The organism is Paenibacillus sp. FSL L8-0436, assembly GCF_038593025.1.
Taxonomy (GTDB): domain Bacteria; phylum Bacillota; class Bacilli; order Paenibacillales; family Paenibacillaceae; genus Paenibacillus_AQ.
Window position 1 is genome coordinate 631,556 of sequence record NZ_CP151955.1, and the last position, 57,671, is coordinate 689,226.

At 52.5% G+C, this 57,671-nt stretch carries 45 protein-coding genes and 2 pseudogenes (2 of these 47 running past the window's edge); 34 read left to right on the forward strand and 13 right to left on the reverse strand.

Going from position 1 to position 57,671, the window contains the following annotated elements; all coding sequences use genetic code 11:
- From NSS79_RS03020 to galU, 3 genes are all read left to right on the forward strand, one after another.
- A protein-coding gene (locus NSS79_RS03020; protein WP_342438232.1) for a glycosyltransferase family 39 protein crosses the window boundary here: on the forward strand, positions 1 to 1,628 show its 3' portion. It extends 532 nt beyond the left edge of the window; 1,628 of the gene's 2,160 nt are visible here — the last part of the coding sequence; its start codon lies off the left edge, out of view; its stop codon occupies positions 1,626 to 1,628.
- Between the two features lie 82 nt (positions 1,629 to 1,710).
- Positions 1,711 to 2,694 (forward strand): glycosyltransferase family 2 protein, encoded by a 984-nt coding sequence (locus tag NSS79_RS03025; RefSeq protein ID WP_038585510.1) that lies wholly within the window; start codon positions 1,711 to 1,713, stop codon positions 2,692 to 2,694.
- Between the two features lie 18 nt (positions 2,695 to 2,712).
- Positions 2,713 to 3,648, forward strand: a complete 936-nt coding sequence (gene galU, locus NSS79_RS03030) for a UTP--glucose-1-phosphate uridylyltransferase GalU (protein WP_342438233.1) — start codon at positions 2,713 to 2,715, stop codon at positions 3,646 to 3,648.
- A 556-nt stretch (positions 3,649 to 4,204) separates the two neighbouring features.
- On the opposite strand, the gene NSS79_RS03035 is transcribed toward galU, so the two are convergent.
- From NSS79_RS03035 to NSS79_RS03045, 3 genes are all read right to left on the reverse strand, one after another.
- Positions 4,205 to 4,771 (reverse strand): FAD-dependent oxidoreductase, encoded by a 567-nt coding sequence (locus tag NSS79_RS03035; protein WP_342438234.1) that lies wholly within the window; start codon positions 4,769 to 4,771, stop codon positions 4,205 to 4,207.
- A 142-nt stretch (positions 4,772 to 4,913) separates the two neighbouring features.
- Positions 4,914 to 6,548, reverse strand: coding sequence for a HAMP domain-containing sensor histidine kinase (locus tag NSS79_RS03040; RefSeq protein WP_342438235.1), 1,635 nt, complete (start codon positions 6,546 to 6,548; stop codon positions 4,914 to 4,916).
- Positions 6,545 to 7,231, reverse strand: a complete 687-nt coding sequence (locus tag NSS79_RS03045) for a response regulator transcription factor (RefSeq protein WP_076112818.1) — start codon at positions 7,229 to 7,231, stop codon at positions 6,545 to 6,547. The genes NSS79_RS03040 and NSS79_RS03045 overlap by 4 nt, the downstream gene beginning before the upstream one ends.
- A 480-nt stretch (positions 7,232 to 7,711) precedes the next feature.
- On the opposite strand from NSS79_RS03045, the gene NSS79_RS03050 reads away from it, so the two are divergent.
- From NSS79_RS03050 to NSS79_RS03060, 3 genes are all read left to right on the forward strand, one after another.
- A complete protein-coding gene (locus NSS79_RS03050; protein WP_038585522.1) occupies positions 7,712 to 8,875 on the forward strand; it encodes a glucose-1-phosphate adenylyltransferase in 1,164 nt (387 codons plus the stop codon).
- Between the two features lie 23 nt (positions 8,876 to 8,898).
- Positions 8,899 to 10,002 (forward strand): glucose-1-phosphate adenylyltransferase subunit GlgD, encoded by a 1,104-nt coding sequence (gene glgD / locus NSS79_RS03055; protein ID WP_342438236.1) that lies wholly within the window; start codon positions 8,899 to 8,901, stop codon positions 10,000 to 10,002.
- Positions 10,003 to 10,103: 101 nt separating this feature from the next.
- Positions 10,104 to 12,536 carry a glycogen/starch/alpha-glucan phosphorylase gene (locus NSS79_RS03060; RefSeq protein ID WP_342438237.1) on the forward strand — a complete coding sequence of 811 codons (2,433 nt, stop codon included), beginning with the start codon at positions 10,104 to 10,106 and terminating at the stop codon, positions 12,534 to 12,536.
- A 102-nt stretch (positions 12,537 to 12,638) separates the two neighbouring features.
- Here NSS79_RS03060 and NSS79_RS03065 read toward each other — a convergent pair whose 3' ends face one another.
- Complete coding sequence (locus NSS79_RS03065; protein ID WP_076112815.1) at positions 12,639 to 13,118, reverse strand: GAF domain-containing protein; 480 nt, start codon at positions 13,116 to 13,118, stop codon at positions 12,639 to 12,641.
- A 237-nt stretch (positions 13,119 to 13,355) separates the two neighbouring features.
- Here NSS79_RS03065 and NSS79_RS03070 point away from each other — a divergent pair, with 237 nt between their 5' ends.
- The 3 genes from NSS79_RS03070 to NSS79_RS03080 all read left to right on the forward strand — a co-directional run bounded on the left by NSS79_RS03070 (position 13,356) and on the right by NSS79_RS03080 (position 15,991).
- A complete protein-coding gene (locus tag NSS79_RS03070; protein ID WP_038585534.1) occupies positions 13,356 to 13,655 on the forward strand; it encodes a hypothetical protein in 300 nt (99 codons plus the stop codon).
- Between the two features lie 274 nt (positions 13,656 to 13,929).
- Positions 13,930 to 14,457: a GNAT family protein gene (locus NSS79_RS03075; RefSeq protein ID WP_342438238.1), complete on the forward strand. Its 528-nt coding sequence runs from the start codon at positions 13,930 to 13,932 to the stop codon at positions 14,455 to 14,457.
- 25 nt (positions 14,458 to 14,482) lie between these two features.
- Positions 14,483 to 15,991: an MDR family MFS transporter gene (locus NSS79_RS03080; protein WP_342438239.1), complete on the forward strand. Its 1,509-nt coding sequence runs from the start codon at positions 14,483 to 14,485 to the stop codon at positions 15,989 to 15,991.
- Between the two features lie 146 nt (positions 15,992 to 16,137).
- On the opposite strand, the gene NSS79_RS03085 is transcribed toward NSS79_RS03080, so the two are convergent.
- Positions 16,138 to 16,605: a MarR family transcriptional regulator gene (locus NSS79_RS03085; protein WP_038585538.1), complete on the reverse strand. Its 468-nt coding sequence runs from the start codon at positions 16,603 to 16,605 to the stop codon at positions 16,138 to 16,140.
- A gap of 533 nt (positions 16,606 to 17,138) precedes the next feature.
- On the opposite strand from NSS79_RS03085, the gene NSS79_RS03090 reads away from it, so the two are divergent.
- On the forward strand, positions 17,139 to 17,906 hold the full coding sequence (locus tag NSS79_RS03090) for an ABC transporter ATP-binding protein (RefSeq protein ID WP_342438240.1): 768 nt from the start codon (positions 17,139 to 17,141) through the stop codon (positions 17,904 to 17,906).
- Complete coding sequence (locus tag NSS79_RS03095) at positions 17,885 to 19,195, forward strand: ABC transporter permease (protein ID WP_342438241.1); 1,311 nt, start codon at positions 17,885 to 17,887, stop codon at positions 19,193 to 19,195. Before NSS79_RS03090 ends, NSS79_RS03095 begins: the two co-directional genes overlap by 22 nt.
- Positions 19,196 to 19,323: 128 nt before the next feature.
- Here NSS79_RS03095 and NSS79_RS03100 read toward each other — a convergent pair whose 3' ends face one another.
- Complete coding sequence (locus NSS79_RS03100; RefSeq protein WP_342438242.1) at positions 19,324 to 20,586, reverse strand: NAD(P)/FAD-dependent oxidoreductase; 1,263 nt, start codon at positions 20,584 to 20,586, stop codon at positions 19,324 to 19,326.
- A gap of 398 nt (positions 20,587 to 20,984) precedes the next feature.
- On the opposite strand from NSS79_RS03100, the gene NSS79_RS03105 reads away from it, so the two are divergent.
- The 3 genes from NSS79_RS03105 to nadE all read left to right on the forward strand — a co-directional run bounded on the left by NSS79_RS03105 (position 20,985) and on the right by nadE (position 24,002).
- Positions 20,985 to 22,493 (forward strand): ATP-binding protein, encoded by a 1,509-nt coding sequence (locus tag NSS79_RS03105; RefSeq protein ID WP_342438243.1) that lies wholly within the window; start codon positions 20,985 to 20,987, stop codon positions 22,491 to 22,493.
- Positions 22,494 to 22,652: 159 nt separating this feature from the next.
- A complete protein-coding gene (locus NSS79_RS03110) occupies positions 22,653 to 23,087 on the forward strand; it encodes a BrxA/BrxB family bacilliredoxin (protein WP_038585544.1) in 435 nt (144 codons plus the stop codon).
- Positions 23,088 to 23,192: 105 nt separating this feature from the next.
- Positions 23,193 to 24,002 carry an ammonia-dependent NAD(+) synthetase gene (nadE, locus tag NSS79_RS03115; protein ID WP_342438244.1) on the forward strand — a complete coding sequence of 270 codons (810 nt, stop codon included), beginning with the start codon at positions 23,193 to 23,195 and terminating at the stop codon, positions 24,000 to 24,002.
- A 115-nt stretch (positions 24,003 to 24,117) separates the two neighbouring features.
- On the opposite strand, the gene NSS79_RS03120 is transcribed toward nadE, so the two are convergent.
- On the reverse strand, positions 24,118 to 24,936 hold the full coding sequence (locus NSS79_RS03120; RefSeq protein ID WP_342438245.1) for an alpha/beta fold hydrolase: 819 nt from the start codon (positions 24,934 to 24,936) through the stop codon (positions 24,118 to 24,120).
- Positions 24,937 to 25,204: 268 nt separating this feature from the next.
- On the opposite strand from NSS79_RS03120, the gene acpS reads away from it, so the two are divergent.
- Together acpS and mutY are read left to right on the forward strand one after the other, a co-directional pair.
- Complete coding sequence (gene acpS / locus NSS79_RS03125; RefSeq protein ID WP_076112806.1) at positions 25,205 to 25,597, forward strand: holo-ACP synthase; 393 nt, start codon at positions 25,205 to 25,207, stop codon at positions 25,595 to 25,597.
- A 107-nt stretch (positions 25,598 to 25,704) separates the two neighbouring features.
- Positions 25,705 to 26,772: pseudogene (gene mutY, locus NSS79_RS03130) on the forward strand (A/G-specific adenine glycosylase); the annotation flags it as partial.
- 1,391 nt (positions 26,773 to 28,163) lie between these two features.
- On the opposite strand, the gene NSS79_RS03135 reads toward mutY, so the two are convergent.
- Positions 28,164 to 28,772, reverse strand: a complete 609-nt coding sequence (locus NSS79_RS03135) for a superoxide dismutase (protein WP_340895018.1) — start codon at positions 28,770 to 28,772, stop codon at positions 28,164 to 28,166.
- 595 nt (positions 28,773 to 29,367) lie between these two features.
- Between NSS79_RS03135 and NSS79_RS03140 the strand changes: the two genes are divergently transcribed.
- The 5 genes and pseudogenes from NSS79_RS03140 to folE all read left to right on the forward strand — a co-directional run bounded on the left by NSS79_RS03140 (position 29,368) and on the right by folE (position 33,371).
- A complete protein-coding gene (locus NSS79_RS03140; RefSeq protein ID WP_038585559.1) occupies positions 29,368 to 29,787 on the forward strand; it encodes a GNAT family N-acetyltransferase in 420 nt (139 codons plus the stop codon).
- Positions 29,788 to 29,968: 181 nt separating this feature from the next.
- On the forward strand, positions 29,969 to 30,586 hold the full coding sequence (gene lepB / locus NSS79_RS03145; protein WP_342438246.1) for a signal peptidase I: 618 nt from the start codon (positions 29,969 to 29,971) through the stop codon (positions 30,584 to 30,586).
- A gap of 18 nt (positions 30,587 to 30,604) precedes the next feature.
- Positions 30,605 to 32,372: pseudogene (queG, locus tag NSS79_RS03150) on the forward strand (tRNA epoxyqueuosine(34) reductase QueG).
- Between the two features lie 103 nt (positions 32,373 to 32,475).
- Complete coding sequence (locus tag NSS79_RS03155; protein WP_038585565.1) at positions 32,476 to 32,727, forward strand: YneF family protein; 252 nt, start codon at positions 32,476 to 32,478, stop codon at positions 32,725 to 32,727.
- A 50-nt stretch (positions 32,728 to 32,777) separates the two neighbouring features.
- Positions 32,778 to 33,371 carry a GTP cyclohydrolase I FolE gene (gene folE / locus NSS79_RS03160; RefSeq protein WP_038585568.1) on the forward strand — a complete coding sequence of 198 codons (594 nt, stop codon included), beginning with the start codon at positions 32,778 to 32,780 and terminating at the stop codon, positions 33,369 to 33,371.
- A gap of 90 nt (positions 33,372 to 33,461) precedes the next feature.
- On the opposite strand, the gene NSS79_RS03165 is transcribed toward folE, so the two are convergent.
- Both NSS79_RS03165 and NSS79_RS03170 read right to left on the reverse strand, forming a co-directional pair.
- Positions 33,462 to 34,637 carry a Fe-Mn family superoxide dismutase gene (locus NSS79_RS03165; RefSeq protein WP_342438247.1) on the reverse strand — a complete coding sequence of 392 codons (1,176 nt, stop codon included), beginning with the start codon at positions 34,635 to 34,637 and terminating at the stop codon, positions 33,462 to 33,464.
- A 258-nt stretch (positions 34,638 to 34,895) separates the two neighbouring features.
- Positions 34,896 to 35,936 carry an alpha/beta fold hydrolase gene (locus NSS79_RS03170; RefSeq protein ID WP_340895012.1) on the reverse strand — a complete coding sequence of 347 codons (1,041 nt, stop codon included), beginning with the start codon at positions 35,934 to 35,936 and terminating at the stop codon, positions 34,896 to 34,898.
- Between the two features lie 288 nt (positions 35,937 to 36,224).
- On the opposite strand from NSS79_RS03170, the gene NSS79_RS03175 reads away from it, so the two are divergent.
- On the forward strand, positions 36,225 to 36,971 hold the full coding sequence (locus tag NSS79_RS03175) for an IclR family transcriptional regulator (RefSeq protein ID WP_340895011.1): 747 nt from the start codon (positions 36,225 to 36,227) through the stop codon (positions 36,969 to 36,971).
- A gap of 164 nt (positions 36,972 to 37,135) precedes the next feature.
- Entirely contained in the window at positions 37,136 to 39,367 is a 2,232-nt protein-coding gene (locus NSS79_RS03180; protein WP_342438248.1) for a helix-turn-helix transcriptional regulator, read from the forward strand.
- A gap of 174 nt (positions 39,368 to 39,541) precedes the next feature.
- Here the strand turns inward: NSS79_RS03180 and acnA are convergent, their stop codons facing one another.
- Positions 39,542 to 42,283 (reverse strand): aconitate hydratase AcnA, encoded by a 2,742-nt coding sequence (gene acnA / locus NSS79_RS03185; protein WP_342438249.1) that lies wholly within the window; start codon positions 42,281 to 42,283, stop codon positions 39,542 to 39,544.
- Positions 42,284 to 42,549: 266 nt separating this feature from the next.
- Here acnA and NSS79_RS03190 point away from each other — a divergent pair, with 266 nt between their 5' ends.
- The 9 genes from NSS79_RS03190 to NSS79_RS03230 all read left to right on the forward strand — a co-directional run bounded on the left by NSS79_RS03190 (position 42,550) and on the right by NSS79_RS03230 (position 50,297).
- Positions 42,550 to 43,578 (forward strand): amidase domain-containing protein, encoded by a 1,029-nt coding sequence (locus tag NSS79_RS03190; protein WP_342438250.1) that lies wholly within the window; start codon positions 42,550 to 42,552, stop codon positions 43,576 to 43,578.
- Positions 43,579 to 43,597: 19 nt separating this feature from the next.
- On the forward strand, positions 43,598 to 44,689 hold the full coding sequence (locus NSS79_RS03195) for a D-alanine--D-alanine ligase (RefSeq protein ID WP_342438251.1): 1,092 nt from the start codon (positions 43,598 to 43,600) through the stop codon (positions 44,687 to 44,689).
- A 49-nt stretch (positions 44,690 to 44,738) separates the two neighbouring features.
- A complete protein-coding gene (locus tag NSS79_RS03200) occupies positions 44,739 to 45,056 on the forward strand; it encodes a hypothetical protein (protein ID WP_038585586.1) in 318 nt (105 codons plus the stop codon).
- Positions 45,053 to 46,060 (forward strand): UV DNA damage repair endonuclease UvsE, encoded by a 1,008-nt coding sequence (gene uvsE / locus NSS79_RS03205; RefSeq protein WP_342438252.1) that lies wholly within the window; start codon positions 45,053 to 45,055, stop codon positions 46,058 to 46,060. Before NSS79_RS03200 ends, uvsE begins: the two co-directional genes overlap by 4 nt.
- A gap of 162 nt (positions 46,061 to 46,222) precedes the next feature.
- Entirely contained in the window at positions 46,223 to 47,101 is an 879-nt protein-coding gene (locus NSS79_RS03210) for an inositol monophosphatase family protein (RefSeq protein WP_342438253.1), read from the forward strand.
- Positions 47,102 to 47,123: 22 nt separating this feature from the next.
- Positions 47,124 to 47,414, forward strand: a complete 291-nt coding sequence (locus NSS79_RS03215; RefSeq protein ID WP_052091784.1) for a hypothetical protein — start codon at positions 47,124 to 47,126, stop codon at positions 47,412 to 47,414.
- Between the two features lie 106 nt (positions 47,415 to 47,520).
- Positions 47,521 to 48,807: a stalk domain-containing protein gene (locus tag NSS79_RS03220; protein WP_340895001.1), complete on the forward strand. Its 1,287-nt coding sequence runs from the start codon at positions 47,521 to 47,523 to the stop codon at positions 48,805 to 48,807.
- A gap of 151 nt (positions 48,808 to 48,958) precedes the next feature.
- Positions 48,959 to 49,522: a peptide deformylase gene (gene def, locus NSS79_RS03225; protein ID WP_340899630.1), complete on the forward strand. Its 564-nt coding sequence runs from the start codon at positions 48,959 to 48,961 to the stop codon at positions 49,520 to 49,522.
- A 154-nt stretch (positions 49,523 to 49,676) separates the two neighbouring features.
- Positions 49,677 to 50,297 (forward strand): hypothetical protein, encoded by a 621-nt coding sequence (locus tag NSS79_RS03230; RefSeq protein WP_340895000.1) that lies wholly within the window; start codon positions 49,677 to 49,679, stop codon positions 50,295 to 50,297.
- Between the two features lie 140 nt (positions 50,298 to 50,437).
- Here NSS79_RS03230 and NSS79_RS03235 read toward each other — a convergent pair whose 3' ends face one another.
- Both NSS79_RS03235 and NSS79_RS03240 read right to left on the reverse strand, forming a co-directional pair.
- Positions 50,438 to 51,754, reverse strand: a complete 1,317-nt coding sequence (locus tag NSS79_RS03235) for a glutamate-1-semialdehyde 2,1-aminomutase (protein WP_340894999.1) — start codon at positions 51,752 to 51,754, stop codon at positions 50,438 to 50,440.
- A 197-nt stretch (positions 51,755 to 51,951) separates the two neighbouring features.
- On the reverse strand, positions 51,952 to 53,004 hold the full coding sequence (locus tag NSS79_RS03240) for an LCP family protein (RefSeq protein WP_342438254.1): 1,053 nt from the start codon (positions 53,002 to 53,004) through the stop codon (positions 51,952 to 51,954).
- A 102-nt stretch (positions 53,005 to 53,106) separates the two neighbouring features.
- Here NSS79_RS03240 and bcp point away from each other — a divergent pair, with 102 nt between their 5' ends.
- Both bcp and NSS79_RS03250 read left to right on the forward strand, forming a co-directional pair.
- Positions 53,107 to 53,571, forward strand: coding sequence for a thioredoxin-dependent thiol peroxidase (gene bcp / locus NSS79_RS03245; RefSeq protein ID WP_340894997.1), 465 nt, complete (start codon positions 53,107 to 53,109; stop codon positions 53,569 to 53,571).
- Between the two features lie 119 nt (positions 53,572 to 53,690).
- Positions 53,691 to 57,671: the 5' portion of an acyl-CoA dehydratase activase-related protein gene (locus NSS79_RS03250; RefSeq protein ID WP_342438255.1), read on the forward strand. The gene runs 309 nt beyond the window's last position; only the first 3,981 of its 4,290 coding nucleotides appear in the window; the start codon lies at positions 53,691 to 53,693; its stop codon lies beyond the right edge, outside the window.

Below are 57,671 nucleotides of genomic sequence, written 5' to 3' on the forward strand. Positions count from 1 at the left end.
ATGAGAAGATGCTGCAGGCATATATGGTTTTACCGGCATTTTATCTCTTTTATATTCTGGCCGGCAAAGTGAACTGGAAGAAAAAAACCGGGGTGTTGGCAGCCTGCACCGCAGTACTGCTGGCGGTTTCGCTCTCCTGGGCCGTCATTGTCGATTCCATTCCAGCGAGTAAACGTCCCTATATGGGCAGCAGCGGCACCAACTCGGTATTAAATCTGGCCTTTGGATATAACGGGGTATCCCGTTTAACCGGTGACCGCAGTACTGGCGGCGGTGGCAGCGGTGGAATGCCAGCCAATGGCGGCGGAATGTTCGGCAGTGGCGGTGAGATGCCGGCGATGAACGGTGGGATGCCGGCGTTAAATGGCGAGATGCCGGCGATGAATGGAGCTGATGGCGAACGAAGTGACGGCCGGGGGACACCTCCGGGCCAAACTGACGGCTCTGCCAACGGAGGTCAATCCTCCGGGGATGGCGGAATGCCGGGGCAGGCACCGGGAAGTCGAACGGATGATGGAGGACGGCAGTTCGGCGGCGACAGGAGCCAAGGCAATCGCGGCGGCATGAACGGCGGGGGTGGCGGAATGTTCAATACGGGGACAGCCGGTCCCCTGCGGCTGTTCCAATCCGCTCTGTCCGGTCAATCCAGCTGGCTGCTGCCATTCGTATTGTTCGGGTGCATCGGTATCTTTGCCAGCCTGCGCAGAACAAACTTTACGCAGAAGCATAAGGAAGCACTGTTCTGGCTGGCTTGGCTGGTGCCGGTCATGGGATTCTTCAGCATCGCCGGATTCTTCCATCAATATTACCTGATTATGATGGCACCGCCGATTGCAGTGCTGGCTGGAGCAGGCTGGTCCCGGCTCTGGAGCTATTACAAGGAACGTTCAACCTGGCTTTCCTGGCTGCTGCCGCCGGCAGTTCTCACAACAGCGGTTTTTGAATGGTACATTATTCATCCTTATGACGATACCATCGGCAAGGGTTGGGCGATAGGGGTTCTGGCAGCAGGAATGATTGCCGCCCTTCTGCTCTTAATTCTTCGAATAGTTAAAGATAACAAAAAGCCATTTGCACAAGCTGCAGCCATCGCCGGACTGCTTGTACTGTTGATCGGACCGCTCTACTGGGCATTTACACCGATCACCTATGGCTTGAACAGCATGACCCCTGCAGCAGGACCAGACAGCAGCGACAGCCGTGGAGGCGGGGGCATGGGCCCAGGTGGAGTTGGAGCTGGAGGCGGCAGAAACAGTACCTCTGGTGTGAACGAGACTCTGCTGGCCTACCTGAAGGAGCATAATACCGGTGAGAAGTATCTGTTCGCCGCTATGGATTACGGAACGGCAGGCCCTTACATTATCGATGAAGGTGAATCGGTTGTGATCCTGAACGGGTTCAACAGTTCGGATGTGCCTTATACGACCGACACCCTGAAGGCGCTGGTAGAGAGCGGCAAAGTGAAATACTTCCTCGTTACCAGCGGCGGTATGGGCGGCGGACGCGGCGGCAATTCCGAAATCACGAGCTGGATTACCGAGAACGGTAAAGAGGTGCCGTCAGCTGATTGGCAAGGTACAGTGACAGGCAGCAATGGCGGAACCTTGTACGAGATTACCCTGGATTAATTCTGTTTGCCGGATATACGTGAAGCGCGCCGCATTACTTGTCCGGCGCGCTTCATCACTACAATTTGAGGAGGAGCTGCTCATGGGCTACAACGTGCGCTATTCCATAATTATACCGATGTTTAATGAAGAGGCAGTGATTCAGGAGACATACCGCCGGATCAAAAAAGTGATGGGAACGACAGGTGAGCCGTATGAACTGCTCTTCGTCAATGACGGCAGTACTGACAACTGTGCGCAAATGATTGAAGAATACAGCTACTGGGATGAAAGTGTGAAGCTGATCGACCTTTCGCGGAATTTCGGGCATCAGATCGCGATAACCGCGGGTATGGATTATGCACTGGGGGATGCGGTGGTCATTATCGACGCCGATTTGCAGGACCCGCCGGAGCTGATTCTGGACATGATTACAGAGTGGAAGCAAGGTTATGAGGTTGTATACGCCAAGCGGATCAAACGCCGCGGCGAGTCCTTGTTCAAAAAGTGGACGGCAAGCGCCTTTTACAGAGTGCTGCGCTACTCTACGGACATCTCGATCCCGGTGGATACCGGAGATTTCCGGCTCATTGACCGCAAGGTCTGCGATGAGCTGAAACGTCTGCCGGAGAAAAACCGTTTTGTACGCGGCCTCGTCAGCTGGGTAGGCTTTCGCCAGAAGGCGATCGAATATGAACGCGATGAACGGCTCGCGGGAGAAACCAAATATCCCCTCAAGCGGATGCTCAAGCTGTCTCTGGACGGCATCACATCCTTTTCCTACAAACCGCTGAAGCTGGCGGGCTACTTGGGAGCGTTGCTGTCCGCATCCGGGTTTCTCTACCTTATGTATGTGCTGTACCTGGTGCTCTTTACGGACGAGGCTGTTAAGGGCTGGGCGTCGATGATCGGCATTACCTTGACCTTCAACGGATTCGTGCTTATTATGCTGGGCATTCTCGGTGAATATGTCGGCCGGATTTATGATGAGTCCAAGGGCCGTCCACTCTATATCGTCCAGGAATTCTATGGCGGCAAAAAGCAGCAGGATGTGCGGGAGCGCAGAATGGCTCCGCTTAACAAATAACGAAGGGAGCGATCCAACGTGAAAATCAGAAAAGCTGTGATTCCCGCCGCCGGTCTGGGCACGCGCTTCCTGCCGGCTACCAAGGCCCAGCCGAAGGAAATGCTGCCCATTGTGGATAAGCCGGCGATTCAATACATCGTAGAGGAAGCGGTCCGCTCCGGTATTGAGAGTATTATTATCGTAACCGGCCGCAACAAAAAATCGATTGAGGATCATTTTGACAAATCGGTGGAGCTGGAGCAGACCTTGCTGGAGAAAGGAAAACTGGACCTGCTCCGCGAGGTGCAGGGAATCAGCGAGCTGGCAGGCATTCATTACATCCGGCAAAAAGAACCGCTGGGGCTGGGTCATGCCATTCATTGTGCAGAGCAATTTATCGGAGATGAGCCGTTCGCGGTGCTGCTCGGTGATGACATTATGGTGTCCGAGCCTCCGGCACTCTCGCAGATGATGAGGCTGCATGAGCAGGCGGAGAAGACGATTGTCGGTGTTCAAAGGGTGCCAAGGCAGGAAGTCAGTAAATACGGGATCATTGCTTCAGGAGGTTCCATAGACGGTGTACATGCCGTAAGCGGACTGGTGGAGAAGCCTGTGCCGCAGGCCGCGCCTTCGGAATATGCGATTATGGGCCGGTATATTTTGCAGCCTTCGATCTTTTCGGTGCTGGCTAGACTGGAGCGCGGAGCTGGCGGTGAATATCAACTGACGGATGCTTTGCATGAAGTGTGCCGGAATGAAGGGCTGCTGGCCCTGGATCTGCAGGGCAAACGTTATGATATTGGCGACAAGTTCGGGTACATTCAGGCCACGCTGGAAATAGGGCTGCAGCGGGAAGCGTTGCGGCCGCAGCTCCTGCCGTATTTACGCAAGCTGCTCGGAAGCCTGGAGGGCAGAGAGGAAGCTCAGGCTGTATTGGGGAGTACGGCAGCAGGCAGAAGCAGCCGCATCCTTTGATGCTGAAGCCGGGGCAAACATCAGGCAGACCCAGTGTAAACTTAATAGGCTGTTCCGGATAATGATTGGCGTACAGCCATCATAATTTGGAGCAGCTTTTTTGTGCAGATCTCCCAATCGAAACTGTATATATTACAATTTTAGAATTGTCACGTGTGCCCTTTTCTGCTAAAGAAAAGTGGATCGTTGCCCCCGCTATCACGTCGCAGTATAGAGAACGGGTAGGTGATCCGCATGAAGATTATTATTTGAACGCTTGAGTGAACGTAGTTGTATTTACTACAGCTATTTGGTGCGTTAAGGGCCGATTTTAGAGTATAAGTGTATTGGGTACAATTAAAAATTGTGAACCGTGGCGGTTCAGTGGAATTTCGTGAAAATAAATGTACAGAGTGCAACTACCTCTTCGTAGGCCGCTAAACGTGGGGGAATAGCTGTACAAACTGCAATTATCGGATGAAAAAGGCCAACCGCAATCGCGGCTGGCCTCAATCCAGCTAAGAGAGGGACTCTTGAAGCGAAGTATCCGCCCGCTGTCCCTCGCGTATGAATATAATTATGCCTTCAGCAGATCGTGATCGACATATCTTGCACCGTTCAATTCACTGATGACATTAATGGCGACCTTCGCGCCGTCACCTGCGGTAATAATAGCATGCACGCTTATTCCGGCAACGGCTCCGGCGGCCCAGATGCCTTCGATATTTGTTTTGCCTTCGGCGTTGACGGCTACCACGGTCTTGATTCTTGGCTCCGTGCCATCCTTGGTTTCCACACCGGCTTTAGCAGCCAAATCGGTCAGGACGCCTGTAGCCAGAATCACATGTTTCGCTTCATAAGTGGCACCGCTCTCGCTTTCAATGACAAAACCTTCACTGCCGGCGGTAAGACCGACAGCTTGATCAGCCACTAATTCCGCCCCGAATTTGACGGCTTGCTTGTGTCCGGTTTCCACGAGGTCGGGACCGCCGATTTCGGAGATTCCATAAAAATTCTCATACCACCCTCTGCGGGTCATTCCTTTGTCATTGTCAATCAGCAGCGTTTTTTTGCCCGCTTTGGCGGCGAAGAGGGCTGCACTGGCACCGGCTGGCCCGGCTCCGATCACGGCGATTTCATACATGAATTCGACCTCCTAAAAGTTTTGTGAGCCTAACATCATTGAATCGACTTCGTACAAAACTCACTTCGAAAGCATAGGCTTAAGTTTTGTGAGCCTAACATCCTTTTCACACACTATTATAACGTTGATTACACTATATAAGCTAATCCAGCAAGCAGGGAAGAGTGACTTTAAAGACAGTGCCTCCACCGAGAGTACTCTCCACGCTGATGTTCCCGTTATGTGCATCCACAATAGACTTTGTAATGGACAATCCAAGGCCCGAACCGCCGTATTTGCGCGTGCGCGAGGAATCGCTGCGGTAGAAGCGGTCGAACACATGGGGGAGATGATCAGCAGAGATACCGGAGCCGTTGTCCCCGACAGTCAGCGTTGCTTCGGTGTCCCGGGCGTGCAGGGAGATATGGATCGTCCCCTGGTCGGCATCCGTATGCTGCACGGCATTGTGGAACAAGTTGAGAATGACCTGTTTGATTTTGTCAGGATCATACATGCCGCGGATGCCGTAAGAAATATCGAAGTTGACCTTGCGGTTCGCGGCCAGCACCAGGAGCTGCGGCTGCATCTCATCGATGACTTCACCCAGCAGCAGGTTCTTGACCCTTAGCTGAGGCGCGCCGTCCATACGGGCCAGCAGGAGCAGGTCTTCGACCAGCTTATTAATCCGTTTGGATTCACCGTGCATGCTGTTCAGTGCGCCGTAAAGCTGGTCTTTATTATCCGCAGCCCCCCGCAGCAGCACCTCCAGGAAGCCGTGAATCGAAGTGAGGGGAGTCCGCAGCTCATGGGAAGCATCGGCGGCGAAACGCCGCATCTGTTCCTTGGCTTCACGTTCATTATGGAACGAAATTTCCAGACGCTCCAGCATTCCGTTGAAGGACTGGGACAGTTTGTCGATTTCTGTCTGTCCCTGGTTGACGGGGAAGCGTACGTCCAAATTGCCTGCGTCGATGATTTGCGCGGCTTCGCCCATATTGGATAAGGGAACCAGTGTTTTGCGCAGTGCAGGCAAATACAGGAACAGCCCGGCCAGCAAAGCAATTACCGCCAAGCCGGCGAAGATCATCAGCTGCTGCATGATTACATCTCTCAGCGGGCCGGTGGCTACGCTCATTTGCAGCAGCATTTTGGGTGCACCCGGCTTGCGCAGATTCATGAACACGGCCAGGTGTTCACTACCATCCTCAGCGGTTATCAGCCGGTATTCACCCGTTTGTTTGTCCGTAGTATGTTTGAGCAGCTCATCATACTCTTTGTTCGTCATTCTTGGAGCGGCAGAATCGGAAAGCGTATCCTCCTGGAAATCCTTGAACGTGCCGTCCGGGCTATAGATGGCGATTGTTGTATGGGCATCCAGCAGGAGAGGACGCCTCTCTCCGCCCATCCGCTGCCCGTCCGGGCTGGTGTTCTGGTTCTCCCCGGGTGCTGCGTTACCGCCGCTCGTGGCGGGGCTGGCACCAGGCAGTTCCGGCTTAACCATCCCTGGTGTGCCTGTTGTCCAAGAAGGGTCTGAAGCGCCTGAAATACTCAAGTCAGCCGGAGTACTGTTCCCGGAATTGAGAAACGTAAAATAGAACTCACGCGGCACGGACCGCAGCTGCGTTTCCATGGATTCCGCCCGGTTGGTGTAGATGAAGTTCCGCATCAGCACATACTGCAGCACACCGATCAGCAGCAGCAGCACGGACAAAATGATGAGTGAGATGGCCAGCAGCTGCTTGCGCAGGGAACGCGGAGACGGGAGTCTGCTGATGAAGCCCGAGAGGCGGGCAATCATACCAGGTCCACGCGGTATCCTGCGCCGCGCAGCGTGCGGATAATCTTATGCTCTTTATCGCCAAGCTTCTCGCGGAGAGAACGGATATAGACCTCCACGATATTTTCCTCACCACCAAAATCATATCCCCATACCTTGTCCAGAATCATCGGCTTGCTCAGTACAAGGCCATGATTGATGACCAGGTATTGCAGCAGCTCATATTCGGTAGGGGACAGCTCCAGAACCTCTTCCTTGTGGCGGATTTCCTTGCGGCGGCCGTCAATCCGGAAGGGGCCGCAGCGCACCTCCCCAAGCAATCCCGGGAACTGATTGCGCAGCCGGGCCTGGATCCGGGCCAGCAGCTCGTCGAAGCTGAACGGCTTGACCATATAGTCGTCAGCCCCGATGGACAGGCCCTTGACCCGGTCGTCTACTTCGTCTTTTGCAGTCAGCATGATGACCGCAATCTCCGCTTCTTCTGAACGCAGGTAGCGGCAGACCTCAAAGCCGTCCATGCCCGGCATCATCACATCCAGAATGGCCACATGCGGTTTGAAATCGGCAGCAATTGCGATTGCGCTGACACCGTCAGGTGCAGTCATTACTTCAAATCCTTCGTTCATCAGACCCAGTTCCAGAAACTGCAGGATATGAGGCTCGTCATCTACGAGCAGTAGTCGCACGCCTTGGGCAGCTTTCATGAGTAGTACCTCCGTTTACAGTAAAAGATAGTTCAGTATGACACATTACGTTGAACGTTTGCTGAAAGAAGCGTCGGCTTAAGTTCAATATCAGATTAGAATTTTTAGTTCATGGTTAATCATTCTGGTTAATCTAATTATAAGAAATATAAATGTTATTAATAAGGAATGTACTTACAATTTAAGGTTTTTGGAACTCAATAAAGGGTTTTGACGGCGACTCTAGAACACTTTACAATAAGGATAGAAACCCGGTTTTTGGAGAGCCTTTCTCATGAATCCGGCAACTTGTCCCGATATCAGGTGTCCCCCCCGTTTGTTAACCTTATCCAAATTTCCTATCAAGCACATTTCTTTCATTTTACTTCTTGCTGGTTCACTTCTTTTTGAATTCTATCTTGGGTCTATTTCGCACCACCAAACTTCATTCAACCTTATTTATTACATGCTTTACTACCCATATGTCAAGGAGGCTCTTCCATGAAGAAAAAAGAAATGGTAGCCATGCTATTGGCGGGAGGCCAAGGGAAAAGGTTGAAGGGATTGACCAAAACGCTTGCCAAGCCCGCTGTTTATTTTGGGGGAACTTACAGAATCATCGACTTCCCCTTAAGCAATTGCTCCAATTCAGGTATTGATACAGTTGGTGTGCTCACTCAATATGAGCCGCTTGTACTGCATTCATACATTGGGGTAGGAAGTGACTGGGATTTGAACCGTAAGGATGGCGGTGTATTTGTATTGCCGCCGCATGAACGGGAGAATGGAAGCAGCTGGTACCGGGGAACGGCTGATGCAATTTACCGCAATCTGAAATTTGTTGATCAATTTGATCCGGAGCATGTGCTTATACTTTCCGGCGACCATATTTACAAAATGGATTACAATGCTATGCTGCAATATCACAAATCTAGAAACGCTGACTGCACCATCTCGGTCATTGATGTTCCGCTCGAGGAGGCCAGCCGCTTTGGCATTCTTAACACAGATGAAGATCTGAAGATTTATGAGTTTGACGAGAAGCCGGTGAAGCCAAAGAGCACGCTGGCGTCGATGGGCGTTTATATTTTCAAATGGGAGGTCCTCCGCAAGCATCTGCTGGAAGACGGGGAGAATGCAGACTCTTCCCATGATTTCGGCAAAGATATTATTCCTCTGATGCTGGAGGACGACAAATCCCTTTTTGCCTATCCATTTGAAGGCTACTGGAGGGATGTAGGTACAGTGGCCAGCCTGTGGGAGGCCAATATGGATTTGTTAAGCGATCATCCGCCGCTGAATCTGAATGATCCCAATTGGCGCATTTTCACCCGCAATCCGAATCAGCCGGCACAATATGTAGCTCCTGGAGCGAAGGTATCGAGCTGCATTATTAATGAGGGCTGCATCGTGTACGGAGAGGTGAAGCATTCGGTGCTCTTTTACGGTGTGGAAGTGGGAGAAGGCAGCGTCATTACCGACTCCGTCATTATGCCCAAGGTTAAGATCGGCAAGAATGTACGGATCCATAAGGCTATCATCAGCGAAAATACGGTAATCGAGGATTATATGGAGATCGGAGTCGATCGGGAGAATGAAGACGAAATCCTGCTGATCGATAATCGGAGCAAGAAACGTAAATCAGTTGCAGCCAAAACCATATAACCATTAGAGGACGGTGAACCGGGATGAAAAAGCTTATGGGCGTAATCAATCTTGATCATGAACTGGATAAATTAAATGAGTTGACCTATTTCCGCTGCGGTGCTGCGGTGCCTTTTGCCAGCCGCTACCGGCTAATCGATTTCGTTCTTTCCAATATGATGCGGGCAGAGCTGGAAAGCGTTGGACTGTTTGTCCGCCGTAAATACCGTTCACTGATGGACCATCTCGGCGACGGCAAGTCCTGGGATATGAACCGCAAGCACGGAGGACTGTTTATTTTGCCGCCCGACTGGAATGATCCGACAGATACCTCGCTTGGGGATTTGCAGCATTATCATAACAATCTGGATTTCTTCAAACGGGCCCCGGCCAAATATATTGTGTTCTCCGGCAGTCAGCATATCAACACTGTGGATTTCCAGGAGGTGTTCCAATACCATCTGGAGAAGGGCGCGGATGTAACGCTTGTCTACAAAACGGTAGACCAGCTGCAGCCTGAGCATGATCCCTGCCTGCGTGTTGAGATAGACGAAGAGAATGCGGTTACGAATATTCATCATGAGAAGGACCATCACAATGTGTATCTGGATATTTTCATCATGGAGAAAAAAATGTTCCTGGAGCAGGTAGAACATTGCATCGCCCATGGCGAGAGTTTCTTCTTCCGCGATGTAATCCAGAAAAATCGGCACAAATTCAAAATTGCCGCCTACGAGTACAAAGGTTATCATGCAGTGATCAATTCGCTGGAAAGCTATTACAAAAATAGTCTGGAGCTGCTCCGCCAGGACAATTATTTCAGCCTGTTCAAGGAGAATCCGGTGCAGACCAAGATTAAATATGAAGCGCCAACGCGTTATCTGGACAGCGCAGAGGTCAGCAACTCCCTGGTGGCCAACGGCTGTATCATTGCCGGAACTGTGGAGAACAGCGTGATCTTCCGGGGTGTGCAGATCAAAGAAGGCGCCCGAATCATCAATTCTGTCATCATGCAGAAATGTGTAATTGAAGAAAATGCCGTGATTGAAAATGTCATTATGGATAAAGATGTACACTTAAGCAGAGACCGGATTCTGGTCGGAGATAACAAACGTCCATTTGTTATAGCCAAGAGCAGCAAAATTTAACCTCAGGATCAGTTGAACCGGGCAGCACCCCGTTCAGCTGATCCTGAGTTTCCATAAATATGCCATTCACAAAATAAGGATCTGTCAGGAGGAACCCGCTGTTGTTCAACGATAAAGAAACCTTTAAACAAGCGTTCCGCGAGGCACTCATCAGGAAATTGGGCAAGCCGCTTGAAGAAGCTTCGAATGCTGATGTGTATAACATCATCGGCAATATGATCCGTGAGAATGCAGGCAAAAACTGGGCAGATACCAACCAGAAGTATAAGGTTGATAAGGAAAAGCAGGTCTACTATTTTTCCATGGAATTTCTGATTGGCAGGCTTCTGGGCAATAATCTGCTCAACATGGGCGTGCTGGAGGTAGTACGCGAAGGACTTGCAGAACTGGGCTTTTGTCTTCAGGATATTGAAGAGGAAGAAGCAGATGCAGGCCTAGGTAACGGAGGTCTGGGGCGTTTGGCCGCCTGCTTCATGGATTCGCTGGCCTCCCTGCAGTATGCAGGGCATGGCTGCGGCATCCGTTATAAATACGGCCTGTTTGAGCAAAAGATTGTTGACGGATATCAGGTGGAGCTGCCCGATTATTGGCTGCAGAACGATAATGTGTGGGAATTGCGCCGGGAAGACAAGCAGGTGGAAGTGCGGTTCTGGGGACATGTGGAGACCCGTGGGGAGAACGGTGAACTGGCCTTCGAGCATAAGGATTATGAAGCGGTGCGGGCGGTTCCTTATGACATTCCGATTATTGGCGCGGACCGCAAGCATGTGAATACACTGCGGAACTGGAGTGCCGAATCGATCAACCCGTCTTCGAGAATAACCGGCTCCCTGGCTGGAACGGATTATCACAAGTTTCTGGAATACAAACGTTCGGTGGAATCGATTTCGGAATTCCTGTACCCGGATGATTCACAGTATGAAGGCAAGCTGCTCCGTCTGAAGCAGCAGTATTTCTTGTGCAGCGCAGGTCTGCAGAGCATTCTGCGGACGTACAGCAAGACGGGCCTGCCGATTGAACTGCTCCCGGACAAAGTGGCTCTGCACATCAATGATACGCATCCAACGCTGGTTATCCCGGAGCTGATGCGGATTCTGATGGATGAACACGGCATCAGCTGGAATCAGGCCTGGAGCATGACGACACGGATGGTGTCTTATACCAACCATACCATTCTCAGCGAGGCGCTGGAGAAATGGCCGATGGGAATGGTCCGGGAGCTGCTGCCGCGTATTTTCCTCATTATTGAGGAAATCAATGCCCGGTTCTGCGGCGAGCTGATGAGCAAATACCCCGGTGATCAGGACCGGATCAACCAGATGGCAATTATTCATGATGATCAGGTGCGGATGGCCCATCTGGCAATAGTAGCCAGCCATAGCGTGAATGGAGTGGCTGCGCTGCATACGGAGATTTTGCAGAAACGCGAGATGCGGCTGTTCAATGAGATGTATCCGCACCGTTTCAATAACAAGACGAACGGCATCACGCACCGCCGCTGGCTGCTGCATGCCAATCCCGAGCTGGCCGGACTGATCAATGATTCCATTGGCACACGCTGGATTCACCATCCGCAGGAGATGATCGGGCTAATTAAATATTGTGAGGATGCTTCATTCCAGGAACAGGTGGCCGGCATCAAACGCCGCAACAAGCAGCGTCTGGCGGAATACATCAGCAAGAAGCATGGAGTGCAGGTAGACCCGGATTCTATCTTCGATGTACAGGTCAAACGGCTGCATGCCTACAAACGCCAGCTGCTGAACATTCTGCATATTATGCATATGTACAATCAGCTTAAAGACAATCCATCTATGGACATGGTGCCGCGCACCTTTATATTCGGGGCCAAGGCCGCACCTAGCTATCATTTGGCCAAACGGATTATTAAACTGATTAATACTGTGGCTGATGTCGTCAACAAGGATCCGGATATCAAAGGCAAGATCCGCATTTTTTTCCTGGAGAATTATTCGGTCTCTTTGGCGGAGAAGATTATTCCCGCTGCTGATGTAAGCGAACAAATCTCTACAGCAAGCAAGGAGGCTTCCGGCACTGGCAACATGAAGTTTATGATGAACGGTGCGCTGACCATCGGTACGATGGACGGGGCCAACGTGGAAATGCACGAAATGCTGGGTGACAACAACATGTTCCTGTTCGGCCTGCGGGCAGAGCAGGTGCTTGATTACTACCAGTATGGGGGCTATCATTCCCGTGATATCTATAATGGCGATGGACGAGTCAAGGAAGTGCTGGATCAGCTTATCACACCAGGGCCAATCTGCTGCCATACCCAGGAGTTCGATTCGCTCTATCAGTCATTGCTCGACAATAATGATGAATTTTTTGTGCTTAAGGATTTTGCCGGCTATGTGGAGACCCATGTCAAAATCGATCTCGCCTACCGCAACCAGAAGGAATGGCTGAAAAAGTCGATTATCAACATCGGCCATTCCGGCAAATTTTCCAGTGACAACACGATCAGCCGCTACGCCTCTGAAATCTGGAATATTAGTCCGGTCCGGCAGTAATCGGGCGTTGTCCTCAGCATAAGAATGATCAACAGCAAAAAGGCCGTCACAAACGCAGAAATTCCTGCGAATGTGGCGGCCTTTTACATGCAGCCGGGAAAATTAGATTACGTCCGAAACCATAGCCGCGAACCGCTCCAGGAAGCGGCGTTCCTCATCATCGAAGCGGTGCTTGAGCGGGCTGTCGATATCCAGCACACCCAGAAGCCGGTCCTCCTTAATCAGCGGCACGACGATTTCGCTGTTCGAAGCGGCATCACAGGCAATATGTCCCGGGAAGGCATGAACATCATCCACGACGAGCGTCCGGCGTTCGCTTGCGGCTGTTCCGCATACTCCGCGGCCCAGTGGAATACGGATACAGGCAGGCAGTCCCTGAAAGGGTCCAAGCACAAGCTCCTTGCCGTCAAATAAATAGAAACCGGCCCAATTGGTATCCGGTAGAGAGAACTTAAGCAGTGCCGAGGCATTCGCCAGATTGGCAACGGCATTTGGCTCCCCTTCCATCAGCGCTCCCAGCTGGGATAGAACCGCTTCAAAGCGCTCGCTGCGCGTTCCGTCGTAGGGCATAGCCTGAAACATGAAGCATCACCTTCCTGTACCTTGAGTCAGTATGAATCCATAACTGTAACTAACAAGATAGTACAGCAACGTTCAATACGTCAAGCATTACCGGATTTATGCAGATTGCAGAGCTCACACCCTTACCGTAACAGTCCCCCGTGTTTCCACAAGCCATCACTAGGGTAATGCTTTTATAAGAATAAGCAGTGATTGAATTTACTAAAACTGGAGGCTTTTGGCCGGAAGGAGTGGAATATGCGCGCCGATGTACAGAACTTGTTCGTAGGGATCCATATGCTTTATTTTGCACATGAGAGGGACCTTACAGTATCAGAGATGCAGCCGGAACTCGAGAATTTGGGATACCGGGTGGCGGAACGTGAAGTGAAGCAGGAACTGGAACGGCTCTCCCAGGAGAACTTCCTGACTGCCCATGGCGAGGGATTCAGCATTACCGGGACGGGGATTGAAGAATTCAAGGCAATCCAGGAGAAGCTTCAGGTTCTCTGCACCGAGGTGCTTAAGCCAGTCAAGGCAGCAGGGGCCTCAGGTTAATCCTGAAGATTATGCCGATTTCCACTATACAACAGCATGAGCGAACCTTATGCCCAAAAACAAACGTCTGCATCAGGGTGGGACCAAGCCGCCCCGATAAAGGCGTTTTTCAAACGATTTCTCACTGAAACGGTACCGTCCCGCTTAAGGACAGTACCGTTTCTATGTGTGTGAAATTAATGTTTCTATTCAGGACATCCTTACATATGTTGTATACTTATAAGGTTGGAAGGGGACGAGAGCGTTGTACGTGTGCAATGGGATGGTACCGGCTTTGAGCGGAGAAAGAGTGGAACTGCGTGTCATGACCGAAGATCATGCCGCCGCATTATATGACCTCTGGTGTCATCCTGAGGTGGCGCCCTGGCTGGACATGCCCCCTCTGTCTTCGGCTGCTGATGCAGAGCATCTGATTGGATTACTGCGGCAAATGGCGCGGGAAGAAGAGAGTCTGCGCTGGAGCATCATAGGACCGGAGGGTGACGTAATCGGCAGCTGCGGCTATAACTACTGGCAGCTGCCGGGAGCGTACCGGGGGGAGATCGGCTGTGAGCTGTCACCGTCCCATTGGGGGCAGGGATATATGCAGGAAGCGCTGGAGCTTGTACTGGATTTCGGCTTCGGCACCATGGCGCTGAACCGGATTGAAGTATTATGCCATCCGGACAATGTCCGGGCGCAGAGGCTGTTTTCAGCACTGGGCTTCCGGGAGGAAGGGCTGTTGCGGGAATACCGTCATACGTCCTCAGGCTTTCAGGACGTTATTCTGTATGCGATGCTGCGCAGTGAGGCTAGACGCTAATATATAGAGAGAGGATTTGGATTCATTGAAGTCTCCAGGAGAAACAGAACGCAAGCTTATTTTGATAGGGGTGCTGCTGGCTACATTTTTGGCAGCAATTGAAGGAACAGTAACCGGGCCTGCCGGACCGGCGATTGTTGGGGATTTCCAGGGGATGCAGTGGCTGAGCTGGATATTTACCGCCTATCTGCTGGCCATGGCGGTCACGACCCCGATATTTGGCAAGCTGAGCGATCTGATTGGCCGCAAGCCTGTGTTCATCGGTGGAGCTGTGGTGTTCTTGCTCGGCTCGCTGCTGTGCGGCGTATCGCAGAGCATGGAACAGCTTATTATATTCCGCGGCATCCAAGGAATCGGAGCGGGAGCACTAATTCCGATGACCTTTACGATAATCGGTGACATCTACAGCATTAAAGAACGGGCAAAGACACAAGGGCTGCTGAGTTCGGTATGGGGGATCTCCTCTCTGGTTGGACCGCTGCTCGGCGGCTATGTTGTAGATTACTTAAGCTGGCGCTGGGTATTTGTGTTTAATCTGCCTTTTGGCCTGTTATCGATTATATTTATTTCCCGCTATCTGAAGGAAGAACGGGTAAGACGCAAGACGAAGATTGATGTAGCCGGTGTGCTGCTGTTTGCGGCAGGGATGGGCGCTCTTCTCTTCGGACTGACGACAGGTGGGCAGAATCTGCCCTGGACATCTCCGCTGCTGCTGGCGATATTGGGGGCGGCAATTCTGCTGCTGGTAGTATTTCTGTTTGTGGAGCACCGTGCTCCTGAACCGATGCTGCCGCTCACGCTGTTCTCCGTTCGTAATATTGCTGTATCCACCGGGGCCAATCTGCTGGTCAGTACCTTGATCATTGGCTTGTCCACCTATGTACCGCTGTGGGTACAAGGAGTGTTTGGAAAAAGTGCTGCCCTCTCAGGCCTGCTGCTCGCGCCGATGTCTGTAGGCTGGATGCTGGGTTCCATTGCCGGAGGACGGATGATCCTGCGCTCCGGCTCCCGCCGGACGGGCATGCTTGGACTGTTGCTGATTTCCATAGGGGCCATCGGCCTTGCGTTTATGAACGGGGATTCATCACAGTTGCTGCTTTTATGTCTTATGCTGTTCTGCGGAGTCGGGTTTGGCTATGCCTCTACCGTCTTTACCATTATCGCCCAGTCCTCTGTGGAGCATGAGCAGCGCGGGGCCTCAACGGCACTCAATACGTTCACCCGTTCACTCGGGCAGACGGTTGGGGTGGCAATTTTCGGTTCCTGGCTGAACCTTACGATTGACAGACGGCTGGCGGAGCAGCCCGGCAGTGCAGTTACAGGGGATGACATCAATACACTGCTTAATCCGCATGGCGGCAGCACACTGACCGGGGAGGCCTGGAGCAGTCTGCATGGTGCGCTGGAAGGCGGCCTGCATTCACTTTTTGTTGTGATGGCGGCATTCGCAGTCTTTTCCCTGATTATTTCTTCGGGTCTGCGGAGTGGCGTTCCTTCCATTGCGGAGGAGAATCCTGCGCTTAAGAAGGCTTAGTGAATAACACTTGTGTCAGAACCCTTCTATTGCTGCAAGAAACAAGAAACGGCTGAGGCATCCTTAACAGGACGGCTCAGCCGTTTCTACTTGATCTAGAGTTATTCTAAAAAGTGAATATATTCACAATCTTATTGACCCGGACCCTATTTGCGCGGGAGCGGGGAGAGTTTCTCAGCCTGGAGACCCATCTTCTTCAAAAGAGTAATCATCTGTTCCTTCTCTTCATCACTCAGGCCACTGAAAGCGAGGTGCAGGCGCTCCGAATATTTCGGATACATTTCGTTCATCAGATGTTCGCCTTCTGAAGTCAGCTCGGCGAAAATAACCCGGCGGTCGTTTGCGCAAGGCTTGCGCTGCAGGTAGCCGCGTTCTTCGAGCTTGTCGATCACGTAAGTAACATTACCGCTCTGCAAGAGCAGTTTGGCACCGATCTGCTGAATGGGTTGCGGCCCCTTATAGTAGAGGACCTCCATAACAGCAAAAGCTGTGGGATTGAAACCTTCAATCTTGCTTCCGGTAACGGCATGCTCGTTGATGCTCTTGAAAGACTTGGCAAAAACCCGGTACAAATGCAATGTCAGTTGAGTATCGCGTTCATAGGATTGTATCATGCTTCTCCACCCTCTATCGTTATCGTTAATCATACGGGTTGCCCCGTACGGTACTAAATCATGGCTTGAATTGCACGGTTTAGCCGTGCAATGACTTGATATAGCTTTACAATACGTCAAACATCGGATCAAGAACATGTGATTTGTCACAATGAGCACACTTTTAATTATTAAAAATCAAACAATTTTTTTAGAGTGCGCAAATGGTGCATATTGAATTGGTTTTTTTGGTGTACGTCTCCGGCAGGAGGGCATTTACAGCCTCTGGCGCAGCGGAGATTTACTCCCGGGGATTGATGAACAAACCTTTGGCTTCCCTTACTATAAATTACAAAGAAGCAAAGATTAGCATGGGGAGTTTTGCCTGATCATGGTGCAACCTGGGGGTCTTTCCTTAAGTCGGAGAGGTCTCTTTCCGCACTTCGGGGAAGTAATGTTTGATGATTCTTCCCTTTTGTCCGTATAATGGATAAAAAAGAACGGTAATAGCAGCCGGGACACTTGTGAATTGACACTTAGGAGATGGAAGCCGTATGAAAGAGACAGAGTTTGAAGATGAGTCTGCAGAGGAGTTCAAAGCTGAGGGCGAATGGGAAGAGGAAGATATTGTGCTCGATGTTTCCATTGAGGAAGCCGGTTACGAAGCGGGCGACAAACGGATTTCAGATGTTTCTTTCCAGGTGCGGCGCGGCCAGCTGCTGGGATTGATAGGACCAAACGGAGCAGGGAAAAGCACCACCATCAAGACGCTGCTCGGCTTGTTGAAATATGCCAAGGCTAAAGTGATTATCGGCGGAGAGAGTCAATCGTATGCATACGTGCCGGAACAGCCGGTATTTTACGAGGACCTGACACTGTGGGAGCATCTCGATTTGGCAGCTGCAGCCTACGGTTTGAGCTACGAGACTTTTGTGGCCACCGCCGAGAAGCTTCTGGTGCAGTTCGGTATGGGAAATGTGCGGGATGACCTGCCTGCAGGCTTCTCCAAAGGTATGAAGCAAAAGATGATGCTGATGCTTGGCTTCCTGGTCCAGCCCGATGTCTACATTGTGGACGAGCCGTTTATCGGGCTTGACCCCCGTGCCACGAAGGATTTCCTGCGTCTCCTGGAGGCCGAGCGGAAGCGCGGTGCGGGCGTTCTGATGTCCACGCATGTACTGGATACTGCGGAGAAAATCTGCGACAGCTTCGTGCTGATCTCCAGCGGGGAAGTAACAGCAACAGGCACTTTGGAGGAAATCCGCGACATTGCCGGATTGCCGGAGGGGTCGTTGTTTGATTGCTTCGACGAATTGACATGAGCAGTCAGGAACAGGCTGTTCTTAACCCTAAAACTTCCGGCAAAAAAGCCGGGTATGCTTTTCCTACGGCTCCGCAGCTGTTACGGCGGCGCCTGATCTACCATTGGCGTGAGCAATCGGCGATTATCCGTACGGCGGCCGACTGGACGGTCCTGCTCTACCTCGTTATTCCCGGCGGCCTGCTGGGCGGAAGGTTCTATTTCGGGTTCTGGAGCGGGGAAATGCCAACATGGACGACAGCGACCCCCTTTATGCTGCTTCCGCTGCTGCTGGCGGCTCTAATTGCTACCGGAGGTATGGTGCTGCTGCTCCAGGAAGGGGATTCGTTGTTTCTCAGGCAGCGGCAAAACTGGATCAGAAGCATTATGCTGCGGGGGCTTCTGTATAGTCTTACCGTAACTGCCCTCAAGATGGCTGCGGTATTTGCTATTCTGCTGCCCTTCATCGTCCGGGGGTACGGACTCAGCGGGACAGCTGCCGCATCGCTTCTTGCAATGACCATAACCTGCAGCTGGTGCGTCAAACTGCTGGGACACCTTGTTAAAGTACAGCGCCAGGGCTTCCGCCGCTGGCTGTGGCTCATTCCGGCCGTGACTGTCCCCTGTGCCGCTTATGTCAGGGCTGCTATTTATTGGGACAGCCAGCCTCTGTTGCTGCTGGCAGCCGCCGCCATATATGGTGCTGTGGTTGTATGGGCCATACGCTTCCGCTTGCGGCTGCACGCTACCTTTATGAGCGATGTGCGGGAAGACTACAAGCAGCGGATGAGAATTGCCGGTTTATTGCTGCGCGGCGTGCTTGATAAACCGCGCCCCACACGCTATAAACCATGGATTTTCCGCAAATCACAACCGCTCCTGGCTTCGAAGCAGCCGGAGAGCCGCTTCGCGGCAGCAGGCATTAAAGCACTTGTGCGCAATCCGGCACACCTGAAGCTCTATTTTGCGTTCACGGGCGTTTCCATGATAGCTATTTTTATCGTTCCAGGGATTTTGAAATGGGGGTTGCTCATTATTCTGGCGTTATTAATGGCCTACTGGCTGACTTCTTTCTGGTTATTGTTTGCGGGGGACGACTATATCGGGATCCTGCCCTTTACCAAAGCTCAAAAAGCCGATGCCGGTTCCGCAGCAATACCGATTCTGCTAGTTCCATATACAGCAATCTGTTCTGGTGTGGTGTGCATTCCTCTGTATGGATGGTGGGGGCTGCTGCTGTTTATTCCACTCGGTTATTTAATCGGGGTTTTCATTGCCAGAATGTTCAGCACAATGCGGTTTCAGAGATAGGTGCTGCAGACCCGCTAAATACAAAACAGCGTTACTTGCCGATTTACGCAAGTAACGCTGTTTTTAAATTAGAGGGGATGCTATTTGGGCGGGCTTTGTAGTCCTAGACGGTGGATGTCCCTCTGCTCCTAATGCTGTCCAGCTGCATGTTTGCCTGCTGTGTAACCTGTGGAGAAAGCAGCGGTAATATTGTAGCCGCCGGTATAGCCGTGAATATCCAGCACCTCACCGCAGAAATAAAGTCCCTGCATAAGCTTAGACTCCATAGTCTTGGGATCGATTTCCTTCAGATTGACACCTCCGCCGGTAACAAAAGCTTCAGCCAGAGACCGGGTGCCGTGAACATAGACCGGCATCCGTTTCAGAAGGGCGGCCAGCGCTTGCAAGGCACTTTTGGGAAGATGATGGCCGGTGATGTCTCCGTCCACCCCGGCTTTGGCCAGCAGCAGCGGAATGAGGCGCTCTGGAATCAAACCTTTCAAGGAATTGCGGATGGCCTTCTTAGGCTCCAATTCCAGCTTGTTCTGCAGCTGGGACTCCACCTCCTGCGGGTGATGGTCGGGAAAAAGGTCGATGGACAGCTCAACTGTGTCCGTTCCGGATTTGCGCTGGACCTGGCGCAGGAACTGGCTGCAACGCAGCGCAATCGGGCCGGACAGCCCGAAATGAGTGAAGATCATATCTCCCCGGTGGGAGATCACCCTCTTGCCTTTCGGATTCCAGACGCTCAGCGTCACATCCCGCAGGGACAACCCCTGAAGTTCCCCTGACTTGATCCATTCCTCCCTAGAAACAATGGGGACTTCCGTCGGGAACAGCTCCGTAATTGTATGTCCGGCGGTGATCGCCCAAGGATAGCCATCCCCGGTGGAACCGGTCTGAGGTACAGATTTGCCTCCCGTGGCGATTACGACAGCGCCAGCGGCAATCCCCTTGCCTGATTTCAGGCGGATTCCTTCTACTTTACCGTCTCCGTACAGGACCTCCTGCACCGGGCTATCTGTCATAATCTGCACACCCAGGCTGCGAACTTTGCCGATTAGAGCGGAAACGACGCTGGAGGCCTTGTCCGACACGGGAAACATCCGCCCGTTGTCTTCCTCTTTCAGGGCGATGCCCAAATTTTCAAAGAAATCGACAATATCTCGATTATTAAAATGATCAAATGCGCTGTATAAAAAGCGGCCGTTGCCCGGAATATGGGCAATAAGCTCGGAGGTTTCCTTGACGTTGGTTACATTGCAGCGCCCGCCGCCCGAGATTCCCAGCTTCCGGCCCAGCTTAGCCCCTTTATCAATCAATAATACGGAGGCGCCGTGCTCCGCAGCGGCCACGCTGGCCATCAGTCCGGAGGGGCCGCCCCCAATGACGATTACATCATAGTTGCTCATGAATCTGCTCCTTTACATGCTTAAGGTATAGCGAATTTCAGCATTTTCGGTGTTCTACTAACGGCATCATACCATTCCGGCCGCGGTGTAGCCAGACCTGTGGAACCGGCATGTGATTATCGTTGTCAGAAAAGCCCGGCTGTGCTTTAATCTAAAGGGAAAGGGTAATTTGTCCAACTTGGGGAGTGATTGCAATTTTAGATGCGGTAAAGGATATTTTATTGCAAATCTTATCTGCCAGTTCGTTTATATTTCTATTTCAATGGTGGCTGGATCAAAGCCACATTATACGCAGAAATCGGCAATTTCCGGATGATCAGGCTTTGCTGATTATTTGCTGTGCCATTAGCATTACCCTCTGCACCATTTTCTCAACAACATTATTCGGGGTTGTTTATTTGAATTTGGCTATATTGCCCGCTTATATCGGTATATTATATGGGAATTTCCGCTCCGGGATAAGTCTGGCTGCTTTTTTTATGCTCTGCACGGCACTGTTTTCGGTGCCACCGGGAATCGGCAATATAGTAGTTAATACTGGGGTTCTTATGTATCCGCTATTGTTTGGTTTTGTCCGGCCTTTTAAGAAGGGAAAGATTATTCAGAAGATAGGCATGCTATGGGCTATTCTGGCCCCCAGCATGCTCTTTATTGTGCTCATGCCCAAAATGAACGGCAAGAATATATATGAAACCCTTTCGGCAGACACCTTGCTGGTGACGGTATATCTGTTTATTACCGTTATGCTCGGCGGATTATTTATATTTTGTATCGAAACCGCTTGGGATAGGCTTCATATCAAGGAACAGATGAAGGGAATCTCCGAGAAATTCAAGCTGGAATCAGAGAAGCTTCAGCAGATTACCGACGCAGTACAGCTGAATATTATGTCGATGGATGACAGCGGGTATGTCACAGAACTTAACGAATTTATGCTCAAGCTGATTCACCGCCATTATCCTGAACTGACAAGGGAGACTATAATGTCCCAGCCTGCAGGCCAGCTTTTCAGAAAATATCTTGACGAGCAGACCTATTCTCGGCTGGAGGACATCGTCCGCAGCAAACAGCGCACCAATGCCAAAATTACATGTGCAACGAGTACATATCAAATTTATACGGAGCCTCTGCCGCGGGATTCCGGAATTCCTGGCGGCATTGTGATGATCGTTCAGGATCTGACCGAGGAGGCGAAACTCCGCAGCGAGCTTGATAATGTAGAGCGGCTAACGCTGGTTGGACAGATGGCTGCAGGCATCACGCATGAGATCCGCAATCCCATGGCAGTCGTTCGCGGATTTCTCCAGCTTATGAGAGAGAAGAGTCCGGGAGAGCTGGATTCATACTACCAGATCGTGATGGATGAGCTGGACCGGGCCAACGCCATCATCAATGACTTTCTGTCACTCGCACAGACCCGTGTATCGGATAAAGAAATGGTGCAGCTTCATCTTATAGTAGAAGAGCTGAGTCCTTTGATCTGGGCGGATGCCAATCTCCGGGGCCAGAGCATTGAACTCCGGCTAAACCCGTCATTGCCTCTGCTGATGCTGAATGTCAGGGAGATTAAGCAGCTTGTCCTTAATCTGGCACGCAACGGGATGGAGGCCATGGACCCGAAGGGGGTGTTGACCTTGGAGACACGTGTGAATGAGGATAGAGTTGAGCTGATGATTAAGGACACTGGAGGCGGAATTTCAACAAGCCAGATTGAGAATTTATTTGTCCCCTTCTTCACAACAAAAAATCATGGAACCGGGCTCGGGTTATCGCTTTGTCTGAGTATTGCCGAGCGGCATAACGGAAAGATTGCGGTTGAATCGCAGGAGGGCGTGGGCACAGTGTTCACCGTATCTTTTCCTTTTGAGAAGGAAGAACGTGCAGCAACGACTAGGCTGCTGAAGTAACGTCCCTTGATAGAGGCACAAGTCACAGACGATGGGCTCCGCTGCAGCAGCAGGTCCCTCCCTTGCTTTCACAGAGTATGCATGTATAATAAAGTTAGTAAGTGCTGCTGTAATGCAGCCTGACCAAACACTTTATAAGGCAAAGGAGAGTGCAGAGGAATGTCCATGTCATTTAATCAATATATGAGAGATTCAATTCAGCCTATGCGTGATGACCTGACAAGTATCGGGTTCCAGGAGTTGTTGACTCCAGAAGAGGTGGAAACCACTCTTCCAACCGCAAAGGGGACGTCGCTCGTTGTCGTCAATTCTGTATGCGGCTGTGCAGCTGGCCAATGCCGTCCTGGTGTAGCCCAAGCTTTGCAGAACGAAATTCTGCCGGATCATCTGTTCACCGTGTTCGCCGGACAGGAGAAGGAAGCCACTGCTAAAGCACGTGAATACTTCGCTCCATATCCGCCTTCTTCACCATCTATCGCTTTGATGAAGGATGGGGAGCTTGTTCATTTTATTGAGCGTCATGGGGTAGAAGACCGTTCAGCTGCCGAAATCGCTGCTGAATTGAAGGAAGTATTCAACCGTTTGTGCCAATAATAGCGGTTAATTCATAGGATCTCGCGGTGGCCGGCAATCCGGCTGCTGCGGGATTTTTTCAAAATATAATTTATATGATCAAAGTGATGAAACGGGGTGTGGTTTGTGAGCTTGCAAGAAGAGATTATTGCTGCCCTCGGCGTAAAGCCGGCCATTGATGAAGAGGCAGAGGTACGGAGGCGTGTTGATTTCCTGAAAGCATATGTACGGCAGGCAGGAGCAAAAGGGCTGCTCATAGCGATCAGTGGCGGGGTCGACAGTGCGGTGGCAACAGGCCTGTGCAAACGGGCAACCGATGAGCTGACCGCAGAAGAAGGCAAGGAGTACATCACCCTTGGCGTATTTCAGCCTTACGGTGTTCAGGAGGATATCGAGCACAGCTACGCGGTGGCTGAAGCTTTTGAACTGACACATAAGGTTGAGACCAATATTGAAGAAGCTGTAAATGAGATCGCACTTGAGGTTGAACATAGCCTGAAAGCGCTGGGCCAGCACCGTCACATTACACATCAGGGCAAAGGAAATGTGAAGGCGAGAACCCGCATGGTTATGCAGTACGCACTCTCCTTCGAGAATAATCTGCTGGTAGTGGGAACGGATCATGCTTCCGAGGCCATTACCGGCTTTTACACCAAATGGGGCGATGGCGCAGTCGATATTACACCGCTGAGCTCGCTGAACAAGCGCCAGGTACGCCAGCTTGCAGCCTATCTGGGAGTGCCGGAGGATATCGTGACCAAAGCACCGACGGCCGGCCTCTGGCCCGGACAGACGGATGAAACTGAGCTGGGTATTACGTATGATGACAACAGCGACTATCTGGAGGGCAAACAGGTCAGCCCTGAGGTTGCCGGGAAACTGGAAGCTTATTACCGGAGAACGGCGCACAAGCGCAACGTAATACCGGGCATCTAGAAGGAGAAGTTTATACAAAAACCGCCGGAGATCTGAGTGCATACTCAGACTTTCCGGCGGTTTTGTGTGTAGTATTACATGATATGGCGGTCTTCCGTTGGCGGCGGGCCGGCGGTTATCCGGCCAGTACGCTGCGGATAAATTCGCGGGTAGCGTCGATCGCCTGTTCCAGCTGCGGAGTGGTCCCGGCAAAAGGATGGACACTGCCAAAGGTATGATTGCCCTCCGGAATTTGCACCCGCGCTATATCGGGCCGGAGGTGGACCAGTTGCTCCGAGCCGCGGCGCAGCCGTTCGCTATCCTGGGTCCCTTGAATGAGGACAACGGGGAAAGCGGCAGTTTTCATTCGCTCCAGAAGATTGTAGCGCCCGGCTTGCCGCTCCAGATCTTCAATAATAACGGCATCGAGCGGCATTTGCTGACCCGTGCGGCCATTGAGTACATGAGTCCGGCCGCTTTGTTTCATTTCCCGTTTCTGTTCATCTGTGAACAAATCCAGATCGGTGATTCCGTTCCAGGAGATGACTCCGGCAATCTCCTCCGGGTGGTCCAGTGCGTAAAGCAGACAATCGCCGCCGCCGCGGCTGTGACCCAGCAGGAATAAGGGCAGGCTGCCAAATTTATGATGCTGGCTGAGATAGGAGAGCAGGATCTCCATGTCTTTGATCTCGCGGTTATAGGTATTGCGGGCGAACTTCTCAAGCTCGGTGAAATTCTGCAGATCCTCGCCGATTCCCGCATGGGAGAAATTGAAGGAGATCACTTCATGCTCCTGGCTGAGCGCGGCTGCGAGGTAAGGGAACATTCCCCAATCCTTAAAGCCCTTGTATCCGTGGGCAATAACAATCAAACTATTGGCTTTGCCTTGAGCTGGAAAATGTGAGCAGCGCAGGACGGCATCTTCTCCGGCAGGCAACTGAAAATTGCGGTTCATGGTCGATTCCCCTCTCTTTAGCTTTCAGAGATTATTATGTCTTTTTAATATAGAATTGAGATTCTGTGGTTAAGATTCATGATGAGGGAAGTAGCAGGATAGACTTCGGCGGTTTTTTCTTTTAAGATAGCAGAAAGAATCCGGGACAACTATAATCTATATGATTTACGGACAATGTATATGAAGATCATACCATTAACAAAGCTATTAAGGATAGCTATCAGATTGAAGCGGTTTATGACTGCACGTCCATAAGGAGCGTGGGATTTTGATATACGGGATCGGGCATGATGTGCTGGAAATCCAGCGGATTGAAGCATTAATGAATAAAGGATCTGGAGCGAAGTTTATCCGGCGCATCCTTACAGAGGCAGAGCTTGAGCTTCTGGAGCGGCGGGGCGGCAATGCTGCGGAGTTCATAGCCGGGCGGTTCGCGGCCAAGGAGGCGGTTGTGAAAGCGCTGGGCTGCGGCATCGGCCGGGAAGTGGGGTTTCAGGATATTCAGATCCTGCCGGATGCATATGGCAAACCGATAGTTACACTCTCGGAGGAGGCCTGGGAACGGCTCCGGCTGAAAGGCCGGGAGTACCTCATTCATCTTACCATTACCCACAGCCGTGAGCTGGCTTCGACTTTTGCGGTAATGGAACGGAGGGTTTGAGCGGCAAGGAAAGTTGGAGCTTACAGCATGGGACTTGAATGAACTGACGGGCTGTGGCTCCACTGATGCCCGTGTGAAGTAAATATAAGAATCAAGGAGAATAAATGATGACAACGCATGAACAACAGGAGCAGGCGCAGCAGGAAACCAAGTTGTTTTTCAGCCGTAATCTGCTGGAATGGTACCATGGGCAGAAACGTGATTTGCCTTGGCGGCGCCATCGCAATCCGTATTATATCTGGATTTCGGAAATTATGCTGCAGCAGACGAGAGTCGATACGGTTATTCCGTATTTCAACCGCTTCATTGAGCGGTTTCCTACGGTGGAATCGCTTGCCGACGCACCGGAGGAGGATGTGCTGAAATGCTGGGAGGGTCTTGGTTACTATTCCCGTGCACGGAATCTTCAGCATGCCGCGCGGCAGGTGAAGGAACAATACGGCGGAATGGTTCCGAATGACCGCGATGCCGTATTCAGCCTTAAAGGGGTTGGACCCTATACGGCAGGAGCTATTCTCAGCATTGCGTTCAACCGGCCTGAACCTGCGGTGGACGGAAATGTGATGCGGGTATTGTCCCGCTATTTCCTGATGGAGGATGACATCGCTAAGGGGCCGACGCGGGTGAAGATGGAGCGGCTGGCGGCGGAGCTGATCCCGGAGGGGGAGGCTTCGCATTTCAACCAGGCGCTAATGGAGCTTGGGGCGCTCGTCTGCACGCCGAAATCACCGCGCTGTCTGCCTTGCCCGGTGATGGAGCACTGCGCCGCGCGCCTGGCGGGCTGCGAGACTTCGCTGCCCGTCAAGACCAAGGCCAAGCCCCCGCGCCCCGAGGAGCGGCTGGCGGCCCTTGTTACGGGCCGCGGCGAGCACGCGGGCCGGGTGCTGATCCGGCAGCGGCCATCCAGCGGGCTTTTGGCCCGCATGTGGGAGCTGCCGCACTGGCCGGCGCCGCCTGCGGAGGGCGGCGCTTCCGCTGCGCTGCTGCCTGAAGCGGCAGCGCTGGACCGGCTGCGCCGGTCACTGCGGCAGGCCGGGATCTTCGCCCGGCCTGAAGAGCACTGGATGGCTGCGGAACATACGTTCAGCCATATCGTGTGGACCCTGCAGGTGTACCGCTGCAGGGAAGAGGACGCCCCGGCGCTGCCGCTGGCGGCGGAGGGGCGGGCGGCATACGCGGCCGGGAACGCGGCTGCCGCCGTGCCCACGGATGGCAGCGCGGGGCCAGCAGATGGCACACAAGCTGGTGCTGCACCTGTAGATGGCCCGCAAGGCGGTGCTGCATCTGTAGATGGCACACGAGCTGGTGCTGCACCCGCAGATGGCACGCAAGCCGGCGCTGTGCCTGCAGATGGCACGCAAACTGGTGCTGCACCTGCAGATGGCACGCAAGGCGGTGCTGTGTCTGTAAATGGCACACCAGGCACTACTGCGCCCGCAGATGGCACGCAAAGTGGTGCTGCACCTGCAGATGGCACGCAAGGCGGTGCTGTGACTGCAGATGGCACACTAGGCGGTGCTGCGCAAGGCGGCGCTGCACCCGCAGATGGCACACAACCTGGTGCTGCACTGGCCTCAGGCATGCCGCCAGCCGGTGTTGTGCGCGCCATGGGCACGCCAGATGCGTATGCGGTTGATCTCTTCTCCGCTACGGACAGTCCGGTCGAGCAGTTTGCAGACGGCAGCGGAAATCCGGAGGATGCCGGAGCCTTGCGGTGGATCAACCGCGAGGACATGGCGAACTACGCCTTTCCGAACGTTTTTTTGAAGCTGCTTAACCATTATTTCGATGAGCTGGAAGCACAGAAGCTGTAAGACCGGAGAAGAGTGGCTTGATGAGGGGAATAGGACCGAATAGGCTGGCAGAACGGGCGGTACGAAATGGGGTTCTAGGGCGAACCGGAGCGAAGCGATTACCTGAGAGAGTGAGCGCGTGCAAGTAATGAAGCGGAACGGTTTATCAATGGAATCTGAGCACAGGTAATGTCCAAAGTCTAGATTTCTAAACCGTATTGCAGCTGATCCAGCTCGTATCTCCCTCAGGTTCAGGTCGAGATGCAGTTCTGTTGCACTTTTTACAGCAGATGACTCCTAAATTAGCAGGGAAATAGAATCTATTGCACTCTGTACAGCAGAATCTAGTGGAAAAGACGGCTTTGGCGATAAATCCAGAAATCTGTTGTATAAAATACAGCGGAATGTCATTTATTGCTGAGCAATGAGCATTCTACTGCAGAAAGTGCAATCACATAAAAAGCCTGATAGCAATCAGGCATGAGTGCTACGGATCAAGTTCAGTCTAGATAACGACTGGTTTGTACAAAAGCATTCGCTACTGTAGCGCTCCAAGCGTACGCTGCCGCATCAACTCCGGGCCTATCAATGAAAAACGGCTGCGCTATGTCCTAACCGGACACGGCGCAGCCGTTTTCACATCTAGGGATAAGGTGGAAGCTGGACACCACATCCTGCGTACAGCAACGGCCCCGTCCTTTAAAAAGGACGGGGCCGTTTGAGTTATAGATTAGAGTAGGCTGAGCAAGGCGCGGCGATGTCGCCGCAGTTCCTTACTTCGCGCTTTCGTAACGTTTGCCGACTTCTTCCCAGTTAACTACATTCCAGAAGGCTTTGATGTAGTCAGGGCGTTTGTTTTGATAGTTCAGGTAGTAAGCATGCTCCCATACATCGAGGCCGAGGATTGGAGTAGCACCTTCACTGATTGGGTTGTCTTGGTTCGGTGTGCTTGTTACAGCAAGTTTGCCGTCCTTAACCACGAGCCAAGCCCAGCCGCTGCCGAAACGGGTAGTTGCTGCAGTAGCAAAATCTTCTTTGAATTTGTCGAATCCGCCCAGCTCGCTGTCAATTGCAGCTGCCAGTGCACCTGTAGGTGCGCCGCCGGCGTTTGGTCCGATGACTTCCCAGAACAGGGTATGGTTGGCGTGTCCACCACCGTTGTTGCGAACAGCAGTGCGGATGGCTTCAGGTACAGCGTTCAGGTCGGTGAGAAGCTCTTCGATGCTCTTGTTTTGAAGTTCAGGTGCTTTTTCCAGAGCGGCGTTCAGGTTCGTCACATAAGTATTATGGTGCCTGTCATGATGAATCTCCATCGTCAATGCGTCGATGTGCGGTTCAAGAGCGTTGTTCGGATAAGGAAGTGCCGGTAATTGAAATGCCATGGAAAAATCCCTCCTGAGTTTATTAGAATTGTATAGATAAAGAATTTTGGCAGTCTTGACGTCAAAACCCCTTATTTCCAATGCCTCTTATTGGTTATATCCGATAAGATACTTTTATTAAACCGTATCTGGAACAATAATGCAACATTAAACAAACATAAACGTTTAAAAAGTTGTGATCAAACAAACCTGACCGGAAGTGTAAATGCTGTGTTAAACTTATAGAATTCCCTGGAGACTTTGCTTTTATACCTTTGAATTTACCTTTATAAAGAAAATATGTAAACATGTTTCATGAAAACGCTTCATATCAAGCGCTTTCAAAAGAAAAATGGTGATATCACGAGAAAAGTGTGCTTTAATAGAGTCAAAAGCAGGTATTCCTCGGTTTTTGGAGATTAGAGAAGTTACCGACTATTTTACATTAAGTTAATACTTCTTTGATCGCAAGAAAAGCTGCATGAAATGATGGATTCGACAACATCCTCGAAATTCCCATTTTTGCTTTTCTGATGCCTTTTTTTCTCTTTATACTGTTACGGGAACTCCTTCTTTTTGTTAAACTCTAAGCCATAGAAAAGGGAGATTTTAAAGAATGCACGTTCGTTCCTTTCAATTAAGCGACGTTACCCCTGTGACTGAACTGCTGCAGAGCGCATTATCGGAAGAGTGTTTTGAAAGCACGATCGAGCCCTTCTCCAGACAGCTTTCTTGGGATTCAGATCTCATTGTAGTTGCTGAGGATGAAGAAGAAATTGTTGGTGCGCTGATAGGTACAATCGAGAAGAACCACGGCTGTTATTTCCGAATTGCTGTCCATCCCGACTACCGCCGCAGAGGAATCGGCAAAAGTCTTGTAACGGCGATGGAACACAGATTTCAGGCGCGCAAGGTTAGCGGTATTTTCGTAGCCGTTGATGAGCACAATTCCTTCGCATTGCCGCTGTATGAAGCTATGGGATATGACGAGAATCAAATCTTCAAATCAGTACGGAAGCTCAGCATCGTTGGATAATGTCTTTTATCATGGGCGCTGCGTAAGCGGAAACATTTACTAAATAGAGAACTATAGCGACTTGCATAGTCTGATCCATTATACTAAAGCATATCTCCCCGGAGTCCATTGCAAATGGCCGGGAGATATGCTTTTCTATTGTTATAGACTTGATCTACCAATCTGGGCAAGAAGGTGGCATATGGACCGGGAGCTTGAAGGGGAATTTATGCGAAGCCGCAAGCAAAGATACAGATCTGTCACACATCACGGTTCCAAACTGCAGCCGGGAAACAGATGGATTCTAGAACTGCGGGATTGGGTAATCACCGCGGCAATTGTATTTGGGTTCATGTCGCTTTTGAATTTATTTATTTTCAATATATCTACTGTGGTCGGCCAGTCCATGCAGCCTACGCTGGTTGAGGGGGAGAAGCTGATCATTAACAAGATCACTTTGAGCTTTGCGAACCCGTCGCGGGGAGATGTTATTGTGCTGCATGATCCCAGCACCGGCCCGGACCGCAAGGAATATCTGGTGAAACGCGTCATTGGGATACCCGGTGATTTCATAGAGGTGCAGGGCCATAAACTGTACGTTAACGGAGAAATGGCCGATGAGCCTTATATTGATACGGAAATTCAGGATCCTGATTTTTTGGGGCTGACTGTCGAGAAGGGAAGCTATTTTGTGATGGGTGATAACCGGCATGCCGGAGCCAGCAAGGACAGCCGTTACTTTGGCACCGTCCCGCAGAAGAGTATTGTCGGCAAGGCAGTTTATATCTGGTGGCCGCTCTCCAAACTGAATTCATTATAAGAGAAGGTGAAGGCGGAAATGAACATTAAAACTCAGTCATCCTATGCTCCGCCGCCTTCCATATGGGAAGATCTTAAGGCGGAGATCAAGGCTGCCGCTCCGGCGCTGGGCATTGATGATATCGGGTTTGCGACGGCTGAGCCGTTTCTATATTTAAAAAACATCCTGCAGGATCACCGGGACAAGGGGTATGAATCCGGTTTTGAAGAGCCTGATTTGGATAAGCGGACTATTCCGGCACTTCCGTCCGGTGAGACGCCGCTATCCATTCTGGCCATTGCGGTGGCCTATCCTTCCAAGATGGAGAATCCGCCCAGATCTGAACCGGGTGCGCGCCGGGGAATTCTGGCCCGGGCTGCCTGGGGCCAGGATTACCATCATGTGCTGCGTGAAGCGCTGGGGAAGCTGGAGGCTTTTATCCGTGAGCGTGTGCCGGATGCCGTGCTGGAGAGTATGGTGGATACTGGCGTGCTGGTAGACAGAGCTGTAGCGGAGCGGGCAGGAATCGGCTTCAGTGCCAAGAACTGTGCGATCATCTCTCCCAAGTGGGGGTCATGGATCTATCTTGGGGAAATGGTGACGAACATTCCGTTCCCCCCGGATGCACCCGTGGAGGAAGGCTGCGGCGATTGTACGAAATGTATTGACGCTTGTCCTACCGGGGCACTCGTTGGCCCGGGTCAGCTTAACGCCCAGGCCTGTATTTCCTATTTAACGCAGACCAAAGGGTTTTTAAGCGATGAGTATATGACCAAGATCGGCAACCGGCTGTATGGCTGCGATACCTGCCAGATTGTCTGCCCGAAAAATCGCGGGAAGAACTGGAACCACCGTCCGGAGCTGCTGCCTGATCCGGAAATCGTCAAGCCGCTTTTGCTGCCGATTCTTGAGCTCAGCAATCGTGAGTTCAAAGAGAAATTCGGCAGCAGTTCGGCGGCCTGGCGCGGTAAAAAGCCGATCCAGCGCAATGCGATTATCGCGCTTGGCAATTTCAAAGAGGCTGGCGCTGTACCGAAGCTGACCGAAATTGTGCTGCGGGAGTCACGCCCGGAAATGCGCGGGACTGCGGCCTGGGCGCTTGGGCGCATTGGCGGCGGAGAGGCGCTGGCGGCTGTTGAAAAGGCACTGTTGGCTGAAGAGGACAACCAGGTCCGGGAGATGCTTGAACGGGCGCTGGACAAGCTGCTGAAGCGGGAGGAGACGGAGACCAATGAGCAAGCTGGCGGGGGGCAGTCTGGGAACTGAAACTGCTGTGTATTACAGTGAAATGGAATCGCCGATTGGCCCGCTGACCTTATGTGCAACAGAGGCGGGATTATGTCTTATAGAATTCGGGACATTTGCCGGGAGCCGGGAGAACCTGGAGAAATGGCTCAAGGTACAGATTGGAACCGTGATATTAATCGAAGATGAGTCCCGGCTGGAGCAGGCTAAAGCGCAGCTTGAGGCGTATTTTGCCGGAGGACTGCAGGACTTCACGCTGCCTCTGGATATGCGTGGCACGGCCTTCCAGCTTCAGGTATGGGAGGCGCTGCGCGGCATTCCCTACGGAGAGTCCGCTTCCTATAAGGATATTGCTGTGCGGATCGGCAATCCGCAGGCTGTGCGCGCTGTAGGCGGAGCTAATAACCGCAATCCTGTTCCGGTAATTGTGCCGTGCCACCGGGTAATCGGTGCGGGAGGAACGCTGGTCGGATACGCCGGTGGCCTTGCGATCAAGACCCGGCTGCTGCAGCTCGAAGCAGAGCACGCCCTCCCGGATGACACCGGAACCTACCTCTTCTGACTCATGGGATTTACCAATTGCTGTCCAGTTCTTGAAATGCTATGATAGATTCGCATGCCCGCAGCGGGCGCTGCAGACAATTGAGTACAAAGGTGGATTCCAGATGAACATTGTATGGCCTATTATTACGCTTGTTGTTGGTCTGATCGGCGGATTCTTTATCGGTGTATATTATCTACGCAGACAAATGACAACGATGCAAAATGATCCGGAAATGCTGCAGAAGGTTGCGAAGCAAATGGGTTACAACCTGAACGGCAAGCAAATGCAGCGTGCACAGCAAATGATGAAGAACAATAATCAGCCTGGACGTGCTCCTGTTGCAAACAAAGGGCAGCGGCGCAAGGGCAAGTAACACGGCCCCGATAGATGAAGGTATACGCGGGTGCGGAAGGGGGAGGTTTCATGGGGGGCATCAAGGAATACGTAAACGGCAAGGTCTCGGTGAACCGCGAGCAGATCGAGTACCATGTTGAGAAGATATTGGAGTTAATCGGAGAGGACACCGGCCGCGAAGGGCTGTTGGAAACACCGGCACGGGTCACGCGGATGTACGAGGAGATATTTGGCGGTTATTCGATAGATCCCCGAGAGGCGCTTGGTGTAACTTTTGATGAATCTCACGAAGAGCTGGTCATTGTAAAGGATATCGTCTATTACAGCCAATGCGAGCATCACATGGCTCCTTTCTTCGGCAAAGTGCATATCGGCTACGTCCCAAGCGGGCGTATTGCCGGACTAAGCAAACTGGCCCGTCTCGTTGAAGCGGTTAGCCGGCGTCTGCAGGTGCAGGAGCGGATCACGACTCAGATTGCCGACATCATGACCGAGGTGCTGAATCCTCATGGGGTCATGGTCGTCGTAGAAGGCGAGCATCTGTGCATGTGTGCCCGTGGGGTGAAGAAGCCCGGCAGCAAGACGGTGACCATGGCGACGAGAGGAAGCTTCCGTGAGGATGCTGCCGCACGCGCGGAGTTTTTGGCTTTGATCAAGGAATAGGATGATAGGGGAGATTCTCCCGAATTTGTACACATACAGAGCCCTGCTTTCACTTTAGATGAGAGCAGGGCTCTATTTATTTCGAAAATCTCAAAAGGGCTGCCAGACCAGCTTGCGGGCGGCGGCATAACGCTGTGAGACATAAGGCCAATTGACGACCTTCCACCAATCTTGAATATAGGCGGCACGGTTGTTCTGATGCTTGAGGTAATAGGCATGCTCCCACACATCCAGGGCGAGCAGCGGCACAACATCCCATTGCGACAAATTCTGGTGTTTCTCAGCAGTGAGGATTTCCAGTCTGCGGCTGCGCGGACTCCAGACAAGAATAGCCCAGCCACCGCCTTCAACCTTATTCGCTGCTTCGGTGAATTGCGCTTTAAAGGCATCATAGCTGCCGAAGCTGCGTTCAATGGCGTCCAGCAAGGCGCCGGTCGGACGTCCGCCGCCTTGTGGAGACATTACGTTCCAGAAGATGGTGTGAAGATAATGCCCGGCACCATTAAAGGCAAGCTCTCGTTCCCAATGTTTGACGAGATCGAAATCGTTGGTTTTGCGGGCTTCCGCCAGCTTAATTTCTGCTTTGTTCAGTCCGTCTACGTAGCTTTGGTGATGTTTGTCATGATGGATGGTCATGGTCTTCTCGTCGATATACGGTTCAAGCGCACTATAAGCATAAGGGAGCGGAGGCAGCTTATGCCCGCCTATAGGCACAGAACCGGGTTCACGGGTTTGGGCTGCCGGGGTTGCCGGCCCAAACCCGCTGCCGCTGCCCTCTGTAGAAGCTACAGACGCAAACTCCGCAGGGTCCGCTGCGCTTTCCCGCATTAGAACGGATACCTGTCCGGGTGTGCTCAGCCCCCCCAGAACAGCAAGGAAATACTCGGACTCGCGAATAATATGCAGCAGTACAATAGCAGCCAGCGGCTGGGCTTTCACTGCCTTGCTGCTTTCGCACAGTGCGTATAGCTGGCGGATGAACTCACGCGACTGGGAACAGACCGTCTGCAGCAGCAGCTCTGTTTCGGCAGCGAGTTCATGCTGTCCGGCAAATGCCGGAGTGAGCGAAGTTTCCAGCAGCCGCCGCGCGGCTTGCTCTGTGGCACCAAAGACGACAGCCCATTCATCGAGCAGTTTGACATAAGGCTCTTCCAATTGAGGCACAATTGCTTTGATGACTTCGGTATGCTCTTTCTCCTGGGTCTTCCAAAATACAGTTTCTTCGAGTATTCGTGCTGGCAGCAACGGTCCGTATACATATAACATTACATGCAGTCCTCCCGTCCGATATCTTAAACGGTTCATTATATGAGCGGAAGCAGTGTCTTATGTGGCCTTGCCTGGAGAAAACATCTTTGAAGGGATTAAGTGCAAAGCTGCAGACTGCAAAGGGTCGGCTGATTTATGTATATGGGCTTTGGTAAGGCGGCAGCAGCTAAACAACAAAAATAGCGTGCAGAGTTGTATTTTATGAATACATTCTGCACGCTATTATTTTTGAACAAAGATGATGCCTTAGTGAGGTTATTTGCCGGCAATGGAAGTCTGCTCATTCTCCTGGCTCTTAGCCAAATGCACATTGCCCAGAAAAGCGGAAACACGGCGCAGATATTCGCGGGGATGCTCCCGGAACAGCAGCTCATGGTGGCTGTTTTCGACGATCCACGAATCCGAGTAAGGGTTGCTCTGGTTGGCTGCAAGCTCTTCGGCAATCGGGTATGGCGCCTTGTCATCCTTTGTGCCGTGCATGAACAGAACGGGGAAAGGATAGTCTTCAGCTTTTACCTTGGAATAAGGAATTTGATTCAGCCCTGTGCCGTTCAGTACCGGGAAGAGCAGCTCCATAATTTCCAGGGAAGGCTGGCGGGGAAGATCGATATTTTGCTTGATGTTATGGTAAAGTGTATCCGGCTCCAGCAAAAAGGTGCTGTCCAGAATCATCGCATCGACGTCCTCGGTAACTAGCCCCGCCTGAAGCGCTGTGCCGGCACCCATGGAGAAGCCCCAAACGACGATCTCTCCGGCTCCCCGGTCCTTGGCGAACTGTATGGCGCCTAAGAGCTGCTGTGATTCTTTTTTGCCGCCGGTAGCGATATCCTTGTTGGTCTGGGAAGCGAAGCCATAGTCGAACATGACGACGTTGAAATTCAGGCTATGGGCATAATGGGCCAGATCATACATCGGTACCCAGGATTCCTCGCGGTTGGCGCCGTAGCCATGACTGAAGACAATGGTTTTGGTAGAGTCCTTGGACGGGATATACCAGCCCTGCATCGTCCGGCTTCCGTCATGCGCCTGAAAGGTCACATCTTCATAGTCCAGCCCCTTGGCCAGTGAAGGGTTGGAGTACAGGGGGGCCACTGTAGGATTAGACAGCACCCAGGCAATATAGCCATGCAGGGCAATGAAGCAGAACACAAAGAAGAAAAATACGGATAACAGCAATGCAACTACAATATGTTTAACGCGAATCATCCCCAGTGAAAGGTTGGGGGCGATGTCTGACTTATCCTCCTTGGTCTTGCGTGAGACCGGTCTGCCGGTACGGTGGGTTGCCAGATCCATAAGATCCACTCCTAAAATCGCAAAGTCAAAATCAAACTGAATTGTTTCATGTTATGAACTATTTCCATTTGTATCGGCATAATTAATTCATATGTTTAATCGTATGGGGACGCCCTCATAAAGTCAATGAATTCGCCGTTTTTGTAATCTAACTGTAAAGTGCGGCCCAGCCTTTTCCTGTTAGTTAATATACTGGACTTTCCTTGGGCTTTTGCTCTAAGATAGAATTAACTATGTACAATTATGTAACCGGGTTTCATTTAATGAAACAGGTAAGGGGAGATTGCTGTGGAGGATCGTAAACTGACCGTACGCGCTGTAGAGCGGGCGCTGGATATATTGCTGTGTTTTACGAAGGAGAATGATGATCTAAGTTTGACTGAGATTGCTGCCAAAATCGGCCTCCATAAGAGTACTGTGCACCGGCTGCTCACTACCCTGGAGGAGAAGGGCTTTCTGATGCGCAATGAAAGTACCGAGAAATACCGGCTCGGTATGCGGATTTGGGAGCTGTCGACCCATCTGCCAACGCTGGATGAGCCGGCGGCACTGCTGCTTCCGGCGATGGAGCGGCTGCGCGACCGGCTGGGAGAGACGGTCAGCCTCTATCTGCGCGACGGTCTGGAACGTGTGCGCATTCAGGCTGTGCAGAGCCGGCAGGCAATCCGCCGGGTGGCACAGATTGGTGCCCGGCTGCCCTTATCTGTTGGCGCCTCCAGCAAGGTGCTGGCCGCCTATGCGCCGCATGAGGTGCAGATCCGGCTGCTGGCAGATCCGGCTTGGCCGGAAACTGTAGATAGAAGCCTGTACTTGGAGCAGCTTAAGGAAATTACCCGCCGGGGCTATGCGACCAGCTTCGAGGAGCGGGAACCAGGGGCTGCTGCAGTGGCTGTGCCTATTGTCGGCCGCAATGGCAGCGTGGTGGCAGCCCTTTCCCTGTCCGGCCCTGTCAGCCGCTTGTCCCGGGAAACTCTCGAGGAATATGCTGTGATTCTTTCGGAGAATGCAGCCGAAATGGGATTGATGATGGGGTAATCGGGAAAGTCTGGTTATGCAGTCGAATTATGGGGGTAAATTAAAGAGAAAGCTGCCAGAAGCAGTAATATTCAATTTGTAACTATAGGGAAAATGAACTATGATAAAAAAATTATAGGATTCAGATTTTATAAGTAATTATACTTTTTATTCCGGGGGGATGGGTGATTCCATTGAGCGCTGCAGTACCCGATTCATTAATGGAAGAGATTCAACAACTTCAAGACACATTCGGTGCTGTTACGAGTCAGGCTCTTGTGCTAACGGATCAGGAAGGAAATTTGATAACCCGTCCAACCATTGCAGGAAGGTTTTATAAGGAGATCATTGACTCCTTGCAGCACATACACCGTCCCTTTGAGCAGACACTGCGCCGCTTGGGGGCCTTGTCACATCCTGCTGTCTTGGACCGGTGGATTCCCGGATTGAAGTATATCATTACCCCGCTGGTTCCGGAGTACGGAGAGATTTACTATCTCTGGTCAGGCCTCTATATGGAGGAAGGTGCGAAGGAACTGGTATTGCAAGCCTTCGAGTCCAAGATGAAGAATCATCCGGAATATGATCAGCTAAGTTCCGAGCTAGCTGCCTTACCCGAGAGCAGTAGTGAACGTATATTCGAGATCAGGGACAAGATAGCCGTTCTTGGCAGTATCCTGTGCAAATTAATAGGAGGCTCTGCCCTTAAGCCGGTGACGGAAAGAAATACTATGATGATTTCGCGGCTTCTGACTCATCTGGAGGAGGATTTCCTGAAGATTGAAGAGGTGCTCCAGCAACTGGCAGGGACTTTTTCAGCCGCCGATTTGTATGCCTTTGCCAAGGAGAACGATCAAGGGCAATTCAAGGTGAATTATGCTGCGGGAAAAGAGGCACATCTTTTACTGAATGCTGTATTTCCGCAAGGGGACGGTTTTTTTGGACAAGCGGTCCTCGGCAAAGATCCGAGACATTGGAAAGACATTGCCAAGGATCCAAGATCTCTTTACTTCACCCGGCGGGGGATGACGCAACCGGAATGCCTGTCTTGTTATCCGGTTTTGATCAACAACGGCAAAAGGGCGCTTTTGCTGGCAATCAGCTTTGGAAGAAATGAACAGGTTCAGGGCTACGACCGGCAGGAGCAAATCGTCGCCTCTTTGCTGGGAATATCCGACCGGGGAGAAATGCTGCTGCGCAGGGGAAAACTGCTTGAAGAAGGAACGTTCCTTCTTAAGGAAGCTGCCAGACTGCTGCCGCAAGCGTTGTCAAGGAAAGAGCTGGGTATGCAACTGCTGGATGTTGTCATGGCCATGCCTTTTTATCCCTCATCCACGTTGGTTTACTTTCAGGAAATCGAGAGTTCAAACATTACGTATTTTTCCAGAGGCTGGACCTCAGATGAGGATGCATTGTATGTCAAAGGGCTGGAGTCCCGCTACTCGCAGCAATCCTTTCTCTCGTCTGCTGTCATCTTTGAGATGGCAGGAGGTTCGGTTCTGCTCGAATGTCCGCTGCTATCCGGGAACGAGTTCAAAGGACTGTTGTCTGTCGGATTCAGGGGGCGAAGTGAAGCGGAGCAATGGCAGACCTTCATCGAATCGGTAGCCTGTCTGGCCACTGTTGCCATTCGTCTTCTGGAGAAGGAAGAAAGGTATATCGGGCAGGCTGAGGCCTTTATGACCGAACTGCGCCGTTACCTCCAGAATGCAAACGCTGAACTGAGCAGTCTATCGCTGGACGCTTCCGATATGGCGGTAGATTTTGCCCGTTACATAGGCTTGCCTGAAGAGGAAGCTGAAAGGGTGGGGAAGGCAACTCTGCTGTCTCCTTTCCATATTGAAGCGTTAATGGATTTTGGATATTACCCGGATGAAATCTCGCTGCTGCAGCAGGTGGACGAGTTGGCCTCTCAATTCTTTACTGTGGAAAAGCCTCCCTTGCTTCTATCCGGCCAGGTGCTTGCACTGATACTGCAGCATACAGGAAGAGGTGCAGACCAGAAACATCTGGGCAGCCCTCCGCACAAATGGATTGATCCATCCAGATACAGCAAGGACTACAATATTGCTTCCTGGATTGAGGATGAACGGATATCCTCGTTCCAGTCGTTTCTGCTGAGCCGGGAGGATTCGCGGCCTAAGAAGAGAATCGTATCGGCAGCGAGGCTGCTGGATAGCCCGGCATTGACTGCACTCAAGGAAGAATGGGGGGTCTCACCCCGGGAAGAAGAAGTACTTGAGCTGATTGTCCACGGGAAGACGAATAAGGAAATTGCCAACACGCTGTTTATCAGCGAGCATACCGTCAAAAACCACCTGAGCCGCATCTTTAACAAGATGAACGTAACCGACCGCTCGCAAATTATTGCACTTATCTATAAGGTAATCCTCGATGCCGAACGCATCGAGATTTAGGCCCGATCCGAAGCTGCAGATACCGCTTGGATTAGATGAAGCTTCACCACAGGGCAAGCTGAATAGCCCCCGACAATCTCCCTTACGGGATTGTCGGGGGCTATTTAGTCTGTTTCAACGCTGTCAGGATGGAACACAAGCACAGTGGGTTCCATCCATCCTGACCAGCTGTAGTTATTCTACAGGCAGCGCAGTTTCCGAAGCGGCATCAGCCAGCATCTGGCGGAGTACCGTCTGCAGAATGCCGCCATTGCGGTAGTAGTCGATGTCAACGGTGCTGTCTAACCGGGCAATGACCGGGAATTCAAACTGTGTGCCGTCCTCGCGGGTGGCGGTAACGGTCAGTTCCTGGCCTGGCAGCACGTAGTTGTCGAGTCCGGTGATATTGAAGGTCTCGCGTCCGGTCAGTCCCATGCTGCTCCAGCCGTGGCCTTCCTGGAATTGCAGCGGCAGAACGCCCATGCCGACCAGATTGCTGCGGTGAATCCGCTCGAAGCTCTCGGCGATGACCGCCTTGACCCCAAGCAGCAGCGTACCTTTGGCGGCCCAGTCGCGTGAGCTGCCTGTGCCGTATTCCTTGCCCGCGATAACGATCAGGTTCTGTCCAGCCGACTGGTACAGCATGGACGCATCGTAGATCGACATCACTTCTTCGCTCGGCAGGAAGGTGGTTACTCCGCCTTCCGTACCCGGTGCAACCGCGTTGCGGATCCGGATGTTGGCGAACGTGCCGCGCATCATCACCTCATGGTTCCCGCGGCGTGAGCCGTAGGAGTTGAAGTCGGCGCGTTCCACGCCATGGCTGCGCAGATATTCTCCGGCAGGACCGGAGGTGGAGATATTGCCTGCCGGCGAAATATGGTCGGTAGTGACGGAGTCGGCAAGCAGCGCTAATACCCGCGCGTTGCTGATGTCCTTGATATCTCCGACACCATCCGCCAGATGCTCAAAGAACGGCGGGTTCTGGATGTATGTGGAGTTGTCATCCCATTCATACAGCTCGCCTTCCGGCACGGGAATCGAATTCCAACGTTCGTTGGCAGTAAATACATTCTCGTATTTACGCCGGAACATCTCGGGACTCAGGGAGAGGCTGATTGCTTCACGAATCTCTGCAGAAGTCGGCCAGATGTCTGCAAGGAATACAGGCTCACCCTGCGGATCATAACCCAGCGGCTCAGTCTTCAGATCAATGTTCACAGTGCCGGCCAGGGCATAGGCTACAACGAGCGGCGGGGAGGCCAGGTAGTTTGCTTTAACCTGGGCATGCACACGGCCTTCGAAGTTCCGGTTGCCGGATATTACTGCAGCTACTGTCATATCATGTTCTGAAATGGCCTGGCTGACTTCATCCGGCAGCGGGCCGGAGTTGCCGATACAGGTAGCGCAGCCGTAGCCGGCCAGATAGAAGCCCAGAGCCTCAAGCGGCTTCAGAAGATCGGCTTTTTCCAGGTATTCCGTAACCACAAGCGATCCCGGAGTGAGACTGCTCTTCACATAGCCTGGCTTAGTCAGACCGCGTTCCACGGCTTTTTTGGCCAGCAGTCCGGCTCCAAGCATAACGCTCGGGTTGGAGGTGTTCGTACAGCTGGTGATCGCTGCGATTACGACGGCACCGGCGCTGAGCTTGCTGGTGCTGCCATTCTTGTGCTGTACTTCCACGACTTCGGCAATCTTCTCATCACTGAGGCCGTAGCCTCCCTTGTCAACAGGGGTACGGATGATACCCTCGAAGTTCTCTTTCATATGTGTCAGCTCGACACGGTCCTGCGGACGTTTCGGTCCGGCAAGGCTCGTAACAACAGAGGCAAGATCAAGCTCGATGACGTCGCTGAACTGCGGGTCCGGTGTATCCGCGGTGCGGAACATGCCTTGAGCTTTGTAATAGTCACCTACCAGCTCGACCAGTTCATCCGGACGTCCGGTGCTGCGCAGGTAGGCCAGCGTTTCTTCATCAACCGGGAAGAACCCGATGGTCGCTCCGTATTCGGGAGCCATGTTGGCTACGGTCGCACGGTCAGCAAGGCTGATGTTGGCAAGGCCCGGTCCGTAGAACTCTACGAATTTGCCGACAACGCCTTTCTTGCGCAGCATTTGCGTTACTGTCAAGGCCAGGTCGGTTGCCGTAGCACCTTCCATCAGGCTGCCTGTAAGCTTAAAGCCAACTACATCCGGTGTAACAAAATACAGCGGCTGCCCAAGCATGCCTGCTTCGGCTTCAATACCGCCTACACCCCAGCCGACGACTCCGAGGCCGTTGATCATAGTGGTGTGGGAATCTGTGCCGACCAGGGAATCGGGATAGACTACAGTTTCACCGTCAACGGACTTGGTAGTGGCCACGGACGCCAAATACTCCAGGTTGACCTGATGCACAATTCCTGTTGCCGGCGGAACAGCGCGGAAGTTGTTGAAAGCAGTCTGCGCCCAGCGCAGGAAGCGGTAGCGTTCTTCATTGCGTTCAAATTCTACATTCATGTTGTATTCGAGCGCATCAGCGGTGCCAAAGGCATCGACCATGACAGAGTGGTCAATGACAAGGTCAACCGGAACGAGCGGGTTGATCTTCTTGGGATCGCCTCCCGCTTTCTTGACGGTATCGCGCATTGCAGCGAGATCGACAACCACGGGCACACCGGTGAAATCCTGCAGGACGATCCGCGCAGGAATAAAAGGAATCTCTTTATTGCGGTCTATGCCACCTGACCAGCCGGCCAGCTGTTTTACATGCTCTTCCGTGATCGCCCGTCCGTCATACTGGCGGACAGCCGCCTCAAGCAGTACTTTGATGGAAAATGGCAGGGATGAAATGCTGCCTGCGCCTTGTTCTTCAAGGGAATTAAGATGATAGTAGCGGTAGGTTTTGCCGCCTGACTCCAGGTTCTTAGCCAGGGAAAAATGGTCCTTGCTTGGCATATATGCGCCTCCTCGTTTCATCTGGTGAAACATCATTTCATATTGTTTGTATGTTAAGTATAACGGTTACAAAGGGGGGAGTAAAGTTTTTTTTCCTGCTTTTTCACCCGGATTTGCCCTGTCCGGCAGGCTATCATGCGCTTTGCCTAAAGCTTGGAAATTAGCTTGGCCTGCTTATCATTCACTGATTCCATCTGTATAGCCGCAGGTATTCCTTCATATACATAGGACAGCAGCCAAACAGGGATGAAAGGGCGGGAAACGGGATGGAATTAGAGTGGAAGAAAAGCTTGTATGTTTATGTGGATCAGTTAAACAAGGCACGGGTGGCACCGGGGGCCGAACCGCGCCGTACTGCCGTCATGGACCCGCGTTATCTCGTGGCACAGGGGGAGCGCTCCCGGCGGCTTGCCCAGTGGTATAACCGCCGGGGGATTACTCCTCTGCGTGCGGAGACCGGCGTCAGGACGCTGCGCACCGTCCGCCAGAATCCGGGTGAGGTCGTAGCCGATGTAGCGCTGCACAGTGCACTGTATTATGAGAAGGGCGGAATGACGCACCGTGAGGATACGATTGAGACGGAACGTCTGACTTTTGTGCGGGAGGGCAGCGCCTGGGAGATAGCCACTGTGGAGCGCAGTGTGCAGGAAAGAAATACGCAGCGCAGAGCACTGGATGCGGATCCCGCACTGCGGTTGTCCAAATGGGGCGAGGTATTGCCTGCCCCGCAGCCGTCGCAGCCACTGCTTAACCGGAATGTGCTCCGCGGGATTGCCGGATCGAAGGAGGTCCGTTACCGCCGGGAAGAAGCGGCGGCCTATGCTGACCGCTGGTGGAAGGACGGCAATCCAGAGTTTGAGGTTTTTGATGTGGACTGCACAAATTATGTGTCTCAATGTCTCTTTGCAGGGGGCGCACCTATCAACTATACTGGTAAAAGAGAAACCGGCTGGTGGTACAAAGGCTACAATGGAACGCAGGAATGGTGGAGCTTCAGCTGGGCTGTGTCGGACAGCCTGCAGCGCTATTTGAGCGGGGAGCGGAGCAGCGGACTTCGCGCTGAGGCCGTGGAGCGGCCGGATCAGCTCATGCTTGGCGATGTCATCCTGTACGACTGGGACGGCAACGGCCATTACCAGCACAGCACGATCGTCACTGCTTTTGACGCGGGCGGAATGCCGCTGGTGAATGCAAGAACGGTCAGCAGCCGTCACCGCTTTTGGGATTACCGTGATTCCTATGCATGGACCGACAGAACGGCCTACCGTTTTTTTCATATCAATGACTACTTATAATTCAGAAAGAGGTTAGGGCATGGGGAACACAAAATTAACCGTAGGACTGGTGTACGGCGGCAAATCCGGAGAGCATGAGGTATCGCTGCAGACGGCATTCGCGGTTATGAACGCTTTTGACTACGATAAATATGAGATTATTCCTTTCTATATTTCCAAACAGGGGCTGTGGAAGGTTGGCGAAACACTCACCGCCGCTTACAGCGGAATTGAGCAGTTGAAGCTTGCCGGGGCAGCCGGAGATATGGGTACAGCGTTGAATGCGGTATTCAGCGGACTAGCGGGCGGGGAGAAGAGCATTGATGTGATGTTCCCGCTGCTGCACGGCACCAATGGGGAAGACGGTACGATTCAGGGCCTGTTTGAAATGGCGAATATTCCTTATATCGGCGCAGGCGTGCTGGCTTCATCCGCAGGTATGGATAAGGTCGTGATGAAGAAGCTGTTCGGTGAAGCGGGTCTTGCGCAATGCGAGTACTGTTATTTCAACGCTGCCGTATGGAAGCACAAAAGCCATGAGCTGATTATGGGAGTAGAGGATAAGCTGGGTTACCCTGTGTTCGTCAAGCCGGCCAATCTGGGCTCCAGTGTGGGCATTTCCAAAGCCATAGATAAGGAAAGTCTAATCAAGGCTGTCGATTTTGCTTTCCGCTATGATACCAAGGTCATCATTGAAGAATTTGTTGATGCCCGCGAGGTGGAGGTTGCTGTACTTGGCAATGAGGAACCCGAGGCTTCCGTTCCGGGTGAAATCGTCTCTTCCGGAGAATATTATGACTATGCGGCAAAATATATCGACGGCAAATCGCAGATGCTGATTCCGGCTCCTGTCGACCCTGAGGTGGCGGACCGCCTGCGTGAATCGGCGATTGCTGCCTTCCGGGCGATCGAAGGCAGCGGAATTACCCGTGCCGACTTCTTCGTACGGAAATCCGACGGCCAAATTCTGATTAATGAAGTGAATACAATGCCGGGCTTTACGCCGTTCAGCATGTACCCGCTGCTGTGGCGCGAGACAGGTGTATCGTATCCTGCTCTGCTGGACCGCATGATCGAGCTGGCGCTGGAACGTTACAAATATAAACAAGGCCTTAAATACGACAATGAATAAAATCAGGTGAGCGGCGGGATCCTTCCGGCCGGAAAGGAGAGACAACAGCATGGGTTTTCAATCGGAATTCAATTCGGTCTGCAAGTTCAAGAATGAGCAGGAGCTGTATGAACTGCTGGAGTACGGCCGCACCAAGATGGTGAAGCAGGGTTTTCGCGTGTATCCGACCGGCCAGAAGGTTATTGCCTATACACCGGAGAATGTGGCTGTGGCGATCGTCAAGATCTCCGCTTCGATCGCGGAGATCAACTTCCAGGGCAATGAGGTTACAGCGGTCGAGATGGAGCTGGTACGCAAGCTGAACGAAGAAGAGTCGCGGGTGCAGACGGCGCTTGCCTATGAGATGTTCTTCGGGGAAGAAGGATGATTGTCCGCTTCGGATATGTAGCTATGTCCACCGTCATCCCAGACTGTTCACCCTCCAAGACAATGACGATGGCAAGCTTTGCGAAGCTGAACGACCGTGAAGCCGGGCTGCGGCGTCTGGAGACCCTTGCGAAGACGAACCTGCATAATACGCTGCGCCTGCTGAAGCATAATGCCGGCTCAGATATTATGGTGTACCGCATGACTTCCAAGCTGATTCCGCTGGCAACGCATCCTGATCTGCAGGACTGGAACCCTTTGGCCGTACTGGCTGAAGAGTTTGCCGAAGTGGGCAGCTATGTGAAGAAGCACGGGATGAGGGTGTCCTTTCATCCTGATCACTTTACGGTGCTAAGCACGCCCCGTCCCGAGGTGCTGGCGAGTTCTATCCGTGATTTGCAGCATCATACGGATATGCTCGTTGCAATGGGGCTGCCGGCAACGGCCAAGAGCAACATTCATATCGGCGGAGCCTATGGGGACAAGCCTGTGGCGGCAGCTCGGTTCCGGGAGCATTTTGCAGGGCTTGCGCCTGAACTGCAGGAGCGGGTTACGCTCGAGAACGACGATAAGACATTTAACGCGCGGGAGACGCTGGAGGTTGCCCGCAGTCTCGGGCTGCCGATGGTGCTCGATATTCATCACCAGTGGGTGAATAATGAAGGCGAGCTTCCATGGGAGCTGTGGCCGGAGATTCAGAAGACCTGGAAGAGCCCGCTGGCACTGCAGGATGTGCTTCCAGGCGAACTGTTGCCGCCTAAGATCCATGTCTCCAGTCCGCGCAGTCCTTCTGATCCCCGCAGCCATGCCGATGGTGTGGAACCGGCGCCGCTGCTGGCTTTTCTAAAGCGGATTGCAGCAGATACCCCTGCTGTGGATGCCATGATTGAAGCGAAATCGAAGGATGGTGCCCTGTTTGGTCTGATGGAGGCAATGAAGGAGCTGGCGGAAGCCGGCAACGGAATTACGATATTGGACGGGGCCAGTATTAATATTGAGCCGTAACCTGCGCCATGCCAGAAGATTTGGGCAGGAATCCTGGCAGGTTTGACTTGATAAGTAGACTGAAATAAGGTACGTTGAATGAAACTTAAGCAGCAGTGAGCCTGTGTGTAGCAGCAATGTTTCATGGGAGAGCGATTAAGTACAAGAAAGTGGAGTGAAGATATGAATCCTTTAAATCCTGAGAACCGGAAGGAACGGGAGCCCTATGTAGTTACAAGCAAAGGGCACACGGCGGCAGCGATTAACGCGGCAGCCAAAGCGGGGGAATGGATCAAGAGCAGACAAGGTCAAGTGAAGGAGCTGGGCAGCAAGACATCGGCCCAGGACCTGGTAACGGAAGTTGATAAAGGCGTGGAGCAGATGATCCGCCGGCTGATCCTGACCCATTATCCTGACCATGCTATCCTTGGAGAAGAGGGTGTTCAGCCGGGAACAGATTCGGTTGCTGCCGCTCTGGAAGAAGGACGCCAACACGAATACCTGTGGATTGTCGATCCGATTGACGGCACCACCAATTTTGTGCACGGATTTCCGTTCTACTGTGTTTCCATAGCTCTCGCCGTTAAGGGAGAACTTACTGTAGGTGTTATTTACGACCCTATCCGTGACGAGATGTTCGTCGCTGAGAAGGGTAAAGGAGCTTACATGCACGGCGTGCCTACCTCGGTTTCTGCCGAGACGGTGCCTGGGGACAGTCTTATTGCGATGGGCTTTCCGCCGGACCGCATCTTTGCGCAGCCGGCGAATATGGCGGGACTGCAGCAGATTCTGCCTCAGGTCCGCGGCATCCGTGCCGGAGGTTCAGCTGCGCTGCATCTGGCCTACGTGGCGGTTGGCCGGGTGGATGGTTACTGGGAGGTCGGCCTGAGTCCTTGGGATTGCGCAGCGGGCGTGCTGCTCGTGAGGGAATCCGGCGGCAAGGTTACCGATACCTTGGGTAATCCTTATGACATCGGCACTCGCCATGTTGTGGCGAGCAACGGTAAAATTCATGATTATCTGGTTTCATCCCTGAAGGAAGCCAAAGCAACGGGATTTTAGCTTTAAGGAGGCAACTGGAACCATGAGCCGTAATGATGATCTGGAGCGCAAGCTCAGTGAGCTTTTGGAAGACGGGGACATGGAACAGGGCGACAACAAGGACAAAGAAATCCGTCAAATCTCGCCCAAGTATGAAATCCGGATCCAGACTACACTCGATCCTATTGTAGAAGAAACCTTGCGCTACCGTAAAATAGCTTATGAACTGGATGACCGTTATGACAGATATCTGGAGCGTGCAGGGAAGAGCCATGCTCCCCGCAATGCCGAGGGTACAAAGAACAGCACCGGGTCCGGCAGCGGACAGGAATAAGTCACCGGGCCAACAGCAGGAGCGGTTTCCCGATACGGGAAACCGCTCTTCTGCGCAGAGCGGCCGAATGTTAGAATGGAATTATATTACTTTTAGGAGGGGAACGATGCTGAATACATGGAGGAAAATAGCGGCTGCCGGAACAAGCGGTCTGCTGCTGCTCGCCATACTGGTTAGCGCAGGTGCAGGATACGCCAAGGCTGAGGAGGCTGCTGCAGCAACCCAGGGAACGGAGCAGGATATCTTTCGCATTGTAGCACTGGGAGATTCGATTACTGCCGGATATGAGCCGGGGATGACCGATGTAAATGCGAAACCCTACGGTTACGCAGAAAGACTGCTGGAACAGGGGTATTACCATGGAAGAAGCACACTCGGCAATTACGGTATTCTGGGGCTGACCTCAACAGGGCTGCTTAATTATACCGGAGCGATTAAAGACGGGGCTGTGATTACAGCTGAGGGTATTCAGGCAGGGCTGCCCGATCCGCGGATAGAGCAGTTTGCGGCACTGACTCCGCAGATCCGGACCGAACTTGCTCAGGCGGATCTAATTACAGTCACGATCGGCGGAAATGATGTCAGCAGCCTATTCCTTCAGTACAAGCAACTGACGGATGAAGATTTCCAGGCTCAGCTGGAGCAGCGTTTGAGCGCCTACAATACGAATGTGAAGACAGCGCTTGAGAACATCCGTGCCGTGAACCCGCAAGCAACCATTCTGATAGCCGACCAGTATCAGCCGGCTCCCAAATTTGCGGTAAAAGAGGCCTATCCCAAGCTGATGGGCGCAGCGGAGCGGTTGACAGCCATGGCGGACAGTATTGCGGCCAGCTTCGACCAGACCGGAGCACCGGTGCGGGTAGCCCATATTGCCAAACAATTCGTGGGTTTTGAGGGCTCGCTGACACATATCATATCGTTGGATTTTCATCCTACACAGCTGGGATATGAGAAAATCGCCCGGGTGTTTGCAGAACTGCAGTGGGGAGAATACCGCACACCGTCTGTTGCTGCAACAGCGCCGGGATCGGCACCGATGTCGATTGTGGTAAAAGGCACAGAGCTTAATACCCCGAATAAGCCAGTCATTAAGAACGGCCAGAACTTTCTCGCACTGCGCGATGTTCTGAATGCTGTGGGTGCCAGTGGAAAGTGGGACAGTAAGACAGCCAGCGCAACAATTGTTTACGGTGACCGGACGGTGGTTATTACCATTGGCTCGAAGTATATTAAGGTCAATGGGGTAGATCAAGCGATTGAGACACCGGCGTTTCTGCAAAAGGTCGGCAAAGAGGAGAAAACTTACCTGCCGCTTGCCGCACTTGCTACGGGACTCGGTTTCGACGTGAAATACAGCAGCCAGTTGAAGACTGCTTTCATAAATCCATAAAGCTGCATAAGATAATAGTGTAACGCCTTGAGCAAATACTTATAGGTGCAAGTTGCAATTTATAAATCATCATTATGAATTTAGCCCGCATGGCAAAGGTGGATGAGTGTTGTTGTCTAGAACAAAATATAGTGCAGATTATGTGATCACGATGGATGATATTATACGGGAAGGCCATCCTATTCTCCGCAGTGTAACCGAGCCGGTACAGCTGCCGCTGCAGGATGCTGACCGTGAAGCGCTGCAATGCATGATGCAGTTTCTGAAGAACAGCCAGGACCCGGAGGCTTCCGCCAAACATAAGCTGCGTTCCGGCATTGGCTTATCCGCGAATCAGATCGGCCTTCAGAAGCGGATGTTCGTGATGTACCTGAAGGATGACAAGGGCAGGATTGTGGAGCATACCTGGGTGAATCCCAAGATCATCAGCCATTCGCTGGCGATGGTGTATTTGCCGGAGAGCGAGGGCTGCCTGTCTGTGGACCGGCCGGTTCATGGTTTTGTTCCGAGATATGAGACGGTAAAAGTAAAAGGCTATGATCTGAACGGCAAGGAAATCGTCCTGAAGTTCAAGGGTTACCAGGCCATAGTGATTCAGCATGAAATGGACCACCTGGACGGGATTATGTTCTATGACCGGATCAACCCGGAGAATCCGTTCAAGCTTCCGCAGGATGTAGAAATCCGCAGCCTATATGATCAGAAAGCAAACTGAAGAGAGCTGCTGATGGCAGAAAGCTGTTGTCCTTAGGGATGACAGCTTTTTGTGCTGTCTATCTAGATTTCTTATAAATGGGAAAAAAGTGATATAATATCACAATCATAGCTAGGATGGAAACAGATTACACTGAACCTGGGAGGGAAAAGAAATGGGCTGGAGCAGGATGCCACTACGGGGAAGACCAAATGATTACAATGATGAGGCCAGAGTAATTGATGAACAGATCTTAAGACTGGTGCAGCAGCGCAAGGCGCTCTCCGGAGGGAGGGCGCTTTTTCCAGAAGAGGAAACCTTGAAGCAACTGGCGGCGGAGTCTGGTCTTGAGGTTTCGGAAATATCGCTGATTCTAAGCAATCTGAACGAAGCCCGGCCCAGACGGCATTTCTGGGATCAGCCCGGGCCGCTGCTTGGGGTGCTGGCAATAATGAAGACTACGCTGGATAGCGATTTTGAATATATGCTGACCCACTCCATGCAGTATGAGAAGCTAAGCATCGTCACCCTGGAAATCAAGTACTTGAAAGAAACGGTGGAGCAAGTCCGCATTTCCCCGATGCTTAAGCTCGCTGTTCTAAGTGAGACAAGCTATGAAGTGGAAAATCACGGTGCAAACGGCGGCGGAGCACATGTTCACATGCAGTTCATGATCTCTCCGCCGCTTCCGGAGGATCTCAGTACCACGCAGTTTTCTCTGGTGCCCGGAAGCAGCAGATTCCAGCGCCCTGTCTTCGAAGAGGTCAAACTGGACAAGCAGATTGATTTCTATTGATCGGCTGGTTTGATTCTCACACCTGAATCTGGCTATGCAAATGACCCGCTGCGGCAAGCCGCAGTGGGTTTGAATTTGTTAATGGAAGCAGGTCTAGTAAGCTTAAGTAATCAGTGCTGCAGCCGGGCAGGTGTTTATGATTATTTCTCTGCCGCCATTGCCTGGAAGGAAGCTTCCGCAGCTTCCAGTGTTGCGTCAATATCAGCATCCGTATGTGCTGTGGTTAAGAACCAGGCCTCATATTTGGACGGGGCAAGGTTGATCCCGCGGTTCAGCATATGGCGGAAGAAGCTGGCGAACATTTCGCCGTCCGTATCTTGAGCTTCCTCATAGTTGGTGATCGGGTGAGCGCAGAAATGGGTGGAGAACGCCCCGCGGATCCGGTTGATCGTTAGCGGAATGCCGTGACGGTCTGCTGATTGCTGCAGTCCCTCTGTCAACCGGATGGCGAGCCGTTCCATTTCCTGATATACCCCTTCACCCTGCAGCACCTCAAGACAGGCGATACCTGCCGAGATGGAGGCAGGGTTGCCGGCCATGGTTCCGGCCTGGTATGCCGGACCGAGCGGCGCAACCTGCTCCATCACATGCTTGCGGCCGCCGTAAGCGCCGATCGGAAGACCGCCGCCGATGATTTTGCCGAGCGCGGTCAGGTCAGGTGTAATATCTTCGTGATTATCAAGGCCTGCATAAGTTTGTGTAGAACCGTAATGGAAACGGAAAGCGGTGATGACCTCGTCATAAATGACAAGCGATCCGTTATCATGGGCCAGCTTACATAGCCCCTCCAGGAAACCGGGCTCCGGCATAACCATGCCGAAATTGCCCACGATCGGCTCCACCATAACAGCAGCGACATCGCCGCCCCATTTCTCCAGCGCCTCGCGCAATCCGCTAAGATCGTTGAACGGAACGGTGATGACTTCCTGGGCGATGCTGCCGGGAACTCCGGCGCTGTCAGGAATGCCCAGTGTAGAAGGGCCGGAGCCGGCAGCGACCAGTACAAGGTCGGAGTGGCCATGGTAGCAGCCGGCAAATTTCACGATCTTGCTGCGCTTGGTATAAGCGCGGGCCACCCGGATTGTGGTCATGACGGCCTCCGTGCCGGAGTTGACGAACCGCACTTTATCCATCGAAGGGATTGCTTCCTTGAGCATTTTGGCCAGCTTGATCTCAAGCTGGGTGGGTGTGCCATACAGAATGCCATTCTGCGCGGCTTCAGTAATTGCCGCTGTGATATGTGGATGGGCATGGCCGGTAATAATCGGCCCGTAGGCTGCGAGGTAATCGATGTACTCGTTGCCGTCCTCGTCCCAGAAGCGTGAGCCTCCTGCGCGTTTCATAAATACCGGCGCTCCGCCGCCAACAGCCTTGAAGGACCGGGAGGGGCTGTTGACGCCTCCGACGATATGCTGAAGGGCTTCCTGATACAACTGTTCTGATGTGGTACGGTTCATGAATAATCATCCTTTCATATGTCTTGGGCAAGGGAACGGGCGAACTGGCGGCGGATGCCGCTGTTCGCCCGTCCTGAGGCCAAGCATGGGTTGTTGAAAATATAAGAATTTATATGTTTCACACGATAACTTATCCTTCTATTTCTCGCTGAAACGGTACCGTCCTTAAAAAGGACGGCAAAGCCGCTTCCACTTGTTTAATTGTTCTCTGGGCTAGCGGACGGACTGCTGTCCGGGGAAGCCTCAGTCGATGGCGTCGGCTCAGGTGCAGTCATGGTATCCTGCACGAATTGCTTCAGTTTATCTTCACTGCTGATGCCGATAACGGAGGAGCCTCCGCTTGTTGTCTCTTCTGTCAGCAAGTTCATCGGCGGTATTTGCTGGCTGCCGCCCATCGAGCCGTCATAGCCAACGGTGGCAAGCTTCCACATATCGCTGATATCCATGTTGGTATCGATGTATGGGATCACCTCATCTAATATGTTAGGCAGTTTAAGAATGGAAGTGGTGCTGATCACCTTGTCCGCAACAGCCTTAAGGAAACCCCGCTGCCGTTCCGTCCGGGTGAAGTCGGATGTCTTATCATGACGGAAACGCACATATTGCAGTGCCATGTTGCCGTCAAGATGCTGAAAGCCTTTCTTCAAATCAATGTCGAATTCCGGCCCGTCGGCTTTTGTCTTGTAGACCATGTCTTTTTCAACCTCGTAATCTACCCCGCCGACGGCATCCACCAGTTTGATGAAGCCCTGGAAATCGGTATAGACATAATATTGAATCGGGATGCCCAGCAAGTCGCTTACGGTCTGCATCGCCGTATTGGGTCCGTGTGTAATTGCCGAATTAATACGTTCTTTACCATGTTCAGGTATAGATACATAGGTATCGCGGAGAATGGAGAAGACATAAAACTTCTTTTTCACCGGATCAAGGGAGGCAACCAGCATCGTATCTGAGCGCGGGACTTCCCCTTTCTTCACTCCACGGGCATCCACGCCCATAAGCAGGATATTTACAGGCTCCGTGCCTTCCCATTTAGGAGGCTCAGCAACATCCGCCGAAGGGGAGGGAACAGATGCGAACGGCGATTTATCACCGGTCTTGTGCATGTTGTCGAGCTGGTTGTAGACGGAGGAGAAATAGTAGACAATTCCGCCGATTACTAGGAGAAGTATAATTGCCAGAGTCCAGAGCAGCGGTTTCTTCTTCGATTTGCCGGCTTTAACGTGCCGTTTCTTTCTTGGAGGCATTTCGTTCTTCCTTTCGCATTTGCATTCTCTACATTATAATTTCTTTTAGGAATACAAGCAATTTCGGAATATTCCCCCAAAAACTTTAGGAGTGAACCATTAATGAATGGAATTGAAATCGGTGATGAAGTCCCGGACTTCAGCCTTCCCGCCTCCACGGGCCGGAACATCAGCTTAAGCCAGTATCGCGGCAGCAAGGTGCTGCTTTATTTTTACCCGAAAAATATGACCCCCGCCTGCACACAGGAGGCTTGCGATTTCCGTGACGCCCACGACCGGATTACCGCGCAGGGTGCCGTGGTACTCGGAATCAGTGCCGACAATCTGGCCTCGCATGCCAAGTTTGCCCTGAAGAACGGCCTGCCTTTTCCGCTCTTGTCCGACGAGGAGCATAGTGTAAGCGAGATGTTCGGGGTGTGGCAGCTGAAAAAGCTGTACGGCAAGGAGTTTATGGGCATCGTGCGCTCCACCTTTCTTATAGATGAGCAAGGCAAGCTTGCGGCAGCGTGGAGAAAAATTCGCGTTAAAGGTCATGTGGAGACAGCATTGAGTGAAATCACGAAATAATTAAGTATGCTAGTAGTGAATTGTAAATGTCTGTTACATTTTTAACAGCCTTCCTAATGCGTTCTCATGATATAGTTGCCTCATATTACTTCAAATTTGGAGCAAGGCATGGTGATGGCATGATGATACTGCGTATTGGGCTGGACGTCGGATCAACTACGGCCAAATTGGTTGTTATGGAACGAAGTACAATCATTTATCAGGATTACGTGAGACATTATAGCGATATAAAAAAAGCGGCTCTATCCCTCCTGTCAGACGTACAGCACAGGTTCCCGGATAGAGAGGCAGCATTGACTGTAAGCGGTTCCTCGGGGTTGTCCTTATCAAAGCTTGGCGGAGTACCCTTTGTCCAGGAGGTTATCGCCTGCACCAAAGCGATCAGCGAGCTGATTCCGGGGTGCGATACGGCGATTGAGCTTGGCGGGGAGGACGCCAAGATTATTTATTTAAGCGGCGGCATCGAGCAGCGCATGAACACTGCCTGCGCCGGCGGCACCGGAGCGTTCATCGACCAGATGGCTTCGCTGCTGCAGACCGACCCTGCCGGACTGAATACGCTGGCAGAGAAGCATGAGCGGATCTACCCGATCGCCTCGCGCTGCGGCGTATTCGCCAAGAGCGATGTGCAGCCGCTGCTGAACGAAGGGGCGCGGCGCGAGGATGTCGCGGCTTCGATCTTCCAGAGCATCGTGAACCAGACGATCAGCGGCCTCGCCTGCGGCCGTCCGATTCGCGGGCGGGTGGCTTTCCTGGGCGGACCGCTGACGTTTCTGCCCGCCTTGCGGGAACGTTTCGCAGAGACGCTGGGACTGAAGGAAGGGGAGGTGCTGTTCCCGGAACGCTCGCAATATTTTGTCGCGATTGGTTCGGCGCTGTCACAGAGCGACCCGCTCGTGCTGCCGCTGCCTAGCTGGCTGGAACGGATTGAAGCGGTGGACTTCAAGGCGGACCGTGCAGAGGACGCCGAACTGGCGCCTCTGTTTGCGACCGTCGAGGATTTAGCCGAGTTCCGGCTTCGCCATGGCAGGGCTTCGGTTGCCCGTGCTGAGCTGGCTGCATACCGCGGACCTTGCTATCTCGGCATTGATGCCGGTTCGACGACAACGAAGCTTGTCATTACCGGCTCCGCCGATGAAATCCTCTATACCTTTTACGGAAGCAACAAAGGCAATCCGCTGCAGTCCGTCACCGATGCGCTGAAGGAGATTTACCGGATTCTGCCGGAAGGCTGCTATATCGCCGGCTCCTATGCGACTGGTTACGGCGAAGGATTGGTTAAGGCCGGGCTGCGTACCGACGGCGGTGAAGTGGAGACAGTGGCCCACTATAAGGCTGCGTCCAAGTTCATGCCTGAGGTGGACTTTATTCTGGATATCGGCGGACAGGATATGAAATGCATCAAGATCCGCGGAGGGGCAATTGACAGCCTGATGCTGAATGAAGCCTGCTCGGCGGGCTGCGGCTCTTTTCTGGAGAGCTTCGCCTCCGCGCTGGAGCTCGGTATCGAGGAATTTGCCAAGTCCGCGCTGGAGTCTAGCAAACCGGTGAACCTAGGCTCGCGCTGTACAGTATTTATGAATTCCAAGGTGAAGCAGGTGCAGAAGGAAGGGGCTTCCCTGGCTGACCTGTCCGCAGGACTCGCCTATTCCGTAATCAAGAACGCTCTGCAAAAGGTTATCAAAATCCGCAACCCCGAGGACCTCGGGCGCAATATCATTGTGCAGGGCGGCACCTTCTATAACGAAGCCGTACTGCGGGCTTTTGAGCTTCTGACTGGCCGGACTGTGGTCAGACCTGATATTGCCGGTGTTATGGGGGCCTACGGCTGTGCGATTATTGCCAGAGAACATGCCGGCTTGGACGGCTTCAGCACGATTCTTGGTCCGGAAGAGCTTGAAACCTTCCAATATCAGGTGTCGCCGGGCCGCTGCAGCCGCTGCGCCAACAATTGCGCACTGACCATCAGCCGTTTCCCCGATAAGAGCTTTCACGTTACCGGCAACCGCTGCGAACGCGGTGCGGGTGGCAAGAAAGAGAAGAACAACCTGCCGAACCTGATGCAGTATAAATATGAACGGTTCTTTGACTATGAAGGGCTGCCGGAAGAACAGGCAGAGCGGGGCACCGTCGGCATTCCGCGGACCATGAATATGTTCGAGAATTATCCGTTCTGGCACACCTTTTTTACGACACTGCGCTACCGGACAGTGTTGTCGCCGAAGTCGAGCAAGAAGCTGTATGAGAGCGGAATGGATACGATCCCTTCGGAATCGATCTGCTATCCCGCGAAGATGGCCCATGGACATGTGCAGAGCCTGATCGGCAAAGGCGTTGATTTTATCTTTTATCCGGCGGTTGTGTATGAGAAGAAGGAGGACGATGCGGCGCAGAATCACTTCAACTGCCCGGTGGTTGCTTCTTATCCTGAGGTTATCCGCAATAATATGGATGGTCTCAAGGAAAGTGGTGTTCCGCTCGTCAGCCCGTTTCTGACCTTCGACGATATTTCGGCCCTGACCAAGAGCCTGATCAAGACCTTTATGGATATTCCGAGAGAAGAGATAGCGGCAGCGGTACAGGCTGGAATTGCCGAAGCCGAGCAGGCCAAAAATGATCTGCGTACGAAGGGCGAAGAAACGCTGGCGTTTCTCACGTCTACAAGGACAAAGGGGATTCTGCTCTGCGGCCATCCCTACCATGCCGATCCAGAAATCAATCACGGCATCGCCGATATGATTACAGGAATGGGGCTCGCCGTGCTGACCGAGGATTCGGTCTGCCACCTGGACCGCAGCGAAGGCGATGTGGCTGTGGTGAATCAATGGACGTACCACGCCCGGATGTACCGTGCCGCCCGCCTTGCAGCCGGCAGAAATGATCTGGAGCTGGTGCAGCTCACCTCCTTCGGCTGCGGCATCGACGCGATCACTTGCGATGCCGTGCAGGAGATTATGGAGCGCCACAATAAGGTATACACCCTGATCAAGATTGATGAGATCAGCAATCTCGGCGCTGCACGCATCCGGCTGCGGTCGCTGCAGGCGGCGATGCGCGAGCGTGAGAAGAGCGATGTGCAGCCGCAGCTCCTCTATAAGACACAGGCCAATGTTCCGTTTACGAAGGAAATGAAGGAGACCTATACCATTCTGGCACCGCAGATGTCGCCGGTTCACTTTGAGTTGTTTGAACGGGTCTTCCGTGACGCCGGGTACCGTCTCAAGGTGCTGGAAACCACCGGTCCGCAGGAGACCGAGGAAGGCCTCAGATTCGTCAATAATGATGCGTGTTATCCGGCGATTGTCACCATCGGGCAAATCCTCTCGGCCCTGAAGAGCGGCGACTACGATCCTAACCGGACAGCGGTCATCATGTCGCAGACAGGCGGGGGCTGCCGGGCTACCAACTATATCTCGCTGCTGCGCAAGGCGCTGAAGGATTCCGACCTGGGGCAAATTCCTGTCATCTCTCTCAATGCTTCGGGAATGGAGAATCAGCCGGGCTTCCGCATCCACCTCAAGCTGGCGAACCGGCTGATCGCCGCTGCCTGCTATGGTGATCTGATGATGCGGCTGCTGCACCGTTTCAGACCCTATGAGCGGATTCCGGGAAGCGCGGAAGCCCTCTACCGCAAAGGGATGGAGCGCTGCAAGATCAGCCTGTCGACGTTCTCCTTCCGGGAGTATAAGCGGGTGATCCGCGAGATTGTCGCCGAGTTCAGCCGCCTGGCGGTCACACCGGCAGTGAAGCCGCGGGTGGGCATTGTCGGCGAAATATTGATTAAGTTCCATCCGGACGCCAACAACCGGATCATTGAGATGATCGAAGCCGAAGGCGGCGAAGCAGTAATGCCGGACTTCCTCGATTTTATCTTTTATTGCGTGTACAATCCGATCTACAAAGCGGAGCAATTCGGCAAAAGCAAGAAGCTGGGATACATCAATCCCATGCTGATCTCTTACCTGGAAATCTACCGCAAGCCGGTTAAAGTGGCGCTGGAGGAAGCAGGACTGGCCAAAGGCCGCGAGAATATTTACGGCCTCGCGGAGAAGGCCAGCCGGCTTGTATCTGTCGGCAATCAGATGGGCGAAGGCTGGTTC

Excerpts from the sequence above, each read along its gene's own strand:
- NSS79_RS03065 (WP_076112815.1), bottom strand. The coding sequence starts at position 13,118 with ATGTTTCAGGCTATGCCCTACGACGGAACGCGCAGCGAGCGCTTTGAA.
- NSS79_RS03170 (WP_340895012.1), bottom strand. The coding sequence starts at position 35,936 with ATGGATCTGGCAACCCACCGTACCGGCAGACCGGTCTCACGCAAGACC.
- NSS79_RS03195 (WP_342438251.1), top strand. The coding sequence starts at position 43,598 with ATGGGGAACACAAAATTAACCGTAGGACTGGTGTACGGCGGCAAATCC.
- NSS79_RS03200 (WP_038585586.1), top strand. The coding sequence starts at position 44,739 with ATGGGTTTTCAATCGGAATTCAATTCGGTCTGCAAGTTCAAGAATGAG.
- bcp (WP_340894997.1), top strand. The coding sequence starts at position 53,107 with ATGAATGGAATTGAAATCGGTGATGAAGTCCCGGACTTCAGCCTTCCC.
- NSS79_RS03235 (WP_340894999.1), bottom strand. The coding sequence starts at position 51,754 with ATGAACCGTACCACATCAGAACAGTTGTATCAGGAAGCCCTTCAGCAT.
- glgD (WP_342438236.1), top strand. The coding sequence starts at position 8,899 with ATGAAAAAGCTTATGGGCGTAATCAATCTTGATCATGAACTGGATAAA.
- NSS79_RS03215 (WP_052091784.1), top strand. The coding sequence starts at position 47,124 with ATGAGCCGTAATGATGATCTGGAGCGCAAGCTCAGTGAGCTTTTGGAA.
- NSS79_RS03135 (WP_340895018.1), bottom strand. The coding sequence starts at position 28,772 with ATGGCATTTCAATTACCGGCACTTCCTTATCCGAACAACGCTCTTGAA.
- acnA (WP_342438249.1), bottom strand. The coding sequence starts at position 42,283 with ATGCCAAGCAAGGACCATTTTTCCCTGGCTAAGAACCTGGAGTCAGGC.
- lepB (WP_342438246.1), top strand. The coding sequence starts at position 29,969 with ATGGACCGGGAGCTTGAAGGGGAATTTATGCGAAGCCGCAAGCAAAGA.
- NSS79_RS03220 (WP_340895001.1), top strand. The coding sequence starts at position 47,521 with ATGCTGAATACATGGAGGAAAATAGCGGCTGCCGGAACAAGCGGTCTG.
- uvsE (WP_342438252.1), top strand. The coding sequence starts at position 45,053 with ATGATTGTCCGCTTCGGATATGTAGCTATGTCCACCGTCATCCCAGAC.
- NSS79_RS03230 (WP_340895000.1), top strand. The coding sequence starts at position 49,677 with ATGGGCTGGAGCAGGATGCCACTACGGGGAAGACCAAATGATTACAAT.
- folE (WP_038585568.1), top strand. The coding sequence starts at position 32,778 with ATGGGGGGCATCAAGGAATACGTAAACGGCAAGGTCTCGGTGAACCGC.
- NSS79_RS03190 (WP_342438250.1), top strand. The coding sequence starts at position 42,550 with ATGGAATTAGAGTGGAAGAAAAGCTTGTATGTTTATGTGGATCAGTTA.
- NSS79_RS03035 (WP_342438234.1), bottom strand. The coding sequence starts at position 4,771 with ATGTATGAAATCGCCGTGATCGGAGCCGGGCCAGCCGGTGCCAGTGCA.
- NSS79_RS03110 (WP_038585544.1), top strand. The coding sequence starts at position 22,653 with ATGTCCATGTCATTTAATCAATATATGAGAGATTCAATTCAGCCTATG.
- NSS79_RS03040 (WP_342438235.1), bottom strand. The coding sequence starts at position 6,548 with ATGATTGCCCGCCTCTCGGGCTTCATCAGCAGACTCCCGTCTCCGCGT.
- NSS79_RS03155 (WP_038585565.1), top strand. The coding sequence starts at position 32,476 with ATGAACATTGTATGGCCTATTATTACGCTTGTTGTTGGTCTGATCGGC.
- NSS79_RS03210 (WP_342438253.1), top strand. The coding sequence starts at position 46,223 with ATGAATCCTTTAAATCCTGAGAACCGGAAGGAACGGGAGCCCTATGTA.
- NSS79_RS03240 (WP_342438254.1), bottom strand. The coding sequence starts at position 53,004 with ATGCCTCCAAGAAAGAAACGGCACGTTAAAGCCGGCAAATCGAAGAAG.
- NSS79_RS03085 (WP_038585538.1), bottom strand. The coding sequence starts at position 16,605 with ATGATACAATCCTATGAACGCGATACTCAACTGACATTGCATTTGTAC.
- NSS79_RS03070 (WP_038585534.1), top strand. The coding sequence starts at position 13,356 with ATGCGCGCCGATGTACAGAACTTGTTCGTAGGGATCCATATGCTTTAT.
- NSS79_RS03025 (WP_038585510.1), top strand. The coding sequence starts at position 1,711 with ATGGGCTACAACGTGCGCTATTCCATAATTATACCGATGTTTAATGAA.
- NSS79_RS03120 (WP_342438245.1), bottom strand. The coding sequence starts at position 24,936 with ATGAACCGCAATTTTCAGTTGCCTGCCGGAGAAGATGCCGTCCTGCGC.
- NSS79_RS03050 (WP_038585522.1), top strand. The coding sequence starts at position 7,712 with ATGAAGAAAAAAGAAATGGTAGCCATGCTATTGGCGGGAGGCCAAGGG.
- NSS79_RS03100 (WP_342438242.1), bottom strand. The coding sequence starts at position 20,586 with ATGAGCAACTATGATGTAATCGTCATTGGGGGCGGCCCCTCCGGACTG.
- def (WP_340899630.1), top strand. The coding sequence starts at position 48,959 with ATGGATGATATTATACGGGAAGGCCATCCTATTCTCCGCAGTGTAACC.
- NSS79_RS03165 (WP_342438247.1), bottom strand. The coding sequence starts at position 34,637 with ATGTTATATGTATACGGACCGTTGCTGCCAGCACGAATACTCGAAGAA.
- NSS79_RS03090 (WP_342438240.1), top strand. The coding sequence starts at position 17,139 with ATGAAAGAGACAGAGTTTGAAGATGAGTCTGCAGAGGAGTTCAAAGCT.
- NSS79_RS03140 (WP_038585559.1), top strand. The coding sequence starts at position 29,368 with ATGCACGTTCGTTCCTTTCAATTAAGCGACGTTACCCCTGTGACTGAA.
- NSS79_RS03045 (WP_076112818.1), bottom strand. The coding sequence starts at position 7,231 with ATGAAAGCTGCCCAAGGCGTGCGACTACTGCTCGTAGATGACGAGCCT.